Origin of the sequence: Arcobacter sp. F155 (assembly GCF_004116455.1) — a bacterium.
Lineage (GTDB): Bacteria > Campylobacterota > Campylobacteria > Campylobacterales > Arcobacteraceae > Halarcobacter.
In genome coordinates, this window is record NZ_PDJU01000012.1 from 1 (window position 1) to 57,671 (window position 57,671).

The following is a 57,671-nucleotide window of genomic DNA, read 5'->3' on the forward strand; positions in this document are numbered from 1 at the left end:
TAAAAAATGCAACAAAAACAGGAGGATACTACTGGGTGTTTGCAACAGTATATCCATTTGAGAGTTGTGATGGAACAAAAGGGTTTTTATCTTGTAGAAGAAAACCATCAAGAGAAGAAATAGCTGATGCTGAAGCTTTATATGCTCAGTGGAATAAAGAAGAAGGAAGGTAATAAAAATGGAAAATAATACAACAAACAACACAAATAACAACGAAGAAGAAATTGTAAATTATGCAAATACAAGTGAGTATATGACATTTGAATTAGGAAAAATGAAGTATGCAATTGAACTGCCAAAAATAAGAGAGATTTTAACTTACCCTGAGTTAATTACAACACTACCAAATACAAAAACTTGGGTAAAAGGTTTAATCAACTTAAGAGGTGAAGTTGTACCAATTTTAGATATTAGAATTAAGTTTAAAACTGGTGAAGCAATTTACAATGATAGTACAGCTGTAATTGCAGTAATTACTGAAGATAAAAGAATGATTGGACTAGTTGTTGATAAAGTTGATGATGTACAAAGAATTGATATCTCATCTTTAGCTCCTGTTTCTGATATGGGTTCTGCAATCCCTTCAAAATACTTAAAAGGTTTTGTAAGACTAGAAAATAATCAAATGTTAGTAATTATGGATGTTGAATCAGTAGTTGACAAAGAAGAACTAAAATAACAAGGCTTTAAATGCAAGAAAAAATTGAAAAACTTAGGGCGATGAAGCTTCTTTTTGTAGAAGATGAAGATGATTTAATCGAGATTATATCTGATACTTTAGATAAACTAGATACAAATTATCTTACTGCAAAAAATGGTGAAGAAGCGCTTGAATTAGTAGAAAAGAACCCTGATTTATCAATGATTATAACAGATATTAATATGCCAGTTATGAATGGTCTTGAAATGATTGAAGAGTTAAAACAAAAAGATATAAATCTTCCAATCATAGTAATGTCAGCACATACTGAATTAGAGTACATAAACAAAGCAAAAGAGCTTGGAGTAAATGATTATTTATTAAAGCCTTTTGATTTTATTAAGTTTATTAATTTAATTGTATCTTTGGATAGAAGTAACTAATATGCCTAGTGTTGATAAGAACCTTTTAAAAAGACTCACTATTCTATACGTAGAAGATGATGAAAGTGTTAGAAGTGAGATAGTATCACTTTTATCAAACTTCTTTCAAAATGTTTTTTCTGCTAAAGATGGTAAAGAAGGTTTAGAACTTTATGAGCAAAGAAAAGATGATATTGATGTAATCATTGCCGATATTAATATGCCAAATCTAAGTGGAATAGAGATGGTAAAAAAAATAAGAGAAACAGATAAGGATATCTCTATTCTTTTTGCAACTGCATATTCTGATAATGAGTTTTTAAGTGAAGCCATAAAATTAAAAGTTTTTGAGTATATAACAAAACCAATTGATATAAGAAAATTAATGACTGTTCTTAATGAACTTGCATTAATGAAATATCAAGATTTTTTAATAGCTCAACAAACTAAAGAGCTTAAAAAATATAAAGATATCATGTACAATAATAATATTGTCATAAGAACAGATAGTGACTTTAAAATAAAGCATGTAAATGAACTATTTTGTGAGATTACAGGTTTTGATAAAGATGAATTAGTTGGTAAAGATATTGATACAATAAGACATCCAGAAACTGATAAAAAAATCTATGAAAAAATCAAAAAAGTAGTTCCTGTTGACAAGCAGTTTGAAGATAGAATAAAAAATCTTAAAAAAGATGGAACATACTATATTTCAAATACTTCTGTTGTAGCTGTACTAAATGACGCTGGTGAGTTTATTGGTTCATTAATGATTCAAAAAGATGAAACTCAAGAGGCAATAAAAAGAAGAGAAGTACAAAGTCACTTGATTAAAGATAAGGGTGAAATCTTTATAAAAGGTAAAGAAGCTAGTGCTGAGTTACAACATGAGATTAATAAACTAATCTATGAGATTGAAAACCTTAAAAAAGAGGTTAAAGCTGCAAAAGCAGATAAAGACCAATATGTTTATACTGTAGAGAAATATAGAGTAGAAAACAAAAAGCTAAAGCAAGAGTATAAAAGACTTAGAAATGAAGCTAATTCTATAGAAGAGAAGCATAACTTAGTAAAAAAAGTTAATAAAGAAAACTCTGATATGAAGATAGAAAATAAAATGCTTCATACCAAACTTGAAAATATTGAAAGTGAACATGAAAAAGAGTGTAAACAAATAAAAGTTAACTTTGAAATTGAAATTGATGATTTAGAAGAAGAACTAAGTGCTTTAAGAGAAAAAGTTGAAAATGTAGAAAATGCAGAAGCAGTTTCTCAAAAACTTTCATACTGGAAAGAAAAGGCAAAAGCTGAAGCTAAAAAGGTTGATAGATTAGAAAAAGAGCTTTTAAACATAGCTCCAAAAGATGTTTTAGTTAGAATTTTTGGAAGCTCGTAAGCTTCCTAAAAATCTATTTTATTTCAATAGAGATAATTTTTTGTTCACTTAAAGGTTTATTCCCTTGATATCTTCCTGATGTTGGTACATTCTCTATTTTTTTAACCACATCCATTCCTTCTTTTACATATCCAAAAATAGTGTGTCTACCATTTAACCAATAAGTTGGAACAGTAGTAATAAAAAATTGACTTCCATTTGTATTTGGTCCTGCATTAGCCATTGCTAAAACACCAGTTTTATCAAAAAGAGCTTTTGGTGAGAATTCATCTTTAAATGGTTTTCCCCAAATTGATTCTCCACCTCTTCCTGTTCCTGTTGGGTCTCCCCCTTGAATCATAAAGTTTTTAATAACTCTATGGAAGATTGTTCCATTATAGTATCCATCTTTTGAGTGTTTTACAAAGTTTTCAACAGCTTTAGGTGCTAAATCAGCTCTAAGCTCTACTTTAATATCACCTTGAGAAGTTTTAATTGTAGCAATTGGATTATTTGCTTCTAAAAACAACACAAGTGAAAATAAAAAAAGAAATATCTTTTTCATTTAACCTTATCCTTTAGTAATTTTATGTGGCAAATAGTATATTCTTTGAAGATTTAAAACATTATTAAAACTTATGCTTTAGATGACTTTAATAAATATTTGTTAAAATTCAAGCAAATAATTATAAATAGGTTTAAAAGGATTAAATATGATGCCTCAGATGCCTCAACCAACGTTCTACATATTTAAATGTGAACAAAGTGCACCTCCTGGAATGCCTAAGCCTTCATGTGTAAATGAACAAACTCAAGATTTGTTTAATCATCTTGCTCAAACATTAATGCAAAAAGGTGTTATGGGACCAGTTCAAGCAATTAGAACTTCATGTCTAGGTAGATGTCAAATGGGACCAGTAATGATGGTAGAGCCAGGGCACTATATGTATAGTAATCTATCTAAGGAAAAACTAGATAAAATAGTAGATGAACATATTATAGGTGGTAATCCTGTAGCGGAATATTTAATCCCAGAACAGTTCTGGGGAGAACCTATAAATTTAGCTCAATAGAGTAAAAGGGAAAAGACAAAATGACATTTGATATGCTGTATAGTAAAATACATAGGGCAACTGTTACAGATGCAAATCTTAACTATGTTGGGTCAATTACAATTGATGAAGATTTAATGAAAGCTTCAAAGCTTAGAGTAGGTCAAAAAGTAGAAATTGTAAATGTAAACAATGGTGAAAGATTTGCTACATATGTTATTAAAGGGAAAGCTGGAAGTAAAGATATGTGCTTAAATGGTGCAGCAGCTAGAAAAGTAGAAATTGGTGACAAAATTATAGTAATCTCTTATGCTTCATATTCTGAAGAAGAGTTAGAAAACTATAAGCCAACAGTAGTAATTGTTGATGATGAAAATAATATTGACACAGTTACAAATGAATTAGTAGGAAGTGACCATGTTTGATGGAATGGATTTAAGTAAAATCAACTTAAATGATGTAATGGGGCAAGTTCAAGAAATGGCTGATAAAGCTAAAGAAGATAATGCCAATAAAATCTTTACTGCTAAAGCTGGTGGTGGTATGGTTGAAATCTCAATCAATGGAAACTCAGAAGTAATTGATTTACAAATTGATGATTCACTACTAGATGATAAAGACTCTTTACAAATTCTTTTAATCTCTTGTATGAATGATGTAATAAAACAAAGCGATGAAAATAAAAAAGCAATGGCAATGAATATGATGGGTGGATTTGGTTCTTTTGGACAAAAATCTTAGATATGAATAAACTATTAGAAACTTTTGAAAATCACCTTTTAGAAAACCTTCCAAAATCTAAAACTTTTCATCCCCACTTTGAAGAAGCATTGGCAAATATGCTTCAAGCTGGGGGTAAAAGATTTAGACCAATGTTACTTCTTAGTGTAGTTAACTCAAAAAAATCTTTACTTATTCCAAATTCACTTGATGTTGCTCTAGGTTTAGAGATGCTTCATACTTACTCTTTAATCCATGATGATTTACCAGCAATGGATGATGCAGATTTAAGAAGAGGTTTTGAAACTTTACATAAAAAGTATGGAGAAGTAACTGCAATCTTAGTTGGAGATGCTTTAAATACAGAAAGTTTTAATAAAATAGCAAATGCACCTTTACACAATGACATAAAAGTTGAGTTAATCAAAACTTTATCTAGTGATGGTGGAATTGATGGAATGATTATTGGGCAAGCAATTGATTGTTTCTATGAAAACAAAAGATTAGAACTTGATCAGTTAGAGTTTTTGCATACTAATAAAACTGCTAAGCTTATTGCTGGAAGTTTAAAAATGGGTGCTATAATTGCCGAATATGATTTAGAAACACAAGAAAAATTATATAACTTTGGAATTGATTTAGGATTACTATTTCAAATTCAAGATGATATTATAGATGAAACACAAACAGAAGAAGAAGCTGGAAAGACTACACAAAATGATGAGGCAAAAAACTCTTTTGTAAATCTTTTAGGATTAGCAGGTGCAAAAGAGGCAGCAGATAAATTAGCTAAAAAATGTGAAAATACTTTAAATACTTTTGATACAAATCTAAAAGAAAATTTAGATGAACTACTTACAAAGTACCTTTTTAGGCACAATTCATAAAGCTTTAGTCAAATATACTCACACCTCTTGACAAATTAGCAAAAATTTTATAAAATTTGGCACTCTAAATTTTTGAGTGCTAAAATTTTTAAATTAAAAAAATTTATAGGAGAATTAAATGAATTTTAAACCATTAGGAAAAAGAGTTCTTGCTCAAAGAACTGAAGTTGAAGAAAAAACTGCGAGCGGAATTATCCTAGTTGATTCTGCAAAAGAAAAACCAAATACTGCAAAAGTAGTTGCTGTTGGTTCTGAAGTATCAGAATTAAAAGAAGGTGACATTATCGTATTTGAACAATTTAGAGGAACTGAACTTTCATTAGAAGGTGAAGATTACTTAGTATTAGATATTGAAAACGTTATAGGAGTTATGTAAGATGGCAAAAGAGATTACTTTTAGTGACAATGCAAGAAATAGATTATTTACAGGTGTTGAGAAGTTAGCTGATGCAGTAAAAGTTACAATGGGACCAAGAGGTAGAAATGTACTTTTACAAAAATCATTTGGTGCTCCAACTATTACAAAAGATGGTGTATCTGTTGCAAGAGAAATCGAGCTTGATGATACATTAGAAAACATGGGTGCACAACTTGTAAAAGAAGTTGCTTCAAAAACTGCTGATGAAGCAGGTGATGGTACAACTACTGCTACAGTTTTAGCACAATCTATTTTTAAAGAAGGTCTTAGAAATGTAACTGCTGGTGCAAACCCAATTACTTTAAAAAGAGGTATGGATAAAGCAGCTGAAGCAATTCTTGCTAATTTAAAAGCTTCTTCTAAAGAAGTTGCAAATAAAACTGAGATTGAGCAAGTTGCTACTATTTCAGCAAACTCTGACAAAGCTATTGGTTCTATGATTGCTGAAGCAATGGACAAAGTTGGAAAAGATGGTGTTATTACTGTTGAAGAAGCAAAAGGTATTTCTGATGAGCTAGATGTTGTTGAAGGTATGCAGTTTGATAGAGGTTATTTATCACCATACTTTGTAACTAATTCTGAAAAAATGATTACTGAAATGGAAAACCCATTTATTCTTTTATATGACAAAAAAATCTCTAACTTAAAAGAGATGTTACCAATTTTAGAATCAGTTAACCAAGCTGGTAGACCATTATTAATTATTGCAGAAGATGTAGATGGTGAAGCATTAGCTACATTAGTTGTAAATAGATTAAGAGGTTCTTTAAATATTGCAGCTGTTAAAGCTCCAGGTTTTGGTGATAGAAGAAAAGCTATGTTAGAAGATATTGCTGTATTAACAAATGGTACAGTTATTTCTGAAGAGATGGGAATGAAACTTGAAACTGCTGATTTCTCTTGCTTAGGAACTGCTGCTAGAGTTGTTATTGATAAAGATAACACTACTATTGTAGATGGTATTGGTGAGACTGAAAAAGTAACTGGAAGAGTTAACCAAATTAAAGCAGAAATTGAAAATACAACTTCTGACTATGATAGAGAAAAATTACAAGAAAGACTTGCAAAACTTTCTGGTGGTGTTGCAGTTATCAAAGTAGGTGCTGCTACTGAAACAGAAATGAAAGAGAAAAAAGACAGAGTTGATGATGCATTATCTGCAACAAGAGCTGCTGTTGAAGAAGGTATTGTAATCGGTGGTGGAGCTGCTTTAATTAGAGCTGCATCTAAAGTATCTTTAGAATTAGATGGTGATGAGCAAATTGGTGCAGATATTGTATTAAGAGCTATTAAAGCACCTATGAAACAAATTGCTACAAATGCTGGATTTGATGCTGGTGTTGTAGTAAATGAAGTTGAAAAAGCTGACAATGAAAACTTTGGATTCAACGCTGCTACTGGTGAGTATGTTGATATGTTCGAAGCAGGAATTGTTGACCCAGCTAAAGTTGAAAGAGTTGCAATGCAAAATGCTGTATCAGTTGCATCTTTACTTTTAACTACTGAAGCTACAGTAACTGATATTAAAGCTGATGCTCCAGCAGCTCCAGCTATGCCTGACATGGGTGGAATGGGTGGAATGCCTGGTATGATGTAAGAAAAGGAATAAATGAAAGCCAATAGTTTGGCTTTCATCCTTTTCGCAGACTAAGGTGATGTGCTTTAGCACCACCGTGTCCGTAAGGAAATCTAGTTGAAGTCTATAAATTTCCCCATAAAAAAAGGGAAAAGATTTCAAACCTTTTCCCTCTCTTTCTTATCTTTATAAATAAAACTCATATTTATAAAATTCACTCTGTAGTAAATTTTTTAAGTCTTAATTTTAACAATACTAAAATAGAAGATCCTTCGTCATTTGCACCTCCAAGATTGTTTTCTTAATAACAATTATGCTCCTAATAAACTTAAAAACAAATAAATTTATAGAGTAGTTTTTTATGTATCTTTGAACCTTTTTCTTATTTCAAATATTTCATCAAGACTACTAAAGAAGGCATCAATAACTTTAGGACAAAAGTGTTCTCCTGTTTCTTCTTTAAAAAGATTAAATATTTTTTCATCATCCCAAGCCTTTTTATAGACTCTATCACTTCCTAAGGCATCAAAGACATCTGCAACTGCTGTTATTCTTCCATAGATATGTATCTCTTCACCTTTTAGCCCTTTTGGATAACCTTTTCCATTGTACTTTTCATGATGCTCTTTTGAAACAATAGCTGCTGCTTTTAATATTGGTTTATCAGAGTGTTTTAACATATCAAAACCTAATTGGGCATGTGTTTTCATAACTTCAAACTCTTCAACTGTTAATTTTCCAGGCTTATTTAGTATATTGTCTGGAATTCCAACTTTTCCAATATCATGCATTGGGCTAGCAAGTTTTAAAAGCTCAGCTTCTTTTTCTGGTAAACCTAATTTTAATGCTAGAATTTTAGAGTATTCAGCAACTCTTTTTACGTGATTTCCTGTCTCTTTACTTCTTGTTTCAGCGATTTCACCCATTGCATAAACAACTTCTTTTTGTGTACTTATTATCTCTTCGTTAAGATTATTTATTTTGTTTAAGCCTTCATTTATTGATGAAGACATATTTTTAATAGCATATGAAATTTCACCAAGTTCATCTGGTCTATTTATTACTTTTGTATTTATATAGTTTCCATTTTCTATATTTTTAATATTTGACATAATTGTTTTAGTATCTTCTTTTAAAACTCTTCCAAAAACTATTGCAAGTACAATTGCTGACATAATCATAAGTAAACCAATATAAACCATTTCAAGAGTAACATGCATATCAACTACACCATCAAGGTTAAATCTTCTTACTATTAATAATAAAGTTGCAATAGGTGCTATAGTAAATATTAAAAAGGTTTCAATAATTCTTTGAGAAATCTTTTCATTAAAAATAGTAAAATTAGAGTTTTTTGAAATCTCTTTATATCTTTTTTCAAACAGTATATACTCTATTTGAGAAAGAATGGCTGCTCCAAGTGTGATATAACTAGAAAATATTTTTAAGTGACTTGAAATAGGAAACTCTGGATATAGTGTATCATGTAGTATAAAAGCAGTACATCCAGCAAGTACCCATGAAATCATACTTAAAAAATAAGCTTGCCTAGGTAGGGAAATGTTTTTTCTTTGATTTCTAAATGAGTAATAAAGAATTTCTCTATATATCAAGTGAGCAATAAATATGAAAACTAAGTTTCTAAAAAGTTGCTCAGGTCTTAGGCCATCTATAAATGGGCAAACATTTGTACAGAAAGTTTGTAAAAAAACAAGTGAAGTCAAAGACATCAAATAAATATAGGTACGTGTTTTTAAGTTTAATAGGTCATAAATAGTAAACTGATTCATTCTTCTTCCTTTTAAGCTTACTATTTTATTACAGTTTTATTTAATTATTGTGTAGACTAAAAGTACTTTTGTAAGTTATCTAAAGATTTTTTGTGTAGGTTTATATATAAAGAGTCATTATCTCCAATATATTTATAAAAGATTACATCATTGATTGTAATAGCTAGTTCAAAATCTTTCTTATCAAGAGTTTCAAATTCAAAATGTGTTTCTATATATTTATCTTGATAATTATCAAAAATAGAGTTTTTATATGAGTCCATAATAATATTTTCATTTTTTATCAAAAAGCTATTTCCTTTATTTACTTCAGGGCAAGTGATATCAATATAAATTTGATTATCCAAATTTGGGCTAAGGGGATATGTTCTACATACAGTTGGTCTATCTTCATAGATGCTACACATATGATTTTGTTGGTAAAAGCAAAACTCTTTTCCATTTGTTAAAAGTATAACTGGCTTACAAAAACCAAGCTCACCAAAGATAAATAATATAGGAAAGTTTTTATACGTCTTTTCAAACTCTTCTTTTAAAACTTGAGAATAAATAGTTCCTTTTCTTCCATCACAACAGTTTGCATTACAGTTAGAACATGAATCAAAAGTAAAATTATTATTTGAAATAGGAATAAAGCTTTTCATAGAACCTCTTAAAATATATTAATTTTAGTGTAACAAATTTTTGTTAAAATGCCTAAAACTATTTTAATGGAAGATAAAATGAAAGAAAAACTAATAGAAATCATAAAAGAAGCAGGAAAGATATTAAAAGATGGATATTCTTCAAATAAAGAAGTGAACTTTAAAGCAAAAAAAGATTTAGTTACTAAATATGATGTGGCAGTTGAAGAGTTCTTAAAAGAGAAGTTTTCAAAAGAGTTTACTGATTTTAATATTATTGCTGAGGAATCAGATAATAAAAATATTGAATTTAAAGATTCAATTATAGTTGACCCAATTGATGGGACTACTAACTTTGTAAATCAAGTACCTCATACTTGTATTTCAGTTGGAGTATATAAAGATAAAGAGCCATATATTGGAATAGTTTATAACCCAATATTAGATGAACTTTATGAAGCAGAAGTTGGTGAAGGTGCTTTTTTAAATGGTAAAAAATTAGAAGTTTCAAAAGAGAATGATTTTCAAAAATCTTTATTAGCTACAGGATTTCCATATAGTAATAGTACAAATCAAGATGATTTAAATGATGTAATTGAAAAAATAAGAATAATTCTTCCAAGATGTCAAGATATAAGAAGACTTGGAAGTGCGGCAATTGATTTATGCTTTATAGCACGTGGAACTTATGAAGGTTATTATGAAATGAATCTAAAAGCTTGGGATGTAAGTGCTGGAATTATTATCTTAGAAGAGGCTGGTGGTAAGTTTACTAACCTAAGTGGAGATAAATATACTTTATTTGAAGATAAGTATATAGTGGCTTCAAATGGTTTAATCCATGATGAGTTAATAACACTACTTAATCAATAAAGTAACAATTTAGAACTTTTAAGATAAAATATCTGATTTTAAAAAGGTTTAAGGCAATTAAATAATGTGTGGAATAGTTGGATATATAGGAAAGCAAAATACTACTGAGATTTTATTAGATGGTTTAAAAGAGCTTGAATACAGAGGATATGACTCTGCAGGAATTGCACTTTTAAATAAAGAAAAAATAGATGTTTTTAAAGCTTTAGGAAAATTATCAAACTTAAAAGAGAAAGTTGAAAAAGCAAATCTTGATACATATTCAATAGGAATAGGTCATACAAGATGGGCAACACATGGAAAGCCAACAGAACTTAATGCTCACCCTCACTTAGGTGAGTTTTCTTATGTAGTTCATAATGGAATTATTGAAAACTATAAAGAGATAAAAGATGAGCTTCTTGAAAAAGGTCATAAGTTTGTATCTCAAACAGATACAGAAGTAATAGTTCACCTTTTTGAAAACTATTATAATCTTTGTAATGATGAAGATAAAGCCTTTAATCAAACTATTGAGAGACTTGAAGGTGCTTTTTCTATTCTTTTAATTACAAAAGCAAATATTGAAAAAATATTTTTCTTTAAGCATGGAAGCCCCTTAATTATTGCAAAGGGCAAAGAAGAGGGTGAAGTTTTATTCGCTTCTTCAGATGCTCCTTTAATTGGACTTGCAAATGATGTTGTTTATTTAGAAGACGGAGTTGGAGGAATTGCAACTTCAAAGGGAATTGAGTTTTTCAGTGATGATTACTTATGGAGTTCTTTACCTTCTTCAAAACAGTTTGCTCAAAAAGATGGTTTTAGATTCTTTATGGAAAAAGAGATTTATGAGCAAAGCAATGTTGTAAGTGATTGTATGCTTGGAAGAATTCAAGATGAAGAGATTTTATTTGATGAGCTTGACCCTTCTATTTTAGAAGGAATTGAAGAGATAAATATTTGTGCATGTGGAACTTCATATCATGCGGGAATCACAGCTTCATATCTTTTTGAAAGACTTTCAAAAATTAGATGTAATGTTGTTATTGCAAGTGAGTTTAGATATAAAGAACCACTTTTAAATAAAAACAGTCTATTTATAGTTATCTCTCAAAGTGGTGAAACCGCAGATACCTTAGAAGCTTTAAAGATGGCAAAAAATGCAGGACTTAAAACTTTAGTTGTATGTAATGTTGATAACTCTTCTATGACTAGACTTGCAGATAATACTATTCTTACAAGGGCAGGAATAGAAAAAGGTGTTGCTTCAACAAAAGCCTTCTCTACTCAAACAGTAGTTTTATGGATGCTTTCTTTATATTTTGCTAAGCAAAATGATAAGATTTCATCAGAAACTTTACAAAAAGAGATTCATGCATTAAGAGAAGTTCCAAAGTCACTTATTGTAAGTGATAAAATGCATGAAAAAACAAGAAGATTATCAAAACGATATCTTCATGGCCATGGTTTTTTCTTTATAGGACGAGATGTCTTTTTCCCATTAGCACTTGAAGGTGCTTTAAAATTAAAAGAAATTTCATATTTACATGCAGAAGGATATCCAGCAGGTGAAATGAAACACGGTCCAATCGCATTAGCAGATCCTGAGTTATTCACGATTGCTTTAATGCCTGAAAATTTATTATATGACAAAATCAAATCTAATGTTGAAGAGTTAAGTGCTAGAGATTCTACTATTTGTACGATTTCTCCTTTAGAGTTTGAACTTAGTGATGATTTTATAAAAACTCAAAAAGCTGATCATTATATGTTAGAGTTTTTTGAAATGTTAGTTGTATTGCAACTTCTATCAATGGAGATCTCAATACGATTAGGAAACGATGTTGACATGCCAAGAAACTTGGCTAAGTCAGTAACTGTTGAATAAATATTAATTTTTTATTTTTTTAGTGTAGTTTAAAGATAAAAGATAAGTATGTATTTGATGGAAAACAAAAATGGAAAACAAAATAGGAAAACAAAAATGGAAAACAAAACAAGCTACTTATTTACAAGTGAAGTTGTAAGCCCAGGACACCCAGACAAATGTGCAGATATCATTGCTGATACTATAGTTGACAAACTTATTATTGAAGACTCTAATTCAAGAGTTGCTTCAGAAGTTTTTGTTGCTGGTAAGCACGTTGTTATTGGTGGAGAGGTTAAGTCAAAATGCCAACTTTCACAAGAAGAATATGAAACACTAGTAAAAGATGCTTTAGCAAAAATTGGTTATGACGGTAAGTCTGCTTTTACAAAAGAGCAATGCCTTCATCCTGATGATGTAGAAGTACAAGTTTTATTAAACCAACAATCTCCTGATATTTCTCAGGGTGTTGACCAAGAAACAGGTGATATTGGAGCAGGTGACCAAGGAATTATGTTTGGTTTCGCTTCAAATGAAACGGCAGATTTAATGCCTGCAGCAATTACTTATGCTAGAATGCTTTGTGATAAAGTATATAACTATGCATTAAAACATAATCAAAAACTTGGAGTTGATATTAAAACTCAAGTTACTGTTGATTATGGTACAAAAGAGAATTTTGAGAATTGTAAACCTCAAAAAATTCATACAATTGTTGTAAGTGCACCATCAGTAGATGGTATGCCAATTGAAGAGGTAAGAGAGTTAATTCAAGGTTTAATTGATGATACTGGATTACCAACTGATATGTATAACAAAGATGAGACTATTATTCATATTAATCCAACAGGAAGATATGTATCTCACTCTTCATTACATGATTCAGGATTAACTGGAAGAAAACTTATTGTTGACTCTTTTGGTGGTTATTCACCTATTGGTGGTGGAGCTCAGTCTTCAAAAGATTATACAAAAGTTGATAGATCTGGATTATATGCTGCTAGATGGATTGCAAAAAATATTGTTGCAGCAGGACTTGCTAAAAAAGCAATTGTTCAAATTTCATATGCAATAGGAGTTGCAAGACCAACTTCAGTAGCAGTTGATACAATGGGTACTTATACTAAATTTGATGATGATAAACTGTCTCAAATTGTAATGGATGAGTACTCATTAACTCCAAGATGGATTACAGAAAAATTTGGTTTAGATAAACCAAGTGAAAAAACTTTCCTTTATGCTGATGTAGCTTCAAGAGGACAAGTTGGTCAAAGTGATTATCCTTGGGAAAAACTTGACGAAGTTGAGAAATTAAAAAATATTTAAAAAGATAAATTTTAAAAAGGATTTATAATGGATTTAAAAAACTTATTTAGTAAAATTTCATTTGATAATAAAGAACAACAAGCAACTAAAAAAGATGCACCAACACACTGGATTAAATGTCCAGAGTGTTCATCTTTAATGTTCTTTAAAGAGGTTGAAAATCAAAACAATATATGCCCAAAATGTAATTTTCACATGAGAATTGGAGCTAAAAGAAGAATAGAGATTTTAGCAGATAGTGACTCTTTTGTTGAGTATGATGCTGATTTAAAACCTATAGATCCTTTAAAATTTGTTGATAAAAAATCTTATAAAAAAAGAGTTGACGAAGCTGAAAAGAAAACAGGTAGAACTTCTGCTGTTATTAGTGGTGAGTGTACAATCAATGGTTTACCAGTACAAGTAGTTGTATTTGACTTTGCATTTATGGGTGGTTCTTTAGGTTCTGTTGAAGGTGAAAAAATTGTTAGAGCTGTAAATAGAGCTATGGAAAAACACCAAGGTTTAATTATTGTTTCTGCTTCAGGTGGAGCTAGAATGCAAGAATCAACTTTCTCTTTAATGCAAATGGCAAAAACATCTGCAGCACTAAAGAAAATGGACCAAGCAAAACTTCCTTATATCTCAGTTTTAACTGATCCAACTATGGGTGGTGTTTCTGCTTCATTTGCTTTCTTAGGTGATATTATTATGGCAGAACCAGGTGCATTAGTTGGATTTGCTGGACAAAGAGTTATTAAACAAACTATTGGTGCAGATTTACCAGAAGGTTTCCAAAGAGCTGAATTCTTATTAGAAAAAGGTTCAATTGATATGGTTGTTAATAGAAGTGATATGAAGAAAACTCTATCTGATCTTTTAACAATGTTCTACAAAGATAGCCAAGTTAGCTAATTTTTTAATAGAATCCCTTTTGGGATTTCTATTTTATCTCTCATGAAAATAAATATATATGCAATAGTAAAACCTAGTAGTGATGATTTTGATAAATTAAATAAAGAGTTTATTAAAATGTGTTCAAAGTATGCAAAGGTTGAAGTTCATCATATCTTCGATAAAAATATTGCAAAAGCTCAAAATATATCTCAAAATGAAGCACAAAAATCTTATACACAAGCTTTTGAAAAATATCTAAATGGACATTGTATAGCACTTGATGTTCTTGGAAAAAAAGTTGATAGCTTTAAATTCTCAAAAATGATTTCAAATGATAGTGAAGTTAACTTTTTCATAGGCGGAGCATACGGCTTTGAAAGGGACTTTTTAAATAAATGTCAAAGTGTAATTAGTCTTAGTGATTTAACTATGGCACATAAAGTTGTAACTGTAGTTTTATTAGAACAAATCTTCCGAGGCCTTGCTATAAAGAACAATCATCCATATCATAAATAATTTATAATATTTTCAGTATAATTGCAAAATTTTTTAAATAAGGTATAATATGGCTAATGCAAAACAGATTGAAGAGTTGAAAAATATTCTTGTCGAAAGAAGAGATTTAATCACTCAAAACATTCAAGGTAGTAGAGATAGTATCGATTCTTTAAAAAACTCTGAGTGTAATGATGAGTATGATTATGCAGAGGTTTCAAGTGATAGTTTTAAGGAAGGGATTATCGCTAACCAACAAATTAAAGAGTTAAATGAGATTGAAGACGCATTAAAAAGAATTGAAAAAGGTACTTATGGTACTTGTGAAATGTGTGATGAGTCTATTGCTATTGGAAGACTTAGAGCAAAACCATTTGCAAAGTATTGTACTCCTTGTAGAGAGATTCACGAAAAAGAACAATAATAAAAAGGATTTTATGTGGGACTTAAAAAATATATAGGGTTTTCCCTTTTATTAATAATTGCTGTAGCACTTTATGTTTATAGTGTAGAAAGTGGTAGTTACGAAATTACAGTTTTAGATTATACTATGCAGTTACCAACTGTTTTATGGATAATAATTCCAGTTGCAGCATTATTCTTTTTTACAGTTCTACATTTAGTATTTTATGGTTCATTAAACTTCTTCAAAACAAGAGGTTTTATCAAAGATGAAGAATCAATTGTAGAAACAATCAAGTCTTTATTACTTCAAAAAGAAGATAAAAGAAGATTTAAAACTCAAGGCTATAAAAACCTTGCTTCAATTTTAAAACAGTTAGATATCTCTGTAAAAGAAGGTACATTTACTTCTTCAAATGAAGAGTTAAATACTATTGTAGCTTCAATAAAAGATATTGAATCAGGTAAGCATATTGCTGATAAGAGTTTAAAACTTAATCCTGATTCAGCCTTAGCTAAAAAGAATTTAATTAATAAAATCAATGAACAAATTGATTATGCTGTTGATGTATTAAAAAAACAAGATAATTTTGCAGAAGAAGTTGTAAAAGCAGCATTTTATACAGTATTAGAAAACAAAAGCATGACTACTGTTAAAAAGGTTTACTCAAATGTAAAACTTACAAAAGACATGGCTTTAAAACTATTTTTAAAAGATATTGATAATTCAGAATTTGGATTATCTAAAGAAGAAATACAAAAGATTACTAAAAGTTTAGATTATACAGAACAAGAGTTTTTAACTCTTGCAAAATTATACAAAGATGCATTAAATCCAGACAAACTATTAGACCTTTTTGAAACATTATCAAATGATAATGAAGCAGCCGCTGGTGCATATTTTTATATTCTATTAGAGCTTGAAATGATTGAGAAGCTAAAAGATTTATTATCAGGATACAATGATGATGAACATAAAGCTATTAGAGCTGTACTAGATTTAAAAGATGCGGGTAAACACTACTCTTTAGAAGACATAACTAACATAAACTAATAATGACAAAAAAAATTGACTTTAGCCAGCCACTTATTGTGCTGGCACCACTAGCAGGATATACAGACTTACCTTTTAGATCTGTTGTTAAAAAATTTGGTGCAGACGTAACTATTTCTGAAATGATTTCTTCAAATGCCCTTGTTTATAAATCAGAAAAAACAAGAAAAATGATTGAAAAATCTCCACAAGAAGATCCATATATTGTTCAAATAGCTGGAAATAAACCAGAACTAGTAAGAGATGCCGTTGAAATCTTAAATGATATAGAAGGAATTGATGGTATTGATTTAAACTGTGGTTGTCCTGCTCCTAAAGTATTTAATCATGGTTCAGGTTCTAACCTTCTAGGTGATTTGAAAAAACTAGAAGAGATTTTAGGTACAGTAAAAAAATACTCTAAAAAACAATATACTAGTGCAAAAGTAAGACTAGGGGTTGATACAAAAATTCCAGTAGAGATTGGAAAAGCAGTTGAAGCTTGTGGTGTTGACTTTGTATCTGTTCATGGTAGAACAAGAGCAGGAAAATATAAAGCTCCTGTTGATTATGATGCAATTAAAGCTATGAAAGAAGCTGTATCAATTCCCGTTATTGCAAATGGAGATATAAAAGACTACACGAAAGCTCAAGAGGTATTAAAGTATACTAATGCAGATGGTGTAATGATTGGACGTGGTGCAATTGGTAAACCATGGGTATTCTATCAACTAAAGCATGGAATTGAAGATATTAGTGCAGATAAAAAAAGAGAAATTATCTTAGAGCACTTTGATGCAGTAATTGATTTTCATGGTATTCATGGAGCAGTTATGTTTAGAAAACTGCTTCATTCATACTCTAAAGGTTATCAAGGTGCAGCAGAGTTTAGAGATATAATTAATCGTATAAATGATGAAAAAGTCATGCGAGATATGATAGAAAACTTTTTTTAAAAGCTATTTAGTTAGAATAGCTACTATTTAAATTTTAAGGAACAAATTGACAGATTATTATTATGAGTTAATAGTTGAGCCAGAAGAAAATTATGAAGTTTTCCTTGACCTAGTTGCAGCATTAACTAACGAAGCAATAGAAGAGTTTGATGGAAAAATTATTGCTAGAAGTGAAGATGATTTAGAAGATATAAAAGAGGGAATTGAAAAATTCTCTCAAGCAGTTAATATCAACTGTAAAATGACCTTAACAAAAAAAGAGAATGAAGACTGGATAAAACAGTATCAAGAGTCTGTAAAATCAGTTGAAGTAGGGAAATTTTTTGTAAGACCTTCTTGGGAAGAAAAAAGAGATGATAAAATAGATATTATCATTGACCCTGCTTTATCTTTTGGTTCAGGTCACCATGAAACAACATCTTCTTGCCTTGAAGCAATTAGTTCTTATGCAAAAGAAGATTATGAAGTAATTGATGTGGGAACAGGAAGTGGTATTTTAGCAATTGGAGCTTCTAAGTTGGGTTGTAAAGTAGATATTTGTGATACAGATGAAGTTTGTATTAAAGATACTGCATCAAACTTTGAACTTAATAGTACTACTTTTAATAATTCATGGGTAGGTTCTGCAAACAATGTTAAAGATAAAAAATATGACATGGTAATTGCAAATATCGTTGCAGACGTATTAGTATTTATTCATAATGATTTAAAAAAATGCTTAAAAGATGATGGTATACTAGTTATATCAGGTATTTTAGATAAACATAAAGATAAGGTACTTAGAAAATTTAAAGACTTAGAGCAGTTAGAGCTTATTCATAAAAATGAGTGGATAACAGTAATATTTAAAAAACAGGAGTTAATTTAAATGAAGAATCGACCAGATAAAAATGGCCAAGATAACAACAATAATAACAATAACTTTTTTAATAATAATCCATTATTAGTATTTGTTGTTTTCTCAATAGTTACTATTTTTGTATTTAAAACATTATTCCCTGAGGGTAACTCTCAAATGGGTACTGTAGCAAATCAAAATATTGCTGCTTATGGACAAGCTAAAAAGCAAACTATTGCATACTCAGAACTTAAGAAATTAATTTCTACTGGAAGTATCCAATATGTAGGAATTGGAAATACTCAAATTAAAGCAGTAAGTAAACCAGCAAATGGACAAGTTACTACTTATACAGTAAGAAGAGTAGTTCCAGATAATACTTTAATTCCTTCATTAGAAGAAAAAGGTATCTCTTATGGTGGTATCAATGAAGAGAATTTATTAGCAGATGTACTATTTGGATGGGTTTTACCAATCTTTATTTTCTTTGCAATTTGGATGTTCCTAGCAAGAAGAATGTCTAAATCTATGGGTGGAGGTTCTGGAGGAATTCTAGGAATCGGAAGCTCTAAGAAAATGATTAATTCTGAAAAGCCAAATGTTAAATTTGAAGATATGGCTGGAAATAAAGAGGCAAAAGAAGAAGTACAAGAAGTTGTAGACTTCTTATCTGACCCTGAAAGATATGTAAAACTTGGAGCTCAAATTCCAAAGGGTGTTCTATTAGTAGGACCTCCAGGTACTGGTAAAACATTATTAGCAAAAGCAGTTGCTGGTGAAGCAGATGTTGAATTCTTATCTGTTTCTGGTTCTGCATTTATTGAAATGTTTGTTGGTGTTGGTGCTTCAAGAGTTAGAGACCTTTTTGAGCAAGCTAAAAAAGCAGCTCCTGCAATTATCTTTATTGATGAGATTGATGCAATTGGTAAAAGTAGAGCATCTGGTGGACCAATGGGTGGAAATGATGAGAGAGAACAAACTCTAAATCAACTTCTTGCTGAAATGGATGGTTTCTCAACTGAAGCTGCTCCTGTTATTGTATTAGCAGCTACAAATAGACCAGAGGTTCTTGACCCAGCATTATTAAGACCAGGAAGATTTGATAGACAAGTTTTAGTTGATAAGCCTGACTATGAAGGAAGAATTGAAATTCTTAAAGTTCATATTAAAGATGTAAAATTAGGTAAAAATGTTGACTTAAAAGAAGTAGCTAAAATGACAGCAGGTCTTGCTGGTGCAGACTTAGCAAATATCATTAATGAAGCAGCACTTTTAGCAGGTCGAGCTAAAAAAGATCAAGTTGACCCAAGTGATTTCAAAGAAGCAGTTGAAAGACAAATTGCAGGACTTGAAAAGAAATCAAGAAGAATTTCTCCAAAAGAGAGAAAGATTGTTGCTTACCATGAATCAGGTCACGCATTAATTGCAGAGATTACAAAAGGTGCTAAAAAAGTAAATAAAGTATCAATTGTACCAAGAGGTTTAGCAGCTTTAGGATATACACTTAATACTCCAGAAGAGAACAAATACTTAATGCAAAAACATGAGCTAATAGCTGAAGTTGATACACTACTTGGTGGTAGAGCAGCTGAGGAAGTATTTATTGGTGAGATTTCAACAGGTGCTGGAAATGACCTTGAAAGAGCTACTGATATTATTAAGTCAATGGCATCTATTTATGGAATGAGTGATGTTGCAGGTCTTATGGTTTTAGAAAAAAGACAAAACCAATTCTTAGGTGGACAAACTCAAAAAGACTTCTCAGATGAGATGGCAAAAAATCTTGATGACCATGTTAAGACTGTATTAAATGAAAGATATGAAGCAGTATTACAAGAGTTAAGAGACCATAAAGAAGCAATTGAGCAAATGACAGCTGAATTACTTGATATTGAAGTTATCTCTGGTGAAAGAGTAAGAGAGATTATCAAAGAAAACGGTGGAGTTGTTTTTGAAGATGAAGATTTACATACTGAAGCTTTAAATGAAGATGAAGATGAAGAATCTTCAGAAAAAGAGAATACTGAAACTAAAGAAAACACTACTGAAGAAACTAATACAGTTGAAGAAGATACTACATCTTTAACTGATGAAAATAGTTCTACTAAAGACGATACTAAATAAAATCCCCCTAAAATATATGCTAAAGAAAAAGTAAGGTTTTCCTTACTTTTTTATATTAAAATAATTATATCTTTTAAACTGTAAATAAATATGTTACATTTAATATGGTATTATTAACAATTACTAAATTGGGTTAGCATATGATTGATAAACTAAATACAACTCGTGACTTAGTGATAGTCCTTATTTTAGGATTAATCCTTTGGCTTATTCTTGGAAGTTATGATGGCTTTGAAGCACTTATATCTTATTTAAAGTCCCATGAAGAGTATGAATTAGATGAAGTATTTTTATTGCTATTAATACTTTCTCCTTTTTTAATAGTATATGCACTATTAAGAATAAAAGAAGCATATCATTTAAATAAAGAGTTAAAACAATTAAATGAAAAATTAGAACAAAGAGTTCAAGAAGAGTTAGCTAAAAGAAAAACAAATGAGGCATTATTAATACAACAATCACGGTCTGCAGCTTTAGGTGAAATGATATCAAATATTGCTCATCAATGGAGACAACCTTTAAATGCAGTTAGTTTAAATGTTCAAAACTTAGATTTCTTGTATAAAAATAAACAGTTAACCGATGAACAAATGGAAAGAAGTGTAAAGAAAATCACTTTTTTAACTTTAAACATGTCACAAACAATTGATGATTTTAGAAACTTTTTTAAGCCTGAAAAAATCAAACATAGTTTTGATATAAATGAAACTGTTAAAAAGGCATTGAGAATTATAGATGCTTCATTTAATAATTTAAATATAAAAATTGATTTTAAAGCCCATGATAATGAAAATATTGCATATGGTTATGAAAATGAATATTCTCAGGTAATTGTAAATATTTTGACTAATTCAAAAGATAGTTTTATTGAAAAAGATATTGAAAATCCATTGATAAAAATAGAGTTAATTAAAGATGAAAATAGCATTGACTTAATATTAAAAGATAATGCAGGTGGTATTCCAAAAGAGATTTTCCCAAAAATTTTTGACCCATATTTTTCAACAAAAGAGAATGGTACGGGTATTGGTTTATATATGTCAAAGATGATAATAGAAAAGAGCATGAATGGGAACTTAAGTGCTAAAGATATTGATGGTGGAGTTAAGTTCACTATTTCAGTTCCTATTTCTAAGGAGAAATAAATGCTTCAGATGAAAAAAGAGTTAAGTTTTTTAAATGAGTTAAATGTACTTTATGTAGAAGATGATAAGTTTATCCAAGAAGAGTTAGAGTTTTTTTTATCAGGAAAAGTAAAAAAACTATTTATTGCTTCCAATGGAGAAGAAGGCTTAGAAACCTTTAAAAACAATCAAATTGATTTAATCATAACTGATATTCAAATGCCTAAAATGAATGGCTTGGAGATGAGTTATGCAATTAGAGAGATAGATAAAGATGCAAAGATTATTATCACAACAGCATTTAATGACACAGAATACTTAATGGAAGCAATTAAACTAAATCTTGGTAACTATTTAACTAAACCCCTTGATTTAAATTATTTAATAGAGATAATGATTGAGAGTGCTAAAAATATTCTTTTAGAAAAAGAGAATAAAAAGATATTAAATACTTTTGAGCAGTACAAAAGTATTGTTGATGAAAGATCAATTGTTTCAAAAACTGATGTAAATGGAATAATTACCTATGTAAATAAACCTTTTGAAGAGATATCAGGTTATAAGATTGAAGAGCTTTTAGGAAGGTCTCATAATATAATTCGTCATGAAGATACTCCAAGTGAAATTTTTGAAGAGATGTGGAATACAATTTTAGATAAAAAAGTTTGGCAAGGAAAAATAAAAAATAAGAAGAAAAATGGTGATTATTATATTGTAGATACTATTATCAAACCAATTTTAAATGTTGATGGACAGATTGAAGAGTTTATTGCTTTAAGAAATGATATTACTGAGTTAGAGATGTCAAAAGAGTATTTTAAAAATAGAAATGAAAAATTCACTACAAATTTAAAAGACTCTATAAGAGTAGCAAAAACATACAAAGATATTGTAGATAAATCTAATATGATTATTCGAATTGATTTAGATAGAAATATAACTTTTGTAAATGAAGTTTTTTGTGAAGTAAGTGGATACTCTAAAGATGAATTAATAGGTAAACCATACTCTATTTTAAGAGATAAAAGTATTTCAGAAGAAGAGTATGAAAAAGATATTAACTCTATGTTTGAATCAATGGCAGAGAAAAAAGTTTTAAAAAAGAAAATTATCAATCAAAAGAAAGATGGCTCAATCTTCTATTGTAAAGCTATTTCATATCCTCTTTTAGACAGAAATGGAGAGGTTTATGAATACATGGGCGTAAGACATGATATTACAGATATAGAGAATCTTCATAAAGAGTTAGAAGATACTCAACGAGAGCTTATCTATAGACTTGGAGAGGTAGGGGAAACTAGAAGTAAAGAGACTGGAAATCATGTAAAAAGAGTGGCAAACTATTCAAAGATACTTGCACGTAAATATGGTTTATCAAAAGAAGAAGAGAGTTGCTTGTTTACTGCTTCACCAATGCATGATATTGGAAAAGTAGGGATTCCTGATGAGATATTAAATAAACCTGGAAAACTAGATGAAAATGAATGGGAGATTATGAAAACCCATGCTGAAATAGGTTATGAAATCTTAAAAAATTCAACAAGACCTATTTTAAAAGCAGCAGCAGTTGTATCCTATACTCACCATGAAAAATGGGATGGGTCTGGTTATCCTCAAGGCTTAAAGGGTGAAAATATTCACATCTATGGAAGAATAACAGCAATAGCAGATGTATTTGATGCTTTAGGAAGTGATAGAGTTTATAAAAAAGCTTGGTCTTTAGAAAAAATATTAGACTTCTTTAAAGAGCAAAGTGGGAAACACTTTGACCCAAATTTAATAAAAATATTCTTTGATAACTTGGATGAGTTTTTAAAGGTTAGGGATAAATACAAGGATGATTTTGAGAGTTAAACAATGAAAAATTTAAGTATTAAAATCAAGCTAATACTTATCTTTGTATTTATAAAGATAATACCTTTATTGTTGATTTCATATTTAGCTTATACTGGTGTAATGCAAATTGATAAGTATATAAAAAATAGTACAGATTATCTTTTTAAAGAGAGTGAGAACATTATCAATCAAACTGCAAAGTTATCAATTGATGATAGTATTAAATATTTAGATAAAAAATCACAACTATCTTTAGAAAGGCTATCCCACCAAATAGCAAATAATGTAGCTCAGTTTTTATATCAAAGGGATGAAGATTTACTTTTTTTATCTAAAATGGATATAAATCAAAAACTTTTAAATAAGTTTTATAACTCAAAAGAGAAAGATATTATTCTACATAAAGATTATATCTATGATGAAAATACAAATAAGTGGGTACTAAAAAATACTCCTATAGAAGAAAAAATAGATACAACAAGAACAATCTTAGATGAAAACAAAAGAGAGTTTAATTTTACAGAACCACAAAAGTTAATAAAAAAGAAAATACCTTTATATAAAGAGATAACTTACTTCAATTTAAAGGGGAAAGAGCTTTACAAAATCTCTTCTATTGATGAAACTTTAAAGGATATTTCAAAAAAGAGAAACACCTATATCAAAGCAGAAGACTATTTTGATAAGGTTAAGAAGCTAAAAAAAGATGAAATTTATGTCTCTAATGTAATTGGAGAATATATTGGTTCTAAAGTTATTGGTGAATATACAAAAGTTAAAACAGATAGATTAAATTTAGAGTTTGACCCTAAAAATTCTGCTTATGCTGGAAAAGAAAATCCTGTAGGTAAAAAATTTGAGGGAATTATCAGATTTGTTACTCCAGTATTTAAAAATAATAGAAAAGTAGGCTTTGTATCTTTAGCTTTAGACCATAAGCATATTATGCAGTTTACCGATACTATTAATCCTGCAGGTAAAAATTTAAATAAAGATATTATTGATGCAGCTTCAGGGAACTATGCATTTATGTGGGATAACAAAGGAAAAAATATTTCTCATGTAAGAGATTACTTTATCTCTGGATATGATAAAAATACAGGTGAAGAAGCTATGCCTTGGATAAGTCAAAGTTTAGCTTTAAAATATAAAGATTCTGGTTTAAAAATAAATGAGTTTTTAGAAAACTATCCTACTTTTCATGAGCAGTCATTAGATAAAAAACCAAATTTAGAGCAAGTATTAAAGGATGGAAACTTAGGACTTGATTGTAGATATTTAAACTTTGCTCCACAGTGTCATGGTTGGATGGAAGTAACTAAAAATGGTGGTTATGGTTCATTTATTATTTATTGGAGTAATGTTTGGAAACTAACAACAGCAGCAACTATTCCTTATTATACAGGGCAATATGCTAACTCAAAAAGAGGTTTTGGTTTTGTAACCATTGGTGCAAATGTTGATGAGTTCCATGCTGCTGCTAATGAAACTAAAAAGAGTGTAACTAAAATCTTAAATCAGCAAAAAGAGAGTATGAAAGAGGTTGTAAATCAAAATGGTTTTGAAATACATAAATTTATTTTGATGTTAATAAATGAACTTTCAATAGTTACTATAATTATGGTTTTAATCGTTATCCTGATTGCTTTATGGTTATCTTCATATATTAGTAAAAAAATAGAGAGACTTCTTATTGGAACAAATAAGTTTGCAAAAAATGAGTTAGACTATAGAATTGAAATTACAACAAATGATGAAATAGGAAAACTTGAAAAATCCTTTAATAATATGGCATCAAAAATTCAAGAGCAAATTCAAAAAGAGAAAATCTTAAATGCTAATTTAGGAAAAAGAGTAGAACAAGAGGTTCTAAAACAAAGAAAACAAGAAGAGCTTTTAATTCAACAATCAAAAAATGCTGCAATGGGAGAGATGATTTCAAATATTGCTCATCAATGGAGACAACCTTTAAATGCGCTTTCTTTAGTAATTCAAAATATAAAATTCTCTTTTTATGGTGGGAATTTAAATGAAGAGAATATAGAAAAATCAGTAAATAAAGCAACTATGCTAACAAATAATATGTCTAAAACAATAGATGATTTTAGAGACTTTTTTAAACCCAATAAAATTAAAGTTGAGTTCTCTTTAGAAAAAAGTATTCAAAAGGTTATTACTTTAGTAGAAGCAAGTTTTAGTAGTAGTGATATTAATATAATAAAAGATTTCCCAGACTATAGAATAAATATTTATGGTTATGAAAATGAACTTTCTCAAGCACTTTTAAATATTGTTAACAATGCAAAAGATGCTTTAATAGAAAATAGTATTAAAGATAGTTTTATAAAAATAGCTTTCTTTGAAGAAAACTCTTTAATCGTGATTGAAATCACAGATAATGCAGAAGGAATAAAACAGAAAAATCAAGCTAAGATTTTTGAACCATATTTTACTACAAAAGAAGAGGGTAAAGGAACAGGAATTGGCCTTTATATGACTAAGACTATTATTGAAAAGAATATGGAAGGAAAACTTTATTTAAAAGAGAGTTCTAAAGAGGGAACAACATTTAGAATTGAGTTTAAAAAAGCCTAGTCTTATATACAAAGTAATTATTAAAATATAAGATGATAATATCATATTAAAATTTTAGGGAAAAAAGATGTTAAATAGTTTTATAGCAAAAGAAGGGCAAACAAAAGTATTATATTTATTTATAGCCTTTTTTATATTTTTAGTTTTAGATTGTGAGTTTTTTACATTTATCTTTTTTGTATTAACTATTGGTTTTGCATATATTTATAGAAATAAAAAGCTACAAAAAGATTATGATATCTCAGATATCTTATCACCTGTTTCTGGTAGAATTTCATCTATAGATAAAACTGCTACAAAAACTTTAGTTTATATTGATGTTTCTTTATGTGATAATCATATTTTAAGAGCGCCTAAAAATGGTAACTTTGTAGTTGAACATAAAAAGGGTCTACATACACTTCTTGACTCTTTAAAAGCAAAAAAACTTAATGAAAAGGCTACTTTAACTTACTCAGATATGAAAGTAGAATTAACTTCTTCTTTATATGGAACAGATATTACTCTTAACTCAACTGAAGCACTTATGGGTGATAAGTTAGGAGTGTTTTTACATGGACAAGTAGTAGTAGAAATTGACCAGTCAAAAGAACTGTTAATATCTCTTGATAAAAAAGTAGAAGCTGGTAAAACAGTTATAGCAAGGGCAAAATAGCCCTTGACAAAAAAATAATAAAAGATTATAATAACCATAATTTTAAAGGAGAGTAAATGAAAATATTTGATTTTTATAAAAACCATTTCATAAAAAGTGTTAACACTCTTCTGCTTCTTAAAAACTTCCTCTAATATATAACATATTACAAAATAATAATCCCACGTTTTAGTTTTTCTTTTTTAAATAAAAAAAGATATAATATTGTACATTTTTAAAGGTTACACACTATGGATAAGAATAAAATTATAGTTTTTGATACTACATTAAGAGATGGAGAACAATCTCCTGGTTGTTCAATGAACACAGAAGAGAAAATCAAAGTTGCATTACAGTTAGAAAAGTTAGGTGTAGATGTAATTGAAGCAGGTTTTGCTGCAGCAAGCCCAGGGGATTTTGATGCAGTTTCTAGAATTGCAGAGCAAGTTGTTAACTCTTCAATCTGTTCTTTAAGTAGAGCAGTTGAAAACGATATTAAACAAGCTGGTTTAGCAGTACAAAGAGCTCCTTTACATAGAATTCACACATTTATTGCTACTTCACCAATTCACATGAAATATAAGTTAAAAATGAGTGAAGAAGAAGTTATTAAAAGAGCAGTTCATGCAGTAGAGTATGCAAAAACATTTGTTGATGATGTTGAGTTTTCATTAGAAGATGCAGGAAGATCAGAAATTCCATTTATGAAAGAAGTTATGGATGCAGTTATTGCTGCTGGTGCTTCAACTATTAACTTACCAGATACAGTTGGATATAGATTACCAACAGAGTTAGGTGCGATGGTTAAAGAGTTATCTGATTTTGCAGGTGATAGAGCAAGAATCTCAGTTCATAACCACAATGACTTAGGATTAGCAACAGCAAATACTTTAGCAGCAGTACAAAATGGTGCTAGACAAATTGAAGTTACAATCAATGGTTTAGGTGAAAGAGCAGGAAACTCAGCGTTAGAAGAAGCTGTAATGGCTATTAAAACTAGAAAAGATGCATTTGGTGATTTATATACAGGAATTAATACTCCTGAAATCTATGCTACATCAAGATTAGTTGCAACTATTACAGGTGTTGAACCACAACAAAACAAATCAATTGTTGGTAAAAATGCCTTTGCTCATGAAAGTGGTATTCACCAAGATGGTGTATTAAAACACCAAGAGACATATGAAATTATGAGACCTGAAGATGTAGGTGTTATTAAAGACTCTACATTAATCTTAGGTAAACACTCAGGGCGTGCAGCATTTAGAGATAAAATCAACCAGTTAGGATTTGATAAAGTAAGTGATGAAGAGTTAAACTCTGCATTTGAAAAATTCAAAGTATTAGCTGACAAGAAAAAAGATGTTACTGATGATGATGTAAGAATGTTAATTACAGATGAGTCATTAAACCAAGACAAAACTTTTGAGTTAGTTGGATTACAGATTTCTGACTGTTCAAATGGTGTTCCAACAGCAGCAGTTTCTATTAAACACAATGATGAGGTATTAACTGATGCAAATATTGGAAATGGAACAATGGACGCAATCTTTAAAACAATAGATAGACTTACAGGGTACAATGGAGAGTTACAAAGCTATAATGTAACTTCTGTAACAGAAGGTAAAGATGCTTTAGCAAAAGTTACTACAAGAGTAGTTTTCGATGAAAACTCACCATCATTTGTAGGACATGGTTTAAGTGTTGATACAATGCTTGCAACTGCAAATGCATATGTAAGTGCATTAAACTCTTATCTTTCTCAAAAACAAAGATTATCTAAAAACAATACTCACCAAGTATAATTCTTAAAACAAGGTAGCCAAGGGCTATCTTGTAACTTAACTCTTCCTAAACTTTCAAAAAAAGAAGTTTTAAAATTACTTTTTTCAGCAAAAAATTTGAATAATCATATTAAAATAAATACTAAAGGTTATATTAAATTTATGTGAAAGAGAGAGTGTATGACACAATTGAGCTTCTTTTTAAAGCTGTTGAAAGAGTCGTTTAGGGATTTAGTTCCTATTATTGTTGTAATTTTATTTTTCCAACTTGCAATTATTCAAGCTGTTCCTGAAGGCTGGGTTAGTACTGCAATTGGTTTAGGTATTGTTGGTATTGGTTTAGCAATTTTCTTACAAGGTTTGGAAATTGGTATTTTCCCCGTTGGAGAAGGTTTAGCTAGAGACTTTGCAAAACATGGAACAATGCTGTGGGTTCTATTTTTTGCTTTTCTAATTGGTTTTGGTACAACAATTGCCGAACCAGCCTTAGCTGTTATTGCTGATAAAGCTGCTTCTATTTCAAGTGGACGTATTGATGCTACTATTCTTAGACTTGTAGTTGCAGGGTCTGTTGGTTTTGCTATTTTCTTAGGTGTATTTAGAATCTACAAGGGACACCCAATTCATTATTATATAATTGTTGGGTATATTTTAGTTGTATCTGTAACTTTCTTTGCTCCAAAAGAGATTATTGGTTTAGCCTATGACTTAGGTGGAGTTACAACTTCTACTGTTACAGTACCTCTAGTTGCTGCACTTGGTATTGGACTTGCTACTACAATCAAAGGAAGAAACCCTGTTATTGATGGTTTTGGGCTTATTGCCTTTGCATCTTTAACACCAATGATCTTTGTACAAGTTTATGGTATTGCTGTTTATAACTTAGTTGATGTATCTGAAGTTGTTAATGTAACTAAAGTTGCCGTTGAAGCAAAAGTATCTACTGCTGCTACAATTAGTTTTGATAGTTTATTAACAGGTATTTTCAATGTTGTAAAAGATGTTGCTCCTATTTTATTGATTATTCTATTCTTTCAATATGCTGTATTAAAGAAAAGAATTGACAATTTAAAAACTGTACTACTTGGGTTTTTACTTGTTATCTTAGGACTTGATGCATTTATTGTTGGTCTTGAAATGGGGTTATTTACTCTTGGTGAGACTATGGCTTATCAACTTACAAAATCTGATTCGGTGATGATGATTTATGCATTTGCTTTTGCAATTGGTTTTTCTACAACTATGGCAGAACCTGCACTTATGGCAATTGCTAAAAAAGCAAAAGATATCTCAGATGGTAAGATAAATGACTTTGCATTAAGAGTTTTTGTTGCCTTTGGTGTTGCAGTTGGTATTGCTTTAGGTGCATTTAGAATTGTAGATGGTGGGCATATTCACTACTATATCATCTTTGGATATATCTTAGTTATTATTTTAACTTCTATTGCTCCAAAGTATATTATTCCTATAGCTTATGACTCTGGTGGGGTTACAACTTCAACTGTTACAGTTCCACTAGTTGCTGCACTTGGTATTGGTCTTGCAACTAATATAGAAGGAAGAAGTCCACTTATTGATGGTTTTGGACTTATTGCCTTTGCTTCACTTTTTCCAATGATTACAGTTATGCTTTATGGTATTATCATTGAAAAACTTGGTGTTAAATCTGATACTGAGATTGAAGCTGCAAATATCTTAAAAGATGCTCTTATTGATGCAGAAAATATGGATTTAGCAACTGTAAATATTGATGGAAGTGATAGAAGACACTCTTTACCAATGGATTTCTCAGCAGTTGTTATTATTGTTCCAAAAGATAAAAAAATTGATGCAATTCAAGCTGCAAATAAAGCAGGGGCACCAGGTGTTACTGTATTAAGAGCAGATGGAATTGGTCTTGGGCAAATTGATAACTACTATAGAACATCATTTGAAGCAAATGATGCATTATTACTATTTTTATTACCTCAAAGTTTAGTAAATCCAGTTATTAAATCTATTATTCATTCTTTACATATTACAACAACAGGAAAAGGTATTGCTTTTGCTTTCCCATTAACACATATGAAAGGGATTAGTTTAAGTAGACATGATATTTTTGTAAATAGAAAAGACCATAAAAACCCTGAAAATGATGTAGAAAAACTGATAAAAGAGGAAGAAGAAAAAGTTTTAGAAAAAATTCATGAGCACAAAAAAGTAGCAAATGAAGAATCTAAATAGTTTAGAAGAGATTAAAAGTATTATAAGTACACAAGACGCTGTACTTATATACTTCTCAGGACAAAACTGTTCTGTATGTACTGCACTAAAACCTAAAATAGAACAACAAGTTAATCTACACTTACCTAAAATCAAAATTTATGAAGTAAAAGCAGATATCTATAAAGAGATAGCAAGCAATTTTTCGGTATTTTCTATACCAACTATCTTGGTATTTTTTGATTCAAAAGAGTTTAAGAGAGAAGGACGAAACATCTCTGTTTTAAACTTCATAGAGGAGTTAAAAAGACCATACAATTTATTTATGGAATAAGAAAAATGAAAAGAACACTTTTAATATTTTTATTAGTATTTATTGCAATGCAGTTTATACAAACTGAAAAAGTAAATAGTGAAACAAACCCTGAGTTAGAAATGAAAACTCCACCTGAGATAACAACTATTTTCAAATCTGCTTGTTATGACTGCCATACAAACTCTACAACTTGGCCTTGGTACTCTTATGTTGCTCCTTTTTCTTGGATAATTGATTCTCATGTTACAAATGGAAGAAAAGCATTAAACTTCTCAATTTGGGAAACATATAGTGAAGAGAAAAAAGAAGAAAAAATGAAAGCTATCTTTAGAACAGCATATGCTTCTATGCCATTAGCTTCATATATAAAAGCACATGATGATGCAAATTTAACAAGAGAGCAAAGAACATTTATTAGAGAATGGACTGGAGTGAAAAAATAGTTTGAGAGAAGAAGTTCAAGCCTTATTAGACGAGAAGAAAACTCTACTTACAATTACGTATTTTAAACTTCAACAACTTTTTGAAAAGAAGTATGGAGAAAATACTGTAGTACTTATGGAAATAGGTACTTTCTTTGAAGTTTATGAAGTTAATAATGATGAAGAACAAATAGGAAAAGCTAAAGAGATAGCAGAACTATTAAATATTCAATTAACTAGAAAAAATAAATCTATTTTAGAAAACTCAAAAGAAAACCCAATCATGGCAGGTGTTCCTGCTATATCACTAGAAAAACATCTTGCTAGAATTATTGCTGAACAAAAATACACAGTAGTAATTATAAGACAAAAAGGTGTTCCTCCAAAGGTAAGTAGATATCTTGATACAGTAGTAAGCCCTGGTACAAACTTTGATTTTGTAATTGACCAAGATGAAAACAATATCACTTCACTTGTAGTTGACCAAATAAAAGGTATCTATCTTGTAGGTTATTCAGCTATTGATGTAACTACAGGAAAGTGTTACTACAATGAAGTACATGGTACTAGTGAAGATAAGTTTTATGCTTTAGATGAAGTATTTAACTATATGAATATGCACCGTACAAATGAAGTTGTTGTAACTTTTGCAGATAAAAATATAAATCAAAAAGAAGTAATTGATTATCTTGAGTTAAAACTAAAGACTTTTCATATTGGAACATTTATTCCAAAGATTAATTATCAAAATGAACTATTTAAAAATGTATTTGATGTGGAATCACTACTTACAGCAATAGAACATCTTGATATGGAAAGAGTTCCTCTTAGTTCTCAAAGTTTAGCAATACTTATTGATTTTGTTATAGGACATGATTCAAATATTGTTCAAAAGCTTTCACTTCCAATTAAACTTGATGTTTCAAAATATATTTACTTAGGAAATAATGCTTTAGAGCAATTAAATATTATAGAAACTTCTCATAATCCAAGTTTGATAAAACTTATAAACAATACTTCAACAGCAATGGGAAAAAGACTTTTAAAAGAGAGACTAACTCACCCTGTAAAAGATAGCAAAGAGTTGTTAAGAAGGTTTGCTCTTTCAAAAGAGCTTTTTGATTATCATGGACCTATTGAAAATGAATTAGCAAATATCTATGATATAGAAAGACTTACAAGAAGAATAAAGCTTGCAAGGCTTCATCCTTTTGAATTAAACTATTTATATGATTCTCTTCTTAGTATAAAAGAAGTAGTAGCTTTTATGGAGAACTATAAGTTTATAACTCCGCCTTGTTCTTTAGCACAACTTCAAATGTTTATAGATTCTATTGAATCAACTTTTGATTTAGCTATTTCTGGAAAGTATATGCTTAAAGATGTTGAATCAAATATGGTTTGTGATGGAATAAACCATGAAATAGATGAACTAAACAGACAAAATGAAGTTTTATATTCAAAATTAGAATTGATAAAAGAGCATATTTTAAATCTATTAAATGCAAAAGACTCAAACTTTGTAAGTATCAATAGACTTGATAAAGAAGGTTTCTTTTTAGGCTTAACTAAAAATAGATATAACTTAGTAAAAGAAGACCTGTTAAACTCACATATTATCATTGAAGATGATTTACTTCTTTTCAAAGACTTTAACTATAAAGTGCAAACTACTTCTGTAAAAATCTCTTGCAAACTTACAGATGAAATCTCAGATAAGTATGTACATAATCTAAGAAAAATCATTGAGCTAAATAAACTTGTATTTAAAGAAAAACTAAATGAGTTTGAAAAGAAGTTTGCAACACTACTTGAAGAGTTAGTTCAGTTTATTGCTGAGGTTGATTTAACAGTTTCAAATATCAAAACAGCAAAAAAATACAACTATGTTTGTCCAAAGATAGTAAAAACTAAAGATGATGAAAACTTCTTAGAGCTTATTGATTTAAGACATCCAATTATTGAAGCAAATGAAGAGCAGGGGATTTATGTACCAAATGATATTATCTTAGGGGAATTATCCCTTGCTAAAGATGAGTTCAAAGATAATGTGATAATCAAAAACTCAAATCCTGTAAATATGTTTGATAATAAAATGCATGGTATTTTACTTTATGGAATAAACTCTTCTGGTAAATCTTCACTTATGAAATCAATTGGTATTGCTGTTATTTTAGCTCAAGCAGGTTTTTATGTGCCTGCTAAATCAATGAGATTTTCAATTTTTGATTCAGTATTTACAAGAATTAGTGGAGCTGATAATATAGCTAAGGGACTTTCTTCTTTTGCAGTTGAAATGCTTGAACTTAAAAATATTTTCAATCGTGCTTCAAAAAGATCATTAATCTTAGGAGATGAAATCTCTCATAGTACAGAGACAATGAGTGGTTTATCTATTGTTGCAAGTGCTATTTTAAAACTAGCAAAACTAGAATCAATCTTTGTTTTTGCAACACACTTACATCAATTACCAGAGATAAAAGAGATAGAAAAGCTTAAAAATATAATTTCACTTCACTTATCCGTAATGTATCAAGATGAAGAAGATAAATTAATCTTTGATAGAAAACTAAAACATGGAAGTGGTTCTTCTATGTATGGTTTAGAGTATGCAAAATCACTTCATATGGATAGAGAGTTCTTAAGTGTTGCAAATGATATTAGAAAGCGATTAACGGACGATTATGATAAGGTTGAAAGGCTTACTCAAAAGAAGACTTCAAAATACAACAAAGATGTTTTTGCTTCATCTTGTGTTATTTGTGGAAGAGCTTGTGATGATGTACACCATATCAAAGAACAAGCAAGAGCAAATAAAGATGGCTTCATAGGTCATGTAAATCAAAATCATAAATATAACTTAATACCTCTTTGTAAACTACATCATAAGATGGTACATGAAGGAAAAGTAAATATAAATGGTTTTGTAGCTACAAGTAAAGGTTTAGAGCTTCATTATACTATGACAGAAGAGCAAGAGTAAAGTTAAAACTTTACTCTTATATCCAGTAGTTTGGATAAACTCTTTTTTTATGTAAATTATTATAAAAAACTCCAACTAGAATTACTATAATAGCTCCTAAAGCTGTTGGTAAAAATAGAAACTCCCAAGATGAACCCATGATAAATACAATAACAGGATTAGAACCAGCTGGCGGGTGAACTGTTCTTGTTAATAGCATCACTGCAATAGCAGAAGCTAAAGCAAGAGCTAAACTCCACCAATAATCACCAACAAAATGTAAAAAGAATAATCCCATAAATGTAGATATCACATGCCCAAAAAAGATATTTCTTGGTTGTGAAAAGGGACTATCACTAAATCCAAATAGTAAAACACAAGTTGCTCCAAATGAACCCATAATAAAGATATTTTCATAACTATCAGTAAGATAGGCAACAATCGATATTGCAATAAATGCACCAATAAAAGCAAAGGCAACGTCAATAGTTTTTACTTTTGGTGGAAGTTCTGCTTTATTTCCTTTTATTTTTTTTATGTAACTCATAAATTCTCCTTAATCAAACAAACGATTGTTTGGTAAAATAAGCAAAAAAAATTAAACCTTAGATAATAGGTTTTTTCCTACTTCTAAAAGTTTAATTTTGTCATTTGTAAGGTTAAACATAATAATTGCACCTTGTAAAGTACAAATATATTCATATGCTAACTTTTCAGACTCTTTTTTAAAATACTTCTCTTCAAGTACTTTAGCAATACACTCTTCCCAAGTTTTAAAATACTCAACAATGATAGCTTTATATTCTTCATTTTGACTAGAAACTTCAGTTGCTAAATTTGCTAATAAACAACCTCCCGTACTATTTAAAAAGTATTCATCTGTCTTTTTAACTATCTTTTCTAACTTTTCTTTTGTTGAAAGTGTTTCATCTTTTATTGAAAAAATATTTTTATCAAAGTATTCACTTATATATTTAAGTGCTTCAAGTCCTATCTCATCTTTATTCTTAAAATGATGATAGATACTTCCTTTTATTAATCCACATTCATCTGCAATATTTGCCATAGAAGTATGACTAAAGCCTTGTGTTTTAAAAAGGTTTATTGCTTTGTTTAATATCTCTTCTTTAGATGTTTTTTTTATTGCCATATTTTTCCCAAACGATGGTTTGATAAAATTGTATCACTTTTTTATTTCAATGTCAAATTAATCTTCTTGAACTTCAGGCAACTGTTTTGCTAAATAAATAGCCAATACCCCTACAAGAGATAATACAAGGATTATTCCACCAAGTCCTATAAAAGAACTAAGTGTTCCAATTAGACCACTTAAAAGTAAGATAAAGCCTATTAAAGTATTACTTACAGCAACGTAGTCTGTTCTTTTATTTCCTTCTGCTAAATCAGTAATATAAGTTTTTCTACCTATTCTAATACCTTGATATCCAATACTTAAAATAAAATAGATAATAGGCATAATCCAAATGATAGAAAATAACTCTTTATAAAAAAAGTCTATGAAAACTACTATAAAACCAACTGTAGTTGCAATAGTTGCTCCAATAATCATAACCCTCTTACTAGAAACATCAGAAAACTTACCCCAAAAGTTTGCAGATAACAAATCAGCTAAACCACTAGAAAGAATAAAAAGACCTAAAAGGTAAGCATTTGCATCACTATTTTGTTGAGCAATAATTACAAAAAAAGGTGCAGATAAAACAGAACAAAGAAACAAAGCTCTTGTAATAACAAATAGTCTAAAAGGTTTGTCTGTTTTTAAAATACCAAGTTTAGAAATAGCTACAGTAAAAGCATTTCCTCCACCATCAGTCTCTCCTGGATACTCTTTTATTTGACCATAAGTAATAGAAGCTAATATCCAAAAAAATCCTGCAAGAGAAAGTAAAACCCCAAAGTTTTGTGCTGAAAATGGTTTTTCACCATTTAATAAAAAGTAAACTCCCAGCACTACAACAAGTAAACCTGCAAGCATAGCTGATAGACCATTTAGTGCTCCACGTCTTGTTTTAGGAATAGTCTTTCCTACTACATCTTTTGCAGCAACAGAGCATAAACCCCTTGCTAAACTCATAGCAATAAGTAAAGCAATGATTGAAAGTCCAGCATTTAAGCCTTCCATATTCCAAGCAACTAGGGCTATCCCAAACATACACAAGGCTTGTAGAAAAGTTCCTAAAGACCAAACCCATTTTCTAATGGGAAGTTTTCTAACATAGGCAGCTATAAATAGTTGAGGAAGTAAGGAACCTGATTCTTTTATTGGAACTAAAAAACTAATAAGAAATAATGGAACATTTAAACTCTCCATTATCCAAGGTAAGACAACTTTTGCATTTGCAACTGCATCTGCAAGTTTATTAAAAAAATAAGAGATAATAGTAAGAAGGAAGTTGCCAGGGACTACCTTGCAAGCTTTTTCATCAATGGCTTTACAAACTCTGGCATCTTCTTCATTTACAAGTTTATTGTAAATATTATCAGGATTGATTTTCTTTAAAGGCATTTTTATCCTTTTTTATAAGGCTTTAAATCCTTCTTCTAAGTCAAGTGTACCTTCATAGAATGCTTTTCCTACGATTACACCTGCGATATTCCCATTTGCTTTACAGTTTGTGATATCATTGATATCTTTTACTCCACCAGAAGCAATAGTATCAACACCAGATGCAAGTGCAATTGATTCAGTAAACTCTACATTTACACCACAAAGCATTCCATCTTTAGAGATATCAGTACAAATAATTGCTTCAACACCTGCATTTGCAAACTCTTTGGCTAAATCAGTTGCTTTCATAGTTGATACTTCTGCCCAACCTTCAACTGCAACCATTCCATTCATAGCATCAATTCCAACAGCGATTGGATATTTTGCTGCCATATCTTTTACAAACTGTGGATCTTTTACAGCAATTGAACCTAAAATAAGTCTATCAATTCCAAGTTCAACATACATTTTGATTGTTTCTTCATCTCTGATACCACCACCAACTTCGATTTTTAGATTACAGTTTTCTTTGATTTTTTTGATTTGTTCTAGGTTTGCTGGTTCTCCTGCAAATGCACCATTTAAATCAACAACGTGAACCCACTTACTTCCTAATTCTTCAAATCTTTTTGCAACTTGCCAAGGCTCATCTGAATAGATTTTTGCACTATCCATAAGTCCTTTACTAAGTCTTACAGCTTTTCCATCTTTAAGATCAATTGCTGGTAAAATATCCATTTCATTCCTTTAAAAATGTCCCATTTTTAAGGGACCTTGTTTTTGATAATTTCTTTTAGCAGGATTTATAAAAAATCCTTAAAGAAGCAAATTCTAAAGGGGTAAACGAGTTTCCCTTTAAGCCTTATTATTTAATATTCATAAAATTTTTAAGTATTTTTAATCCATTATCGTGTGATTTTTCTGGATGTGGTTGAAAACCATAGATGTTCTCTTTATGTACAGCACTTACAAAATCATATCCATACTCTGTAGTTCCAATTACATTTTTAGAATCCGTAACTGCATGGTATGAGTGTACAAAATATAGATATGGATTTGTTAATCCTTCAAATAGTGTGTGCTCATTTGAAGTTTTAATTACATTCCAACCCATATGAGGAACTTTTGTATCTTCGTGCATTTTTGATTTATCAAATTTAACAACTTTTCCATCTACTAAACCTAAACCTTCATGTGCTCCAAACTCTTCTGAGCTTTCAAAAAGAAGTTGCATACCAAGGCAAATACCAATCATTGGTTTTCCACTTTTAGCAAATTCGTAAATTGCTTCTTTCATTCCAGTTTGATTAAGATGTTCCATTGCATCACCAAAAGCACCAACTCCTGGTAAAATGATTCTATCAAAGTTTTTTAATTCATTAGGGTCTTTTACAAAAGAAGCTTTAGCATCAATTAAATGACATGCATTGTAAACTGAAGCAAGATTTCCCATATTGTAGTCAATGATTCCAACCAAAATTATATCCTTTAAAAAAATGAGATTATACTAAATTTTTGCATCAGCTAGGGTTAAGCAGAAGAGAACTTGGTTATTTTTTTCTTCACAAGCTTTTTTAGCTTCAAGGATAGTTGTTCCAGTTGTTATTAAATCATCCACCAAAATAATACTCTTATTTGACACTTTAATATCAAATTTTCTTTTGTTCTTTTTTCTAAACTCTAAATCTTTTCCTGCGTATTTGACTATATTTGTAGCTTTACATTTTCCATAAAGAGGTTTTATGTATTTTGATTTTAGATGTTTTGATAAAATAGCAGTTTGGGAGAACTCATGTCTAGTATGTTCATCTATTCCTATAGAGTAAACCAATTGCTTAAATTCAAAATTTTGTGCAAATTTTTTAAATGATAGTTTTCCTAAAGTATTAAATACTCTATCTCCATGAAAATAGTATTTTGAAGTTAAAAACTCTTCAATTTCTGTAAAAGAGTAAAAGGAATAGTTATAAAAACCATCTGCTAGTTCTCTTTTATGAAAAGAGGGCGTTAATAGCTTCTCTTGACAAGTTTTACATATAATATTTAGACTAAAGGTTTCACAAGATAAACATTTCATAATAATTTATATTATTAGTATTTGGTTTATAAACTAATAAAGTTTTAAGTTTATATAACATATGATTACTTATTCATATGTACATATAAAGGATTTTATAATGAGTAATGAGTGTTGTGACCATTCAAATGAAGTAAAAAAAGTAAAAGAAACATTGATTAATGAAGAGACTTTATACGATGTTGCAGAGCTTTTTAAAGCTTTTGCAGATACAACAAGAATAAAAATTATCTCAGTATTAAAAGAAGAAGAGTTATGTGTTGGAGCTATAAGTGAACTTATAAATGTAAGTCAGTCTGCTGTTTCTCACCAATTAAGAGTATTAAAAAATTCAAAAATTGTTAAACCAAGACGTGAGGGAAAGCAAATGTATTATTCACTTGATGATGAGCACATTAAAAAAATCTATGATATGGGATTAGAACATATCATAAAAGGCTAAGAGGAATAATCTATGCAAAAAGTTAAATTACAAAATTTAGATTGTGCAAATTGTGCAGGAAAAATAGAAAAAAGATTAAACGAATTAGAAGAATTATCAAATGTAAGACTAAACTTCTCAACATCAACATTAAGTTTTGAACAAAATACAGAAGATAATTTATTAGACAAGATTGAAAAAGAGATTCAAAATATTGAAAGAGAAGTATTTATTGTAAAAGATGGAACTAAAGGTCAAAGAACTTTTTGGCAATTACTTGACAAAAAACTTTTAGCTATAACAGTTGTTTCGATTGTATTAACATATATTTCATATAACTATATTCAAAATGATGTTTTACAATTAGCTGTTTATCTAATAGCATACTTTTTAGTTGGATGGGATGTTTTATATAAGGCAGGAAAAAATCTACTAGGTGGAAAACTATTTGATGAACACTTTTTAATGTCCATTGCAACTATTGGTGCATTTGGGCTAGGAGAGTATGTTGAAGGTATTGCTGTAATGATTTTCTACCAAGTAGGTGAGATGTTCCAAGGTGTTGCAGTTAATAATTCAAGAAATAGTATTAATGCTCTAATAGATATAAAGCCAGAGTTTGCAAATGTTAAAGAGGCTGAAAAAGTAGTTCAAAAATCTCCTGATGAAGTTAAAATAGGTGATACTATATTAGTAAAAGTAGGGGAAAAAGTTCCAGTTGATGGAGTACTTTTAGATAGCTCTTGCTCTTTTGATACAAGCGCTATTACAGGAGAGTTTAAACCTAAAACTATAAAACAAGATGATGAAGTACTAAGTGGTTTTATCAATCTTTCAAACGCTACTTATGTAAAGGTGCAATCTTTATATAAAGACTCTACTGTTGCAAAGATCATTGAGATGATTGAAGGAGCAAGTTCTAAAAAAGCAAAAGCAGAAAAGTTTATTACAAAATTTGCTTCAAGATATACTCCTATTGTAGTAATACTTGCTGTGATGTTAGCCCTAATTCCTCCTATGATTATAGAAGGGGCTTTATACTCTGATTGGATTGAAAGAGCATTGGTATTTTTAGTTATATCTTGTCCTTGTGCTTTAGTTGTATCTATTCCTCTGTCATTTTTCTCTGCAATTGGAGCAGTATCAAAAAGAGGTGTTTTAGTTAAAGGTGCAAACTATATAGAGAAACTAACAGAGATAGAAAATATTATCTTTGATAAAACAGGAACACTTACTCATGGTGTATTTGAAGTAACAAAAGTAAAAGCCTTTGGTATGGATGAAAATGAGCTTTTAAAAGTTGCTACATATGCTGAGAGTTTTTCAACTCATCCAATTGCAAAATCAATAGTCTCTTCATATGGCAAAGAGATTGATTCAAAAGCAATAGCTTTACATGAAGAGTTAAGTGGTTTAGGAATAAAAGCACAAATAGACTCAAAAGAGGTTTTAGTAGGAAATGATAGGTTACTAGAAAAGTTTGGAGTAAAAGTAGATGAAAATATTGAAGAAGAATTAAATGTAGTATTTATTTCTATTAACTCACAATTTGCAGGATATATTGTAGTAAGTGATATTATAAAAGTAGAAGCAAAAGAAGTAATATCTGAACTTAAAAACTTAGGTATTGAAAAAACATATATGCTTACAGGAGATAAAAAAGAGGTTGCTTTAAATGTAGCAAACTCTTTAGGAATTGATGAAGTTAAATATGAACTTCTACCACAAGATAAGTTATCAAATTTTGAAATTATAAAAAAAGATACAAATAAGGTCACTGCTTTTGTGGGAGATGGTATCAATGATGCTCCAACACTTGCTAACTCTGATGTAGGTTTTGCTATGGGTGGAGTTGGTAGTGATATTGCTGTTAAATCTGCTGATGTTGTAATTTTAAATGATAATATCAAATCAATAAGTGATGCAATTAAGATTGCGAAGAAAACAAAGGTAATTGTATATCAAAATATTGTATTTATCATGGCTATTAAAGTTGCATTTTTAGTTCTTGGAGCTGGAGCTATGATTAGTATGAAAGAGGCAATTTTTGCTGATGTTGGAGTTGCATTATTAGCAATTTTCAATTCAATGAGAATACTTAGAACTATAAAAGATAAACCAAAAGAATCAGTGTGTGAAGATAACTCTTGTAGTGATAATAGTTGTTCTACTGAAATAAAGAGTGAGAAGAAGAAAGAAGAGACTACAAGTTGTTGTAGTGGAAATTCTTGTTGTTCTTAGTATGATACTTTTTTTATAAAAAGTATCGCAAAAAAGCGTGAGCAGGGATAAAAATGACGCTATAAAAATTTTAAAATACAGAAATTAAAAAACTCAGCCTAAAGGCTTCAAACAGTTTTAATTTCTTATATATTTTATGCATTTTTAATTAACGCTATTTTTAAATGCTCACAATGAAATAATCCAAACTTTTGTTATAATATTTTAAAAAGGAATATTAATGCCAGATATAGGAAGTGTTTCAGCTGCAATTGCAACAATTAAAACATCAATTGATATTGCAAAAGTTATAAAAGATAGTAATAACTCTCTAGATGAAGCAGAAAGAAAATTAAAAATTGCAGATTTAATAAGTTCTTTGGCAGATGTAAAAATTGAATTAGCAGAAGTTCAAGATTTATTAAGAGATAAAGATAGTGAAATTAGAGATTTAAAAGAAAAAATAAATGAAAAAGAGTCTTTAATTTTTGATGGAAAATTTTATTGGAAAGATGGAGATAAAGTTCCATTTTGTACAGTTTGTAAAGAAAAAGAAGAAAAGTATCATCATTTAACATATGTTAAAAATAATAGTTGGGGACAAGAATTACATTATTGTAAAATTTGTAACTCAAAATACTATGGCTAAAATTTAAGATTTTATGTAGATTTAAGGCGAAGAGGGTTGTTGAGTATAGAAGCTTAGTAAACTAAGTGACTATACGAAACGTTCCTCTTCAACGCAGAAGATGCGTTAAATATTAGATTTTAAGAACTGCCATGAAAGCCTCTTGCGGTACATTCACTTTACCAATAGCTTTCATTCTTTTCTTACCAGCTTTTTGTTTCTCTAAAAGCTTTCTTTTTCTTGTAATATCACCACCATAACATTTAGCAGTAACATTTTTACCTGTAGACTTAACAGTTTCTCTTGCAATAATATTTGAACCAATAGAAGCTTGTACAGCTACTTCAAATAGTTGTCTAGGAATTAATTCTTTAAGTGCTTTAATAAACTCTCTACCTTTTGATAATGCTTTGTTTTCAGGTACAATAATTGATAGTGCATCAACAACTTCACCCGCAACTTTAATATCAAGTTTTTGTAAAACACCTGGTCTAAATCCAACTGGTTCATAATCAAATGAAGCATAACCTTTTGTAGTAGATTTTAATTTATCATAAAAATCCATTACAATTTCATTCATAGGAATATCATACTCTAGTAAAACTCTTTTTCCAAGATAGTCCATTTTATTTTGGATACCTCTTTTGTCATTTAGAAGTTTAATAACATTTCCTAAGAACTCATCAGGAACTAAAATTGTAGCCTTTACGTATGGTTCAAAAATAGTATCAATATTATTTGGTTCAGGAAGTTCAGATGGATTTTGAATTTCAATTCTTTCTCCATCATTTTTAAGTACTTCATATACAACTGTTGGTGCAGTTGCAATTAAGTCTAATCCAAACTCTCTTTCTAGTCTTTCTTTGATAACTTCCATATGAAGCATACCTAAGAAACCAGCTCTAAATCCACTTCCAAGTGCAGCTGAAGATTCCGGTTCAAAAGAGATAGAAGAGTCATTTAGCTGAAGCTTAGTTAAGGCTTCTCTTAAGTCTTCAAACTTATCTGTTTCGATTGGGTAAAGTCCTGCAAATACAAATGGTTTTGCAGGTTCAAATCCATCAATAGCCTCAGCTGTTGGATTTTTTGCATCAGTCATTGTATCACCAACTGCAATTCCATCAAGAGTTTTAAGACCAAGAACTACAATACCAATTTCACCAGTTTTAATCTCTTTTGTCTTTTCTCTTTTTAGTGGATGAGGATACATTAAGTCTAAAACAGGGTGTTCAACTTTTGTATTCATCATTTTAAGAACTTGACCTTTTTGAATACTTCCTTCATAAACTCTTACAAGTGCTAACGCTCCAAGGTAGTTATCAAACCATGAATCATAAATAAGTGCTTTTGTTGGAGCATCTTCATCTCCTTGTGGAGCAGGTACTCTATCAACAATTGAGTCAATTAAATCTTTTACTCCAACACCAGTTTTTGCAGAGATTAGGTTATGTTCTGTACAATCAAGACCAATAGCCTCTTCTGTTTCTTCTAAAACTCTCATTGGGTCAGCACTTGGTAAATCGATTTTATTTACAACTGGTAAAAGCTCTAAGTCATTATCTAAAGCAATATATACGTTAGCAATAGTTTGAGCTTCAACACCTTGTGTAGAGTCAACAATAAGTAATGCACCTTCTGATGAAGCTAAAGATCTACTTACTTCATATGAAAAGTCAACGTGACCCGGAGTGTCAATAAGATTTAAGACATACTCTTCGCCATCTTTGATATATTTTAATCTTACACTTTGAGCCTTAATAGTAATACCACGCTCTTGCTCAATATCCATAGTATCCATCATCTGTGAAGATAATTCTCTATCTGTAACAGCTCCACACTCTTGAATAATTCTATCAGCTAATGTAGATTTTCCATGGTCAATATGGGCAATAATACTAAAGTTTCTAATATTTTTTTGCAAAATTAAATTCCTGTAATTGAAGTATTTATATATTAAATTTCGCGATTATATCTAAAGTTTTGTTAGTTACTAGTTAAGTTTTTGATTTAGTGAGGTAAAGTACAGGAAGATTCCTGTACTTAAGTGTTAAGAATTATCTGTAAATAGAACCTTCAACTCTTCTGTTTTCAGCTCTACCTTCTCTTGTTTCATTTGTTGCTTTAGGTTTAGACTCACCATATCCTGTTGAGTTAAGTCTTGATTTATCAATACCTTTTTCCTCTAAAGCTTTAACTGCAGCTGCAGCTCTTCTTTCAGATAGGTCTTGGTTATATTTTTCAGTACCTACTGAATCTGTATGTGCTTCAATTTTTCCTTTTACAGAAGGGAATTTTTTCATGAAGTCAGCAAATTTTGTGATTTTTGAATCGTACTCATTGTTAATTCTTGCACTATCAAAATCAAAGTTGATGTTTAGGTTTACTTTTAAAGAACATCCATTTTGGTCAACGATATCACTTTTTGGAGTATCTGGACATTTATCTTTAATATCAGGAACACCATCACCATCAGTATCTGCTAATTTTGCAATTGAAGGTTTTGGTTGAACTTGTGGCTCTTCTTTTGGAGCTGGAGCTGCTTTTTCACCAAATGGAATTGCTAAACCAACAGTATATACTAAGTTGTTATCTCTATCGTTAGTATTAATTAAGTGTCTAATGTCAGTTTTTAATGCCATATCATTAGAGAATTCATATCTTAAACCAATACCATAGTTTCCAAATAAAGCAGTCTTGTTTCCAAGCTCTTCATTTTCAAAATGCTCTAAACCAAAACCAACTAATCCATATAAAGATGTATTATCTGTTAGTTCATAGTTTTTTACAAAGTTTGTAAATAGTCTTGTAATATCAGTATCTCTATCAATACCATCATAATCAACTTCTTCTAATGAAGTTAAAATACCTACTTCGATTTGGTCATAAACAGTATCATCAAAGTTTACACCAAAACTTAAACCACCGATTGCATAATGATCGTCATCTAAGTTTAGATTTCCTTCAGCAACATTTCCACCAATCATTGGTGTAATCTCATATTTGTAATCACTGTTTGCCGCGAAAGCAAGTGATGCACATAAGGCTGCAGATAATATAATCTTTTTCATGTTATTTCCTTTTGTGTTTATTTACCATCATAACTAAAAAGTAATTAATTTAGCTTTTAAATAATTATTTAGTTATATCTAGTCAATAAAAATTGAGTTAACTGATTCGTTATGTGTAATTCTTCTAATAGTCTCACCCATAATTTTAGCAGCACTTAAAACAGTGATTTTATCACTCTCTCCATGCATTGGAATTGTATCAGAGATAATTAACTCATCTAATGTTCCATTGTTAATTCTATCAAATGCAGGTCCTGAAAGTACACCATGCGTACAACAAGCCATAACTGAAGTTGCACCTTTTTTCTTTAATACTTCAGCAGCTTTTACTAAAGTACCAGCAGTATCAACCATATCATCTACTAAGATAACATCTTTACCTTCTACATCACCAATGATATTCATTACTTCAGCAACATTTGCTTTTTCTCTTTTTTTATCAACAATTACTAAGTCATATCCTAATTTATCAGCATATGATCTTGCTCTTGCAACTCCACCAATATCTGGACTTGCAATAATTGGGTTTTTAAGATTTTTGCTTCTTAAGTGGCTAACAAATAAAACAGAACCATATAAGTTATCAACTGGAATATTGAAGAACCCTTGAATTTGTGCAGCATGTAAATCAATAGTAATCATTCTATCAATTCCAGCAGCTTCTAACATATCAGCAACTAACTTTGCAGAAATTGGAACTCTAGGAGCAGCTTTTCTATCTTGTCTAGCATATCCATAATATGGAATAACAGCAGAAATAGACGCAGCACTTGATCTTTTAAGTGCATCAATCATAATTAAAAGTTCCATTAAGTGGTCATTTGTTGGAGCACATGTAGGTTGAACGATAAATACGTCTTGTCCTCTTACACTCTCTTTAATTTGCACAGAGATTTCACCATCACTGAATTTGTTTATAGAAGCTTCTCCAACTTCAACGTTTAGGTATTTCCCAACTTTTTTAGCAAATTCAGGGTTCGCAGTACCACTAAAAAGCTTATATTTTGACATTAGATTTTCCTTATGTGTAGTAAGTATTTAATTTCGTGATTTTAGCTAAATACTTCTTATATTGAATTTATATATAAAAGAATAAAAAATATATATTAGAAATGTCTAATAAATATACAAAAATAGTGTTTACAAATTTTATGGTTATATTACAATTGTTGCAACATATTTAAAGGAGATTTATGAAAAAGATTAGCATTTTAACTTGTGCATTATTATTAGGAACATCAACACTGTTCGCGGCAGATACAATTGATGAGGCATTTAAAAGTGGAACAGTAAGTGGAGATATTACTGTGCATACAGTTAAGTATGATAATGAAGGTGTTGCAGATTCTGGATTTACAGCTGGTACAGTTGGTTTAGCTTATGAAACTGGAACATTTAATGGATTAAGTGCAAAAATGGCTTTTAGAGCAAACCATGAATTTTCAGAGGTGGAAGAGGATGATTATGAGGGTTCATTTGCCCACGATGCTCTTATGACTGAAGCATACTTAAAGTATGCAAATGAGTCTTTCTCTCTTACTGCTGGTAGACAAGCAATTGATTTAGAGTGGTTAGGAGATTATAATGAAGCAGTTGTTGCAGCTATTACAGTAGTACCAGATACAACAATAGTTTTAGGATATACAGATAGACAAGCAGCATCTGATGAAGATGAAAGTAGTGATTTCACAGAATTAACAGAAGATGGTGCATATGTACTAGATGTAAAATATAATGGTATTGAGTCTTTAGAAATCAATCCTTATGCATACACTGCGCCAGATGCTGTTGATTTTTATGGATTAAAGACTTCATTCTCAACTGATATGTTCTCAGCCGTAGCTCATTACGCTGGAAGTAGTGTTGATTCTGCGATGAAAGATGCAACAACTGATGATGGTAATATCTTAAATCTTGAAGTAGGGGCTTCAATTGAAGACTTCTCAGCGGCACTTGGATATATCAAAACTGATAAAGATTATGGAGTTGGTTTAATGGATACATATGGTGATAACATTAACCTAATGGATTCAGGTAACCAAATTTATGCAGCAGATGCAAAAACTATTTATGCTTCATTAGGATATGAAATTGCAGGTGTTGGATTAGGGGCATTATATTCTGATACAGAGTATGGAGCAGATGAGTTTGATGAAAAAGAGTTAAATATTACTGTTTCTTACTCTTTTACTGATTCATTAAGTGTTGGATTATTATATGCTGATATTGATGCAGACAGTGATGATGCAGACTCTAATGACAGTACTTATGGAAGTTTAACACTATCATATACATTTTAATTAAAAAACTAAGAGGCTTACCTCTTAGTTTTATTATGAAGTAGATTTAATCCAAGCACTTCCAATAACTTTATTTCCTTCATAGAAAACAGCTAATTGACCAGCTGCAACTGAAAATGCAGGTTCTGTTAGAGAAATCTTTGCTTTATTATCTTCAATTGTTACTTTACAAGGAACTGAAACTGACCTATATCTTAGTTTTACAGTACATTCAAACTCTTTTTCATCAATAAACATATTTAAGTTTTCAGCTTCTACACTGTTTACTTCTAAAGCTTGTTTTTTACCTACAATGATTGTATTATTCTTTGGGTTTAGTTTTGTAACAAAATGAGGTTCTTGGGCTCCATAAACTGTGAAACCTCTTCTTTTCCCAATTGTATAGTGCATATAACCTTTATGCTCCCCTACAATATTTCCTTTTTCATCTAAAACTTTTCCTGGAATTTCAATGTTTGCATGTCTTTTTACAACATCTGTGTAAACAGTCTCAACAAAACAAATCTCTTGAGATTCATTTTTTTCTGTAATTCTTTTATAAGCTTTATCAAGCTTTGCACCAAATTTAATGATATCTTCTTTTTTATAAGTACTTAATGGAAACATCATATATGGTAAGGCTTCTTTATCTACTTGTGATAAAAAATAGCTTTGATCTTTTGTATTATCATCAGCTTCATAGATAAACTTTCCATCTGTTTTTACATAGTGACCTGTAGCTAAATATGAAGCATTATGTTCTTTTGCAAAATCAAGCATAGCTCCAAATTTAATTTGTCTATTACATTTTACACATGGGTTTGGTGTTGTACCTTCTAAGTAAGAATCAACAAAATAGTCATATACTTCTTCTTCAAATTTTTTTGATAAATCTAATACATGATATTTGATATTTAAAAATTTTGCTACATCTTCAATATAAGATAGATTTTGCTCATGATATCCATCAGTTCTATTGTGAAGTTTTAAGTAACATCCCTCAACTTCGAAACCTTCTTTTTGAAGCATATAGGCTGTAACGGAAGAATCAATTCCTCCGCTCATGCCTACCATAACTTTTTTATTTTTATTTGTAGTCACTTATAAAACCACCACCAAGACAATACTGTCCATCATATAAAACAAGACTTTGTCCTAGTGTAACAGCTCTTTGAGGTTTATCAAATTTAACTAAAACTTTATCTTCATTTATTTCAACTACTGTACAAGCTTGCTTTTGTTGTCTATATCTTATTTGAGCTACTAATTTATCACCAATTTTGGGTGCCTCTTCAAGTACCCAGTGCATATGAGAAGCTTTAACTGTTTCACTCATAAGTAGTGGATGGTTTGTATCTTGAACTACTGTTAAGGTATTATCTTCGATATTTTTCTTTGCAGCATACCATGATTTGTGAGTGTTATTCTCACCTTCAAGTCCTTTGATTCCACCAAGTCCAATACCTTTTCTTTGACCTAATGTGTAACAAATAAGACCTTTGTGCTGTCCTAAAACTTTTCCATTTTCATCTATCATATCACCAGGAATTGCTTTTAAGTGTTGAGTAATAAAATCATCAAATCTTTGGTTCCCAATAAAACAAATACCTGTACTATCTTTTTTATCACTTACAGGTAGGTTATTTTCTCTTGCTATTTCCCTAACTTCTGTTTTTGTTAAATCACCAAGTGGGAACATTGCATGACTTAGCTGTTCACTTGAAAGAGCATGTAAGAAATATGATTGGTCTTTTGAACTATCCTTTGGCGTATCTAGTACATAATGGTCTTTATATTTAGCAATCTTTGCATAATGACCAGTTGCAATCATATCTGCACCCATTTTCTTTGCTTCATTTAAAAATACATTAAATTTAATCTCTCTATTACAAAGAATATCTGGGTTTGGAGTAAGTCCTTTTTTTAAACCTTCTAAAAATACATCAAATACTTTTGTTCTGTACTCTTCTACAAAGTCTTTACCTTTTACTTCAATACCGATTAGTTCTCCAACTCTTTTTGCATCTTCAAACTCAATTCTGTTAGGACATTGGCTACCTTTGATACCATACTCCCAGTTTCGCATAAATAAGCCTACTACATCATAGCCTTGTTGTTTTAATAGTAATGCTGTAACAGAAGAGTCAACACCACCTGACATACCAACAACAACTTTCTTTTTCATTAGTTAACCTTTCTAAAATTCTTTGAACAAAAGATAATATCTTTTTGTTAAGTATTTATCTTTGTGTTTTTTATAATTTATTCATATAATTTAAAGGAATAATCACTGATTCTCTATTGGCCCAGTCTTTATGAGGAATAATAAGTTTTTCTGTATTTATTTTTTTATTATCAAAAAATATTATATCTATATCTAAGGTTCTAGGCGCATCTTGAAAGGACCGCTTTCTTCCAAATCTATTCTCTAACCTTTGCATATGTTTTAAAAACTCATTAGGTGCAAGATTAGTTTTAAGTTGTATTATACCATTTAAAAATGGTTTTTGTTTTAAATATCCAAAAGGAGGATTTAAAAGTAGGGGAGAAGTTATAAGCAAATCAAATTTGTTATTTTGATTTAGTGATAATAATAGCTTATTAAAAAGCTTTTTAGTATCTCCTATATTTCCCCCAATACCTATGGTTACAAGATATTTTTTATGTGATTGAAGGTTAAAAACTCTTGGAAAGTTTGTAGAATAAAAAAGGGTTAATTCTTTAGATAATGTTTTTTTCATAATTTTATTTTTAATATAAAACTAATTAAGTTAGTCAAGATTTGTTTTTAACTATTTTAATTTTATAAAATCTCTGCCTTTCCATTTTTCATAACAACAGTATCTTCAATTCTTACTCCAAATTTATTCGGAAGATAAATACCTGGTTCTATAGTAAATACCATATTGTCTTCTATTATTACATCAGATTTACTGTTGATATTTGGGAATTCATGAATATCAAGTCCCACACCATGACCTGTACTATGAACAAAATATTTTCCATAACCTGCTTTTTCAATTACATCTCTAGTAAGTTTGTCAATTTCACTAGCTTTCATACCAACTCTTGCTTTAGAAATAGCATTTAGTTGAGCTTTATATACTAAGTCATATATTTTTTGCTCTTTTTTATTTTTAAATTTTTGTTCCCTTTTAAAATTAAAAGTTTCAAAATCAACATGAGCTGTACAAGTTCTATCGGAACAATATCTTTTATATTTTACTCCAGCATCCACAAGAAGTAAATCATGTAGTTTTAGTTTCTTTTTTGTAGGTAGGGCATGGGGTTTTGCTGCATTTTCATTAATAGCTACAATTGGGTCAAAACTTAAATCATATTTTCCTGTTTGTGACATTTTTTCAATTGCTTTAAAGTGTAAAAAATTTTCTTTTTGATTAAAACCATTTTTTCTAATATATTTAGCCAGTTCTTTAAAACCTTTTTTACCTATCATTGAAGCTTTTTTTAGGAACTCAATCTCTTCATCTGTTTTGATTATTCTTTTTAGTTTTGAAAAGTTTTCCCTTTGAATAAACTCTATTTTTAAACCATTTGTTAGTTTTTGGTGTAAAGAGTAAGTGAAATCATTTGGATCAAATACTATTTTTTTGATTTTAGATTTTTTCAATACTTTTTGAGCATCTTTTACTAAATCAGAACTCTCTATAACTTGACAATTTTTTGCATACTCTTTAGCTTCAATTGTATATCTAGCATCTGTGATAAAAAAACTATCTTTTTCTAGTTTTATAAATATTACATTGTCACAAGAGAATCCACACTCATAGTAGATGGCGTTTTCGTTTAATAATAAATAATTCCTCATAATTCATCTTTCATTAACTAAATTTTAAATATAATCTTACCCAAAAATCATAAAAGGAATATAATATGAAAATTGCAGTTATTCAAGGTCCAAATTTAAATATGTTAGGTGTTAGAGAACAACATATTTATGGTCCTATGTCTTTAGAACAAATTCATGAACAAATGAAAGCTAGTGCAGCACAAAATGATGTTGAATTAGAGTTTTTCCAATCAAACTTAGAAGGTGAAATCGTAGATAGAATTCAAGAGTGTTTAGGTACAGTTGATGGTATTTTAATTAATCCAGCAGCATTTTCTCACACATCAATTGCTATTAAAGATGCACTAAGTGCAGTAAATCTTCCAACTGTAGAAGTACATATTTCAAATATTTATAAAAGAGAAGAGTTTAGACAAAAATCAATCACTGCTGGTGCATCAACTGGTGTTATCACAGGATTTGGTCCATTCTCTTACCACTTAGGACTTATCTCTTTAACTCAAATTATTTCAGAAGTTAAAGCAGCTCACCATGCACAACAAGAAGCAGCAGCTAAAGCTCAAGCACAAGTAGAAGAGAAGTAATTAATGAAAATTCTAAGTGCCTCATGGATAATAACTTGCAATGAAGATAGTGCCATCATAAAAGATGGTGCTGTAGTTTTTGATGAAAAAATTATTGATGTGGGTACTAAAGAGTTCATTGAAAATAAATATCCAGAAGTTGAAATTGAGTCTTTAGGTGAAAACTCAGTTTTAATGCCAGGACTTATAAACTCTCATGTCCATTTAGAGTTCTCTTCAAATGCAACAACTTTAAAATATGGAAACTTTATGCAGTGGCTAAACTCTGTTATTGCATCAAGAGAAGAGTTAGTTGAAAAAGCAACTAGTAAACTTATCTCTAAAAAGTTATCTAAGATGCTTAAAAGTGGTACTACAACAATTGGAGCTATCTCTTCATACTCACTTGATATAGAACCATGTGTGAAAACTCCTATTAATACAGTATTTTTTACTGAAGTAATTGGAAGTAAGGCTGATATGATAGATAACTTATTTGCAGATTTTAAAGCAAGATTAAATACAGCAAAAAAGAATGAAAGTAAAAATTTTATTCCAGCAATTGCTATTCACTCTCCATATTCAGTACATCCATTTTTAGTAAGGGAGACTTTAAATCTAGCAAGAGAAGATAAGTTAGCAGTAAGTTCACACTTTTTAGAATCTCCAGAAGAGTTTGAGTGGTTACATCGTGATGAGGGTGGTTTTTTAGAGTTTTTCAAAAACTTTTTAGGACAAGAAAAAAGTGTTACAAAACCAATGGAGTTTTTAAATCAATTTAAAGATATAGATAACCTATCATTTACTCACTGTGTGGAAGCAAGTGACAATGACTTAAAAAAGATAAAAGAGTTAAATGCTTTTGTAAATCATTGTGTAACTTCAAATAGATTGTTAAACAACACAAAGTTAGATATAGATAGATTAATTGATTTAAAAGTACCATTTACAATTGGTACAGATGGACTTAGTTCAAATAACTCTTTATCAATGTTTGATGAGTTAAGAAATTGTTTAATGATGCATGTGGATAAAAATCCAATTTCCTTTTCAAAAAGTTTACTTCAAGCGGCAACTATAAATGGTGCAAAAGCTTTAGGTTTACAAAAAGGACAATTAGTAAAAGAAAAAGATGCAGATATTATAGCAATCAACTTACCAGATAATATCAAAGATGAAGAGGATTTATGTATGAATGTAATTTTACATACTAAGTTTGTAAGTAAAGTTTTTATTGGAGGACAAAATGCTTAATTTTTTTAAAAAACTTTTTTATCCTATTATTGCTATTTTAGATTTTATTACGAAATATTTTAAGACAATAGTTTTCTTAACAATTGTTTATTACTTTGTATCAACTTCAAATGAAGCAAATATTCAAGAAGGAAGTTTTGAAACTGCTAATTTACAAAAGATAGAACTATATGGTCCTATTTTAGATTCGCAAAAAGTTTTAGCTCAAATAAATGAAGCTAAAAAGAATAATAACATCAAAGGTGTACTGCTTGATGTAAACTCTCCAGGAGGAGCTGTAGCACCATCTGTTGAAATAGCTTATGCAATTAAAGAGTTAAATGCTTTAAAGCCAGTTGTAGCTTATGCAAGTGGTGTTATGGCTAGTGGAAGTTACTACTCTTCTATTTGGGCTAAAGAGATTATTGCAAATCCAGGGTCTATGGTTGGTTCTATTGGAGTTATTTTTCAAGGAACGAACTTAGAAGAACTAATGGATAAAATTGGTGTAAAAACTCAAACTGTTAAAGCAGGGAAGTTTAAAGAATCAGGAACACCAACAAGAGCTTGGGCTGATTATGAGAAGGAAGAGTTAGAAAAAGTTATAAATGATACATACAATATGTTTATAACAGATGTAGCAAATGCAAGAGGTCTAAAAGTTCAAGACCACATAAAATTTGCTGATGCTCATATTTTTACTTCATCTCAAGCAAAAGAGGTTGGATTAGTTGATGAGGTTAGTACTTTAACTTTTGCTCAAAATAGAGTAATTGAATTATCAGGTATAGTAAATCCTTCTTGGAAAAAAGAGGATAAATTTGATAAGTTCTTAGATAGAATAATCCAAGAAACAGTATCTAACTTCTCTGTATTATTTGAGGGTGGGCTAAAAGCTTACTAGAAGATAGAATTTTTTAATTCTATCTTTTCTTCTCTTTTTTTTATTACTTTTCAAAAATTGTGTTATAATACGAAAAAATTATAGTAAAAATCTGCATATTCTTCATTTATCACGAATTACTTTTTTAGACTACTAATATATCAAAGGTCATATATGTCATTTACAAAATTAGGGTTAAATCCTAATATTTTAAAAGCGATTGAAGAGCAAGGTTATACAAAACCTACTTTAATCCAAGAGCAAGCTATTCCAAAAGTTTTGGAAAAAAAAGATTTACTTGCAGCTGCACAAACAGGTACAGGTAAAACAGCAGCTTTTACTCTGCCACTTTTAGAGTTTATGAGTTCAAAACCTCATAAAAAAGAACAAAAGGCTTATATAAAAGCACTAATTTTAGTTCCAACAAGAGAACTAGCACTTCAAGTTTTTGAAAATATTCAAGCTTATAGTAAATATCTTCATTTAAAAACAGCCGTAATTTTTGGTGGAGTTGGAATAAATCCACAAAAAGCTAGTTTAAGAAAGGGTGTTGATATCGTAATTGCAACACCAGGAAGATTAATAGATCATATGTCTCAAAACACTATAGACTTATCAAGGGTTGATTTTTTAGTTCTTGATGAAGCTGATAGAATGTTAGATATGGGATTTATTCATGATATAAAAAAAGTTGTAGCAAAGGTTCCAAATCATAGACAAACACTACTTTTCTCAGCTACTTTTTCTGATGAAATAAAAAAGTTATCTAACTCTTTTTTAACAAATCCTCAAACTGTAGAAGTTGCTAGAAGCAATACTTTATCCCAGCAGGTTTCACAAGCTGTTCATTATGTAAGTAAAGAGAAAAAGAAAAGTCTTTTAGCCTTTTTAATACATACTCAAGAATGGAATCAAGTTTTAGTTTTCACACGTACTAAGCATGGAGCAAATAGATTAAGTGAGTTTTTAAATAAGAACAATATTTCATCTTTAGCAATTCATGGAAATAAATCACAAGGTGCAAGAACTACAGCTCTAAAAGATTTTAAGTCAAAGAAAATTAGAGTACTTGTAGCAACTGATATTGCTGCACGTGGTATTGATATTGAACTATTACCTCATGTTATTAATTATGAATTACCAAATGTACCAGAAGACTATGTTCACAGAATTGGAAGAACAGGTAGAGCAGGGAATGTAGGAGAGGCATTATCTTTAGTTTGTGATGAGGAAGCTCAATTTCTAGAAGATATTGAAAAGCTAACAAAAACAACTATTCCCGTTAGAGATGTAGAAGGTTTTACTCTTAGTTCATTAAAAAAGCCAAAGAAAACATCAAATACAAAAAATAAAAATAGTAAAAGAAACTCTACTAAAACAAATGAAAGAAGAACAAAACCAAGTTCAAATAAAAGAGCTAAACATAGCGAAAAAAAAGATTTTAAAAAAGAAGTAGAAGAGTTTATAGATAATAGAAAAAGACAGACTTCTAAAAGAAATTCAAACAGAAAAATTACAGGTAATTATAGAAAAGGACAAGGTAGTAAAAGTAAATAAAAAAAGGCAAGGTGTGTGATTCCTTGCCTTTTTTCTTTTCCCTAGTATGAGTGAGGAGTAATTTCTTACTCAACACCTTTAACGATTTTATAAGTATCGTTTGCGATAACGTATTCCTCATTTGTAGGAATAACGAAGATTCTTCCAGAAGAACCATTTGTAGAAATATCTCTAGCATCTCCACATCTTTTGTTGTTTTTAACTGGGTCGATATTTAATCCCATATAATCAAGACCAGCACAAACTTTCTCTCTAATAATTGCAGCATTTTCACCGATTCCACCAGTGAAACATAATGCATCAACACCATCAAGTGCAGCAGCGTATGAACCAATGTATTGTTTAATTCTATAAGCAATCATATCAACTGCTAATCTACATCTTTCATCACCTTCTTCCATACCTTCAAGAACTTCTCTTAAGTCAGAAGATTTACCAGAAACACCAACGATACCAGATTTTTTGTTAAGTACGTCAAGCATCTCTTTGATATCCCAACCTTCAGTATCCATCATGTATTGAATAGCACCAGCTCCAACGTCACCAGCTCTTGTTCCCATCATTAGACCTTGAACAGGAGTAAGACCCATTGAAGTATCAATACATTTACCATCGAATACTGCAGAAACAGAAGAACCATTTCCTAAGTGACATACGATAATTCTAGTATTGTGTTTTTTATCTAACATTTTAGCAGCTTCGTTAGATACGAAGAAGTGAGATGTTCCGTGGAAACCATATTTTCTAACACCATTTTTAGTATATTGGTCATATGGTAATGCATACATATATGCATAATCAGGCATAGTTTGGTGGAATGCAGTATCAAATACAGCTACATTTGGTTTACCTGGCATTAATTGTTGGCAAATTTCCATTCCCATGATATTTGCTGGATTATGTAAAGGCGCTAATGGAATTAATTTTTTCATAGTTTCAATAACTCTGTCTGTAACCATTACAGAACCAGAGAACTCTTCACCACCATGAACTGCTCTGTGTCCAATTGCTTCAATATCATCGATTGAGTCAATTACTTTTCCTTCACCCTCAGTTAATGTTTTAAGTACTAATTCAATTGCTTCTTTATGAGTTGGCATATCTGCAGAAATTTTTAATTTTTGATCATCACCAAACTCATGTTTAAGTGCACCATCTATACCAATTCTTTCACAGATACCAACAGCTAAAGTCTCTTTGTTGATTGGATTCATTAATTGGTACTTTAATGATGAACTTCCTGCGTTTAAAATAAATACTAACATATATCTTTTCCCTCTTTCTTTCTAAATTTTAAATTAACATTGTGTAGCAGTGATAGCAACTAAGTTAGCGATATCATCAACTGAACAACCTCTTGATAAGTCATTTACTGGTTTTGCTAAACCTTGAACAACTGGACCATGAGCAGCAGCTCCTGCAAATCTTTGAACTAATTTGTATCCAATATTTCCTGATTGTAAATCTGGGAATACAAGTACATTAGCTTTTCCAGCTACTTTAGAGTCTGGCGCTTTTTTAGCTCCTACAGCTTCAACGATTGCAGCATCTGCTTGTAATTCACCGTCAAATTCAAAATCAACATTTCTTTCTGTTAATAAGTCAACAGCATATTGCACTTTGTCAACTAATGGGTGATTTGCACTACCTTTTGTTGAGAAAGATAACATTGCAACTCTTGGGTCTAAACCAACAACTGATTTAGCAGTAGCAGCAGTAGCACTTGCAATATCAGCTAATTGTTCTGCATTTGGTTCTGGAATAACTGCACAGTCTGCAAATAAAATTAATCCATTGTCTCCAAATTTACCGTCAGCTGTTTCCATAATAAATGCAGATGAAACTGTATTTATTCCAGGAGCAGTTTTAATAACTTGAATAGCAGCTCTTAATACGTCAGCAGTAGGTGAGTTTGAACCAGCAACAAGTCCATCAGCTTCACCAAGTCTTACCATCATACAACCAAAAAATCTTGGTTCAGTAGTCATGATTTCTGTAGCTTCTTCTTTAGATAAATTTTTAGATTTTCTTAACTCTACTAATTCGTCAACATATCTTTCAATCCCATCGAATTTCTTAGGATCAATAATTGTTGCACCTTCGATTGAAGCTCCACATGAAGCAGCATCTGCTTTAATTTGTTCTTCGTTTCCGATTAAAACTACATTAGCAGTTTTTTCTTCTAAAACCTTTTGAGTAGCTTGTAGTACTCTTTCGTCTTCAGATTCCGGAAGAACAATAGTTTTAAGTTCTTTTTTAGCATTCTCTTTAA

The 57,671-nt window shown here is 30.1% G+C and carries 54 protein-coding genes (1 of these 54 running past the window's edge); 36 read left to right on the forward strand and 18 right to left on the reverse strand.

What is annotated here, in order from left to right:
* Nucleotides 1-178: 178 nt before the first annotated feature.
* From CRV03_RS11845 to CRV03_RS11855, 3 genes are read left to right on the forward strand one after another with little or no spacing between them, the layout of a single operon-like run.
* Nucleotides 179-679, forward strand: coding sequence for a chemotaxis protein CheW (locus CRV03_RS11845; protein ID WP_129085359.1), 501 nt, complete (start codon nucleotides 179-181; stop codon nucleotides 677-679).
* Nucleotides 680-690: 11 nt separating this feature from the next.
* Nucleotides 691-1,083: a response regulator transcription factor gene (locus CRV03_RS11850; RefSeq protein WP_129085360.1), complete on the forward strand. Its 393-nt coding sequence runs from the start codon at nucleotides 691-693 to the stop codon at nucleotides 1,081-1,083.
* Nucleotide 1,084: 1 nt separating this feature from the next.
* Nucleotides 1,085-2,461, forward strand: coding sequence for a response regulator (locus CRV03_RS11855; RefSeq protein WP_129085361.1), 1,377 nt, complete (start codon nucleotides 1,085-1,087; stop codon nucleotides 2,459-2,461).
* A gap of 13 nt (nucleotides 2,462-2,474) precedes the next feature.
* On the opposite strand, the gene CRV03_RS11860 is transcribed toward CRV03_RS11855, so the two are convergent.
* A complete protein-coding gene (locus tag CRV03_RS11860) occupies nucleotides 2,475-3,005 on the reverse strand; it encodes a peptidylprolyl isomerase (RefSeq protein ID WP_129085362.1) in 531 nt (176 codons plus the stop codon).
* A gap of 148 nt (nucleotides 3,006-3,153) precedes the next feature.
* On the opposite strand from CRV03_RS11860, the gene CRV03_RS11865 reads away from it, so the two are divergent.
* The 6 genes from CRV03_RS11865 (at nucleotide 3,154) to groL (ending at nucleotide 7,114) form a co-directional block, all read left to right on the forward strand.
* A complete protein-coding gene (locus tag CRV03_RS11865; protein WP_129085363.1) occupies nucleotides 3,154-3,513 on the forward strand; it encodes a ferredoxin in 360 nt (119 codons plus the stop codon).
* A gap of 20 nt (nucleotides 3,514-3,533) precedes the next feature.
* On the forward strand, nucleotides 3,534-3,917 hold the full coding sequence (gene panD, locus CRV03_RS11870; RefSeq protein WP_129085364.1) for an aspartate 1-decarboxylase: 384 nt from the start codon (nucleotides 3,534-3,536) through the stop codon (nucleotides 3,915-3,917).
* A complete protein-coding gene (locus CRV03_RS11875) occupies nucleotides 3,910-4,233 on the forward strand; it encodes a YbaB/EbfC family nucleoid-associated protein (protein WP_129085365.1) in 324 nt (107 codons plus the stop codon). Before panD ends, CRV03_RS11875 begins: the two co-directional genes overlap by 8 nt.
* A gap of 2 nt (nucleotides 4,234-4,235) precedes the next feature.
* Nucleotides 4,236-5,099: a polyprenyl synthetase family protein gene (locus tag CRV03_RS11880; RefSeq protein WP_129085366.1), complete on the forward strand. Its 864-nt coding sequence runs from the start codon at nucleotides 4,236-4,238 to the stop codon at nucleotides 5,097-5,099.
* 118 nt (nucleotides 5,100-5,217) lie between these two features.
* A complete protein-coding gene (groES, locus tag CRV03_RS11885; protein WP_129085367.1) occupies nucleotides 5,218-5,475 on the forward strand; it encodes a co-chaperone GroES in 258 nt (85 codons plus the stop codon).
* A gap of 1 nt (nucleotide 5,476) precedes the next feature.
* A complete protein-coding gene (groL, locus tag CRV03_RS11890) occupies nucleotides 5,477-7,114 on the forward strand; it encodes a chaperonin GroEL (protein ID WP_129085368.1) in 1,638 nt (545 codons plus the stop codon).
* Nucleotides 7,115-7,452: 338 nt separating this feature from the next.
* Here groL and CRV03_RS14370 read toward each other — a convergent pair whose 3' ends face one another.
* Nucleotides 7,453-8,883 carry an HD-GYP domain-containing protein gene (locus CRV03_RS14370; protein ID WP_129085369.1) on the reverse strand — a complete coding sequence of 477 codons (1,431 nt, stop codon included), beginning with the start codon at nucleotides 8,881-8,883 and terminating at the stop codon, nucleotides 7,453-7,455.
* 56 nt (nucleotides 8,884-8,939) lie between these two features.
* On the reverse strand, nucleotides 8,940-9,527 hold the full coding sequence (locus tag CRV03_RS11900; protein WP_129085370.1) for a YkgJ family cysteine cluster protein: 588 nt from the start codon (nucleotides 9,525-9,527) through the stop codon (nucleotides 8,940-8,942).
* Between the two features lie 78 nt (nucleotides 9,528-9,605).
* On the opposite strand from CRV03_RS11900, the gene CRV03_RS11905 reads away from it, so the two are divergent.
* The 19 genes from CRV03_RS11905 (at nucleotide 9,606) to CRV03_RS11995 (ending at nucleotide 34,171) form a co-directional block, all read left to right on the forward strand.
* Nucleotides 9,606-10,379 (forward strand): inositol monophosphatase family protein, encoded by a 774-nt coding sequence (locus tag CRV03_RS11905; RefSeq protein ID WP_129085371.1) that lies wholly within the window; start codon nucleotides 9,606-9,608, stop codon nucleotides 10,377-10,379.
* Between the two features lie 64 nt (nucleotides 10,380-10,443).
* Nucleotides 10,444-12,246 carry a glutamine--fructose-6-phosphate transaminase (isomerizing) gene (gene glmS, locus CRV03_RS11910; RefSeq protein ID WP_129085372.1) on the forward strand — a complete coding sequence of 601 codons (1,803 nt, stop codon included), beginning with the start codon at nucleotides 10,444-10,446 and terminating at the stop codon, nucleotides 12,244-12,246.
* A 96-nt stretch (nucleotides 12,247-12,342) separates the two neighbouring features.
* Complete coding sequence (gene metK / locus CRV03_RS11915; protein WP_258239085.1) at nucleotides 12,343-13,551, forward strand: methionine adenosyltransferase; 1,209 nt, start codon at nucleotides 12,343-12,345, stop codon at nucleotides 13,549-13,551.
* Nucleotides 13,552-13,578: 27 nt separating this feature from the next.
* On the forward strand, nucleotides 13,579-14,445 hold the full coding sequence (gene accD / locus CRV03_RS11920) for an acetyl-CoA carboxylase, carboxyltransferase subunit beta (RefSeq protein ID WP_129085374.1): 867 nt from the start codon (nucleotides 13,579-13,581) through the stop codon (nucleotides 14,443-14,445).
* 42 nt (nucleotides 14,446-14,487) lie between these two features.
* A complete protein-coding gene (locus CRV03_RS11925; RefSeq protein WP_129085375.1) occupies nucleotides 14,488-14,943 on the forward strand; it encodes a 23S rRNA (pseudouridine(1915)-N(3))-methyltransferase RlmH in 456 nt (151 codons plus the stop codon).
* Between the two features lie 49 nt (nucleotides 14,944-14,992).
* Nucleotides 14,993-15,346 (forward strand): RNA polymerase-binding protein DksA, encoded by a 354-nt coding sequence (gene dksA / locus CRV03_RS11930; RefSeq protein ID WP_129085376.1) that lies wholly within the window; start codon nucleotides 14,993-14,995, stop codon nucleotides 15,344-15,346.
* A 15-nt stretch (nucleotides 15,347-15,361) separates the two neighbouring features.
* Entirely contained in the window at nucleotides 15,362-16,378 is a 1,017-nt protein-coding gene (locus tag CRV03_RS11935; RefSeq protein WP_129085377.1) for a hypothetical protein, read from the forward strand.
* 2 nt (nucleotides 16,379-16,380) lie between these two features.
* A complete protein-coding gene (locus CRV03_RS11940; protein ID WP_129085378.1) occupies nucleotides 16,381-17,313 on the forward strand; it encodes a tRNA-dihydrouridine synthase in 933 nt (310 codons plus the stop codon).
* Between the two features lie 46 nt (nucleotides 17,314-17,359).
* Nucleotides 17,360-18,181 (forward strand): 50S ribosomal protein L11 methyltransferase, encoded by an 822-nt coding sequence (locus CRV03_RS11945; RefSeq protein ID WP_129085379.1) that lies wholly within the window; start codon nucleotides 17,360-17,362, stop codon nucleotides 18,179-18,181.
* A complete protein-coding gene (ftsH, locus tag CRV03_RS11950) occupies nucleotides 18,182-20,275 on the forward strand; it encodes an ATP-dependent zinc metalloprotease FtsH (protein WP_129085380.1) in 2,094 nt (697 codons plus the stop codon). It abuts the gene before it with no gap.
* 140 nt (nucleotides 20,276-20,415) lie between these two features.
* Entirely contained in the window at nucleotides 20,416-21,420 is a 1,005-nt protein-coding gene (locus CRV03_RS11955) for a sensor histidine kinase (RefSeq protein WP_129085381.1), read from the forward strand.
* Nucleotides 21,421-23,253: a PAS domain S-box protein gene (locus tag CRV03_RS11960; protein WP_129085382.1), complete on the forward strand. Its 1,833-nt coding sequence runs from the start codon at nucleotides 21,421-21,423 to the stop codon at nucleotides 23,251-23,253. It begins immediately after the preceding gene.
* Between the two features lie 3 nt (nucleotides 23,254-23,256).
* Nucleotides 23,257-25,830 (forward strand): HAMP domain-containing sensor histidine kinase, encoded by a 2,574-nt coding sequence (locus CRV03_RS11965; RefSeq protein WP_129085383.1) that lies wholly within the window; start codon nucleotides 23,257-23,259, stop codon nucleotides 25,828-25,830.
* 67 nt (nucleotides 25,831-25,897) lie between these two features.
* Nucleotides 25,898-26,485, forward strand: coding sequence for a hypothetical protein (locus CRV03_RS11970; protein ID WP_129085384.1), 588 nt, complete (start codon nucleotides 25,898-25,900; stop codon nucleotides 26,483-26,485).
* A gap of 230 nt (nucleotides 26,486-26,715) precedes the next feature.
* On the forward strand, nucleotides 26,716-28,269 hold the full coding sequence (locus tag CRV03_RS11975) for a 2-isopropylmalate synthase (RefSeq protein WP_129085385.1): 1,554 nt from the start codon (nucleotides 26,716-26,718) through the stop codon (nucleotides 28,267-28,269).
* 159 nt (nucleotides 28,270-28,428) lie between these two features.
* Nucleotides 28,429-30,471 (forward strand): DUF1538 domain-containing protein, encoded by a 2,043-nt coding sequence (locus CRV03_RS11980; protein ID WP_129085386.1) that lies wholly within the window; start codon nucleotides 28,429-28,431, stop codon nucleotides 30,469-30,471.
* A complete protein-coding gene (locus tag CRV03_RS11985) occupies nucleotides 30,455-30,784 on the forward strand; it encodes a co-chaperone YbbN (protein ID WP_129085387.1) in 330 nt (109 codons plus the stop codon). The genes CRV03_RS11980 and CRV03_RS11985 overlap by 17 nt, the downstream gene beginning before the upstream one ends.
* Nucleotides 30,785-30,789: 5 nt before the next feature.
* Nucleotides 30,790-31,209: a heme-binding domain-containing protein gene (locus tag CRV03_RS11990; protein ID WP_129085388.1), complete on the forward strand. Its 420-nt coding sequence runs from the start codon at nucleotides 30,790-30,792 to the stop codon at nucleotides 31,207-31,209.
* A 1-nt stretch (nucleotide 31,210) separates the two neighbouring features.
* A complete protein-coding gene (locus CRV03_RS11995; protein WP_129085389.1) occupies nucleotides 31,211-34,171 on the forward strand; it encodes a DNA mismatch repair protein in 2,961 nt (986 codons plus the stop codon).
* 16 nt (nucleotides 34,172-34,187) lie between these two features.
* Here the strand turns inward: CRV03_RS11995 and CRV03_RS12000 are convergent, their stop codons facing one another.
* From CRV03_RS12000 to CRV03_RS12025, 6 genes are all read right to left on the reverse strand, one after another.
* The gene (locus CRV03_RS12000) at nucleotides 34,188-34,697 is read right to left on the reverse strand and encodes an HPP family protein (RefSeq protein WP_129085390.1); all 510 of its coding nucleotides are present in this window, start codon (nucleotides 34,695-34,697) and stop codon (nucleotides 34,188-34,190) included.
* Nucleotides 34,698-34,748: 51 nt separating this feature from the next.
* Nucleotides 34,749-35,300 (reverse strand): TetR/AcrR family transcriptional regulator, encoded by a 552-nt coding sequence (locus tag CRV03_RS12005; RefSeq protein WP_129085391.1) that lies wholly within the window; start codon nucleotides 35,298-35,300, stop codon nucleotides 34,749-34,751.
* 57 nt (nucleotides 35,301-35,357) lie between these two features.
* Nucleotides 35,358-36,677 (reverse strand): MFS transporter, encoded by a 1,320-nt coding sequence (locus tag CRV03_RS12010; RefSeq protein ID WP_129085392.1) that lies wholly within the window; start codon nucleotides 36,675-36,677, stop codon nucleotides 35,358-35,360.
* A gap of 12 nt (nucleotides 36,678-36,689) precedes the next feature.
* Nucleotides 36,690-37,397 (reverse strand): 1-(5-phosphoribosyl)-5-[(5-phosphoribosylamino)methylideneamino]imidazole-4-carboxamide isomerase, encoded by a 708-nt coding sequence (gene hisA / locus CRV03_RS12015; protein ID WP_129085393.1) that lies wholly within the window; start codon nucleotides 37,395-37,397, stop codon nucleotides 36,690-36,692.
* Between the two features lie 127 nt (nucleotides 37,398-37,524).
* On the reverse strand, nucleotides 37,525-38,136 hold the full coding sequence (gene hisH / locus CRV03_RS12020; RefSeq protein WP_129085394.1) for an imidazole glycerol phosphate synthase subunit HisH: 612 nt from the start codon (nucleotides 38,134-38,136) through the stop codon (nucleotides 37,525-37,527).
* Nucleotides 38,137-38,166: 30 nt separating this feature from the next.
* Complete coding sequence (locus tag CRV03_RS12025; RefSeq protein ID WP_129085395.1) at nucleotides 38,167-38,736, reverse strand: ComF family protein; 570 nt, start codon at nucleotides 38,734-38,736, stop codon at nucleotides 38,167-38,169.
* Between the two features lie 100 nt (nucleotides 38,737-38,836).
* Between CRV03_RS12025 and CRV03_RS12030 the strand changes: the two genes are divergently transcribed.
* The 3 genes from CRV03_RS12030 to CRV03_RS12040 all read left to right on the forward strand — a co-directional run bounded on the left by CRV03_RS12030 (nucleotide 38,837) and on the right by CRV03_RS12040 (nucleotide 42,026).
* Nucleotides 38,837-39,178, forward strand: a complete 342-nt coding sequence (locus tag CRV03_RS12030) for a helix-turn-helix transcriptional regulator (protein ID WP_129085396.1) — start codon at nucleotides 38,837-38,839, stop codon at nucleotides 39,176-39,178.
* 12 nt (nucleotides 39,179-39,190) lie between these two features.
* Nucleotides 39,191-41,398, forward strand: a complete 2,208-nt coding sequence (locus CRV03_RS12035) for a heavy metal translocating P-type ATPase (protein ID WP_129085397.1) — start codon at nucleotides 39,191-39,193, stop codon at nucleotides 41,396-41,398.
* 220 nt (nucleotides 41,399-41,618) lie between these two features.
* Nucleotides 41,619-42,026, forward strand: coding sequence for a hypothetical protein (locus CRV03_RS12040; protein WP_129085398.1), 408 nt, complete (start codon nucleotides 41,619-41,621; stop codon nucleotides 42,024-42,026).
* A 112-nt stretch (nucleotides 42,027-42,138) separates the two neighbouring features.
* Here CRV03_RS12040 and lepA read toward each other — a convergent pair whose 3' ends face one another.
* The 3 genes from lepA to CRV03_RS12055 form a co-directional block, all read right to left on the reverse strand.
* Nucleotides 42,139-43,926: a translation elongation factor 4 gene (gene lepA / locus CRV03_RS12045; RefSeq protein WP_129085399.1), complete on the reverse strand. Its 1,788-nt coding sequence runs from the start codon at nucleotides 43,924-43,926 to the stop codon at nucleotides 42,139-42,141.
* 133 nt (nucleotides 43,927-44,059) lie between these two features.
* Nucleotides 44,060-45,073 carry an OmpA family protein gene (locus tag CRV03_RS12050; protein WP_129085400.1) on the reverse strand — a complete coding sequence of 338 codons (1,014 nt, stop codon included), beginning with the start codon at nucleotides 45,071-45,073 and terminating at the stop codon, nucleotides 44,060-44,062.
* Between the two features lie 78 nt (nucleotides 45,074-45,151).
* A complete protein-coding gene (locus CRV03_RS12055; protein WP_129085401.1) occupies nucleotides 45,152-46,084 on the reverse strand; it encodes a ribose-phosphate pyrophosphokinase in 933 nt (310 codons plus the stop codon).
* 182 nt (nucleotides 46,085-46,266) lie between these two features.
* Here CRV03_RS12055 and CRV03_RS12060 point away from each other — a divergent pair, with 182 nt between their 5' ends.
* The gene (locus CRV03_RS12060) at nucleotides 46,267-47,373 is read left to right on the forward strand and encodes an Opr family porin (RefSeq protein WP_129085402.1); all 1,107 of its coding nucleotides are present in this window, start codon (nucleotides 46,267-46,269) and stop codon (nucleotides 47,371-47,373) included.
* 33 nt (nucleotides 47,374-47,406) lie between these two features.
* On the opposite strand, the gene mnmA (CRV03_RS12065) is transcribed toward CRV03_RS12060, so the two are convergent.
* From mnmA (CRV03_RS12065) to CRV03_RS12080, 4 genes are all read right to left on the reverse strand, one after another.
* Complete coding sequence (gene mnmA / locus CRV03_RS12065) at nucleotides 47,407-48,426, reverse strand: tRNA 2-thiouridine(34) synthase MnmA (RefSeq protein WP_129085451.1); 1,020 nt, start codon at nucleotides 48,424-48,426, stop codon at nucleotides 47,407-47,409.
* A 13-nt stretch (nucleotides 48,427-48,439) separates the two neighbouring features.
* Nucleotides 48,440-49,537, reverse strand: a complete 1,098-nt coding sequence (gene mnmA, locus CRV03_RS12070) for a tRNA 2-thiouridine(34) synthase MnmA (RefSeq protein WP_129085403.1) — start codon at nucleotides 49,535-49,537, stop codon at nucleotides 48,440-48,442.
* Nucleotides 49,538-49,607: 70 nt separating this feature from the next.
* A complete protein-coding gene (folK, locus tag CRV03_RS12075) occupies nucleotides 49,608-50,093 on the reverse strand; it encodes a 2-amino-4-hydroxy-6-hydroxymethyldihydropteridine diphosphokinase (RefSeq protein ID WP_129085404.1) in 486 nt (161 codons plus the stop codon).
* A gap of 62 nt (nucleotides 50,094-50,155) precedes the next feature.
* Nucleotides 50,156-51,181, reverse strand: coding sequence for a M24 family metallopeptidase (locus tag CRV03_RS12080; protein ID WP_129085405.1), 1,026 nt, complete (start codon nucleotides 51,179-51,181; stop codon nucleotides 50,156-50,158).
* 65 nt (nucleotides 51,182-51,246) lie between these two features.
* Here CRV03_RS12080 and aroQ point away from each other — a divergent pair, with 65 nt between their 5' ends.
* From aroQ to CRV03_RS12100, 4 genes are all read left to right on the forward strand, one after another.
* Nucleotides 51,247-51,747 carry a type II 3-dehydroquinate dehydratase gene (gene aroQ / locus CRV03_RS12085; RefSeq protein ID WP_129085406.1) on the forward strand — a complete coding sequence of 167 codons (501 nt, stop codon included), beginning with the start codon at nucleotides 51,247-51,249 and terminating at the stop codon, nucleotides 51,745-51,747.
* Nucleotides 51,748-51,750: 3 nt separating this feature from the next.
* Complete coding sequence (locus CRV03_RS12090; RefSeq protein WP_129085407.1) at nucleotides 51,751-52,980, forward strand: metal-dependent hydrolase; 1,230 nt, start codon at nucleotides 51,751-51,753, stop codon at nucleotides 52,978-52,980.
* Nucleotides 52,973-53,863 carry a signal peptide peptidase SppA gene (sppA, locus tag CRV03_RS12095; RefSeq protein WP_129085408.1) on the forward strand — a complete coding sequence of 297 codons (891 nt, stop codon included), beginning with the start codon at nucleotides 52,973-52,975 and terminating at the stop codon, nucleotides 53,861-53,863. The genes CRV03_RS12090 and sppA overlap by 8 nt, the downstream gene beginning before the upstream one ends.
* A gap of 153 nt (nucleotides 53,864-54,016) precedes the next feature.
* On the forward strand, nucleotides 54,017-55,399 hold the full coding sequence (locus CRV03_RS12100; protein WP_129085409.1) for a DEAD/DEAH box helicase: 1,383 nt from the start codon (nucleotides 54,017-54,019) through the stop codon (nucleotides 55,397-55,399).
* 65 nt (nucleotides 55,400-55,464) lie between these two features.
* Here the strand turns inward: CRV03_RS12100 and CRV03_RS12105 are convergent, their stop codons facing one another.
* Complete coding sequence (locus CRV03_RS12105) at nucleotides 55,465-56,664, reverse strand: acetate/propionate family kinase (protein WP_129085410.1); 1,200 nt, start codon at nucleotides 56,662-56,664, stop codon at nucleotides 55,465-55,467.
* Nucleotides 56,665-56,697: 33 nt separating this feature from the next.
* On the reverse strand, nucleotides 56,698-57,671 hold the 3' portion of the coding sequence (pta, locus tag CRV03_RS12110) for a phosphate acetyltransferase (RefSeq protein ID WP_129085411.1). It continues 19 nt past the right edge of the window; only the last 974 of its 993 coding nucleotides appear in the window; the start codon falls outside the window, past its right edge; the stop codon is at nucleotides 56,698-56,700.

What these genes read in the sequence shown, in the direction of transcription:
- CRV03_RS11845 (WP_129085359.1), top strand. Translation starts at nt 179, where the DNA reads ATGGAAAATAATACAACAAACAACACAAATAACAACGAAGAAGAAATT.
- CRV03_RS11850 (WP_129085360.1), top strand. Translation starts at nt 691, where the DNA reads ATGCAAGAAAAAATTGAAAAACTTAGGGCGATGAAGCTTCTTTTTGTA.
- CRV03_RS11855 (WP_129085361.1), top strand. Translation starts at nt 1,085, where the DNA reads ATGCCTAGTGTTGATAAGAACCTTTTAAAAAGACTCACTATTCTATAC.
- CRV03_RS11860 (WP_129085362.1), bottom strand. Translation starts at nt 3,005, where the DNA reads ATGAAAAAGATATTTCTTTTTTTATTTTCACTTGTGTTGTTTTTAGAA.
- CRV03_RS11865 (WP_129085363.1), top strand. Translation starts at nt 3,154, where the DNA reads ATGATGCCTCAGATGCCTCAACCAACGTTCTACATATTTAAATGTGAA.
- panD (WP_129085364.1), top strand. Translation starts at nt 3,534, where the DNA reads ATGACATTTGATATGCTGTATAGTAAAATACATAGGGCAACTGTTACA.
- CRV03_RS11875 (WP_129085365.1), top strand. Translation starts at nt 3,910, where the DNA reads ATGTTTGATGGAATGGATTTAAGTAAAATCAACTTAAATGATGTAATG.
- CRV03_RS11880 (WP_129085366.1), top strand. Translation starts at nt 4,236, where the DNA reads ATGAATAAACTATTAGAAACTTTTGAAAATCACCTTTTAGAAAACCTT.
- groES (WP_129085367.1), top strand. Translation starts at nt 5,218, where the DNA reads ATGAATTTTAAACCATTAGGAAAAAGAGTTCTTGCTCAAAGAACTGAA.
- groL (WP_129085368.1), top strand. Translation starts at nt 5,477, where the DNA reads ATGGCAAAAGAGATTACTTTTAGTGACAATGCAAGAAATAGATTATTT.
- CRV03_RS14370 (WP_129085369.1), bottom strand. Translation starts at nt 8,883, where the DNA reads ATGAATCAGTTTACTATTTATGACCTATTAAACTTAAAAACACGTACC.
- CRV03_RS11900 (WP_129085370.1), bottom strand. Translation starts at nt 9,527, where the DNA reads ATGAAAAGCTTTATTCCTATTTCAAATAATAATTTTACTTTTGATTCA.
- CRV03_RS11905 (WP_129085371.1), top strand. Translation starts at nt 9,606, where the DNA reads ATGAAAGAAAAACTAATAGAAATCATAAAAGAAGCAGGAAAGATATTA.
- glmS (WP_129085372.1), top strand. Translation starts at nt 10,444, where the DNA reads ATGTGTGGAATAGTTGGATATATAGGAAAGCAAAATACTACTGAGATT.
- metK (WP_258239085.1), top strand. Translation starts at nt 12,343, where the DNA reads ATGGAAAACAAAACAAGCTACTTATTTACAAGTGAAGTTGTAAGCCCA.
- accD (WP_129085374.1), top strand. Translation starts at nt 13,579, where the DNA reads ATGGATTTAAAAAACTTATTTAGTAAAATTTCATTTGATAATAAAGAA.
- CRV03_RS11925 (WP_129085375.1), top strand. Translation starts at nt 14,488, where the DNA reads ATGAAAATAAATATATATGCAATAGTAAAACCTAGTAGTGATGATTTT.
- dksA (WP_129085376.1), top strand. Translation starts at nt 14,993, where the DNA reads ATGGCTAATGCAAAACAGATTGAAGAGTTGAAAAATATTCTTGTCGAA.
- CRV03_RS11940 (WP_129085378.1), top strand. Translation starts at nt 16,381, where the DNA reads ATGACAAAAAAAATTGACTTTAGCCAGCCACTTATTGTGCTGGCACCA.
- ftsH (WP_129085380.1), top strand. Translation starts at nt 18,182, where the DNA reads ATGAAGAATCGACCAGATAAAAATGGCCAAGATAACAACAATAATAAC.
- CRV03_RS11955 (WP_129085381.1), top strand. Translation starts at nt 20,416, where the DNA reads ATGATTGATAAACTAAATACAACTCGTGACTTAGTGATAGTCCTTATT.
- CRV03_RS11960 (WP_129085382.1), top strand. Translation starts at nt 21,421, where the DNA reads ATGCTTCAGATGAAAAAAGAGTTAAGTTTTTTAAATGAGTTAAATGTA.
- CRV03_RS11965 (WP_129085383.1), top strand. Translation starts at nt 23,257, where the DNA reads ATGAAAAATTTAAGTATTAAAATCAAGCTAATACTTATCTTTGTATTT.
- CRV03_RS11970 (WP_129085384.1), top strand. Translation starts at nt 25,898, where the DNA reads ATGTTAAATAGTTTTATAGCAAAAGAAGGGCAAACAAAAGTATTATAT.
- CRV03_RS11975 (WP_129085385.1), top strand. Translation starts at nt 26,716, where the DNA reads ATGGATAAGAATAAAATTATAGTTTTTGATACTACATTAAGAGATGGA.
- CRV03_RS11980 (WP_129085386.1), top strand. Translation starts at nt 28,429, where the DNA reads ATGACACAATTGAGCTTCTTTTTAAAGCTGTTGAAAGAGTCGTTTAGG.
- CRV03_RS11985 (WP_129085387.1), top strand. Translation starts at nt 30,455, where the DNA reads ATGAAGAATCTAAATAGTTTAGAAGAGATTAAAAGTATTATAAGTACA.
- CRV03_RS11990 (WP_129085388.1), top strand. Translation starts at nt 30,790, where the DNA reads ATGAAAAGAACACTTTTAATATTTTTATTAGTATTTATTGCAATGCAG.
- CRV03_RS12000 (WP_129085390.1), bottom strand. Translation starts at nt 34,697, where the DNA reads ATGAGTTACATAAAAAAAATAAAAGGAAATAAAGCAGAACTTCCACCA.
- CRV03_RS12005 (WP_129085391.1), bottom strand. Translation starts at nt 35,300, where the DNA reads ATGGCAATAAAAAAAACATCTAAAGAAGAGATATTAAACAAAGCAATA.
- CRV03_RS12010 (WP_129085392.1), bottom strand. Translation starts at nt 36,677, where the DNA reads ATGCCTTTAAAGAAAATCAATCCTGATAATATTTACAATAAACTTGTA.
- hisA (WP_129085393.1), bottom strand. Translation starts at nt 37,397, where the DNA reads ATGGATATTTTACCAGCAATTGATCTTAAAGATGGAAAAGCTGTAAGA.
- CRV03_RS12025 (WP_129085395.1), bottom strand. Translation starts at nt 38,736, where the DNA reads ATGAAATGTTTATCTTGTGAAACCTTTAGTCTAAATATTATATGTAAA.
- CRV03_RS12030 (WP_129085396.1), top strand. Translation starts at nt 38,837, where the DNA reads ATGAGTAATGAGTGTTGTGACCATTCAAATGAAGTAAAAAAAGTAAAA.
- CRV03_RS12035 (WP_129085397.1), top strand. Translation starts at nt 39,191, where the DNA reads ATGCAAAAAGTTAAATTACAAAATTTAGATTGTGCAAATTGTGCAGGA.
- CRV03_RS12040 (WP_129085398.1), top strand. Translation starts at nt 41,619, where the DNA reads ATGCCAGATATAGGAAGTGTTTCAGCTGCAATTGCAACAATTAAAACA.
- CRV03_RS12050 (WP_129085400.1), bottom strand. Translation starts at nt 45,073, where the DNA reads ATGAAAAAGATTATATTATCTGCAGCCTTATGTGCATCACTTGCTTTC.
- CRV03_RS12055 (WP_129085401.1), bottom strand. Translation starts at nt 46,084, where the DNA reads ATGTCAAAATATAAGCTTTTTAGTGGTACTGCGAACCCTGAATTTGCT.
- CRV03_RS12060 (WP_129085402.1), top strand. Translation starts at nt 46,267, where the DNA reads ATGAAAAAGATTAGCATTTTAACTTGTGCATTATTATTAGGAACATCA.
- mnmA (WP_129085451.1), bottom strand. Translation starts at nt 48,426, where the DNA reads ATGGTAGGCATGAGCGGAGGAATTGATTCTTCCGTTACAGCCTATATG.
- mnmA (WP_129085403.1), bottom strand. Translation starts at nt 49,537, where the DNA reads ATGAAAAAGAAAGTTGTTGTTGGTATGTCAGGTGGTGTTGACTCTTCT.
- folK (WP_129085404.1), bottom strand. Translation starts at nt 50,093, where the DNA reads ATGAAAAAAACATTATCTAAAGAATTAACCCTTTTTTATTCTACAAAC.
- CRV03_RS12080 (WP_129085405.1), bottom strand. Translation starts at nt 51,181, where the DNA reads ATGAGGAATTATTTATTATTAAACGAAAACGCCATCTACTATGAGTGT.
- aroQ (WP_129085406.1), top strand. Translation starts at nt 51,247, where the DNA reads ATGAAAATTGCAGTTATTCAAGGTCCAAATTTAAATATGTTAGGTGTT.
- CRV03_RS12090 (WP_129085407.1), top strand. Translation starts at nt 51,751, where the DNA reads ATGAAAATTCTAAGTGCCTCATGGATAATAACTTGCAATGAAGATAGT.
- sppA (WP_129085408.1), top strand. Translation starts at nt 52,973, where the DNA reads ATGCTTAATTTTTTTAAAAAACTTTTTTATCCTATTATTGCTATTTTA.
- CRV03_RS12100 (WP_129085409.1), top strand. Translation starts at nt 54,017, where the DNA reads ATGTCATTTACAAAATTAGGGTTAAATCCTAATATTTTAAAAGCGATT.
- CRV03_RS12105 (WP_129085410.1), bottom strand. Translation starts at nt 56,664, where the DNA reads ATGTTAGTATTTATTTTAAACGCAGGAAGTTCATCATTAAAGTACCAA.